The following is a 55,135-nucleotide window of genomic DNA, read 5'->3' as shown; positions in this document are numbered from 1 at the left end:
TTCCGTGCGGCGCGGCGGCGGTGCAGGATCGGCTCGGTGTAGCCGCTGGGCTGCGCGAGCCCCTCGAGCACCAGCTCGCGGGCGGCGAGGAACGCCTCGCCGTCGAAGCCCGGCGCCATCGGCGCGTACGTCGGGTCGCCGGCGTTCTGCTCGTCGACCACCGCGGCCATCCGTCGCAGCGTCTCCTCGACCTGCTCGGCGGTGACGACGCCGTGGTGCAGCCAGTTCGCGACGTGCTGCGCGGAGATGCGGCAGGTCGCGCGGTCCTCCATCAGCGCCTCGCCGGTGATGTCGGGCACCTTGGAGCAGCCGACCCCGGCGTCGACCCAGCGCACGACGTAGCCCAGGAGGCTCTGCACGTTGTTGTCGATCTCGGCCTGCCGCTCCTCGGGCGACCACGACGCGGGGTCGCCGAGCGGCACGGTGAGCAGGTCGTCGCGGCCGGCGCGGCGTCCGCCGGCGCGCAGCTCCTCCTGCCGGGCCCGCACGTCGACCTGGTGGTAGTGCAGGGCGTGCAGGGTGGCGGCCGTGGGCGAGGGCACCCACGCGCAGCTCGCCCCGGCCTGCGGGTGGCCGACCTTGGCCTCCATCATCGAGGCCAGGCTGTCGGGCGCGGCCCACATGCCCTTGCCGATCTGGGCGTGGCCGAGCAGCCCGCACTCCAGGCCGGTGTCGACGTTGGAGTCCTCGTAGGCGCGGATCCAGGTCTCGCCCCGCATGTCGTTCTTGCGCACGACCGGGCCGGCGAGCATCGAGGTGTGGATCTCGTCGCCGGTGCGGTCGAGGAAGCCGGTGTTGATGAACGCCACGCGCTCGCGCGCCGCCTCGATGCAGGCCTTGAGGTTGAGGGTGGTGCGGCGCTCCTCGTCCATGATGCCGACCTTGATGGTCAGCGGCGGGAGCCCGAGCACCTGCTCCACGCGCTCGAAGAGACCGACGGTGAACGCGACCTCCTCGGGGCCGTGCATCTTGGGCTTCACGACGTACATCGCGCCGGTGAGGGAGTTGCGCAGCCGCGACTCCCCGCGCAGGTCGCGCATGCTGCCCAGCGCGGTGACCAGCGCGTCGAGGATGCCCTCGGGCACCTCGCGGCCGTCGCGGTCGAGCACGGCGTCGGTGGTCATCAGGTGGCCGACCTGGCGGATGAACAGCAGCGAGCGCCCCCGCAGGGTCACCTCGCTGCCGTCGGGGGCGGTGCAGGTGCGGTCGGGGTTCATCGAGCGGGTGAAGGTGCGCCCGCCCTTGGTGACCTCCTCGGCCAGCGTCCCGTCCATCAGGTGCAGCCAGTTGCGGTAGCCCCCGACCTTGTCGGCGGCGTCGACGGCGGCGACGGAGTCCTCGAGGTCCATGATCGTGGAGACCGCCGACTCCAGCAGGAGGTCCTTCACACCGGCGGCGTCGGTGGAGCCGACGGGGTGGTCGTGGTCGACCTGCACCTCCACGTGCAGGCCGTGGTGCACCAGGACCACCGCCTCCGGGGCGGTGGCGTCACCGCGGTGGCCGACCAGCTGGGCGGGGTCGGCCAGGCGGCGCACGCCGTCGGCGGTGGTCACGGCCAGGCCCTCGCCGTCCACCGCGTACGCCGTGGCGTCGCTGTGGGAACCGGCCCCGAGCGGGAAGTGGTCGTCGAGCAGCGCCCGACCGCGGGCGATCACGGCGTCGCCGCGCACCCGGTTGTAGCCGTCGTCGCCCGGGGCGAGGTCGCCCTCGCGCGGCACGACGTCGGAGCCGTAGAGCGCGTCGTAGAGCGAGCCCCAGCGCGCGTTCACGGCGTTGGTGGCGAAACGGGCGTTGAGCAGCGGCACCACCAGCTGGGGACCGGCGGTGCGGGCCACCTCGTCGTCGACGCCGGCGGTGGTCACCTCCACCGTGCCGGGCTCGTCGAGCAGGTAGCCGATCTCGGTGAGGAAGGCGGCGTAGTGCTCCGGGTCGGGGACGCCGGGGTGCGCGCGGTGGTAGTCGTCGACCTGGGCCTGCAGCTCCTCGCGCCGCGCCAGCAGCTCGCGGTTGCGGGGGGCGAGGTCGTGCACGACCTCGTCGACGCCCCGCCAGAACGCCGCCGCGTCGACCCCCGACCCCGGCAGGGCCTCCTCCTCGACGAACCGGTGGAGCTCCTCGGCCACCTGCAGCCCGCCCACCGTGATCCGCTCCGCCATGCCGCTCCCTCACTCGGTCGTCGGGCTCTCGTCCGCCCGGTCGGACTTGCTCGTAATTCCACATCGTGGAACACTGACTTCGTCCCACGAAACTAGCCCGCGTGATGCTGTGACGTCAACCACTGCGAGGGGAGCTGCCCATGACCGAGCCCGCACCGGCCCGCGCAGGCGGGGTGCAGTCGCTGCACCGTGCGCTCGACCTGCTCGAGGTCGTCGCGGGCCACGGTGGGGACGTGACGATCGGCGAGATCGCCGCCGCCGCCGACCTGCCGGTGCCGACGACCCACCGGCTGCTGCGCACGCTGGTCGACCGCGGCTACATGCGACAGCTGCCAAGCCGCCGCTACGCGCTGGGGTTCCGGCTGGTGCCGCTGGGCGCCAGCGCCGGCTCGATGGCCGGCGTCGACACCGGCGACGTGCTGACCCGGCTGGTCGACGCCCTCGGCGAGACCGCCAACCTCGCGGTGCTCTCGGGCTCGCGGGCGGAGTACGTCGCGCAGGTGCCGTCGCGCCACACCATGCGGATGTTCACCGAGGTCGGCCGCCAGGTCGACCTGCACAGCACCGGCGTCGGCAAGGCGCTGCTGGCCCGCCTGGACGACGTCCACGCGCTCGAGCACGTGCGTCGGGTCGGCCTGGCCCGCCAGACCGAGCACACGCTGGTCGCGGAGGCCGACTTGCTCGCCGACCTGGCCGCGGTGCGCTCACGCGGCTACGCGCTCGACGAGCAGGAGCAGGAGACCGGCGTGCGCTGCGTCGCCGTGGCCGTCGGCGAGCCGGTGTCGTGGATGGCGGTGTCGGTCTCCGGGCCGGTCACCAGGATGACCGACGACCTGGTGGCCCGCGCCGTGCCGCTGCTGCGCGAGGCGGGCCGGCACCTGGCTGGACGGATGCACGGCGCCTGATCCGGCGCGACACCGATCCGACGACACCGACCCGACGAGGCACCGGGCCGGCGTCCGTGGCTCAGGGGGTGGGCATGCCCCCGTTGACGTTCAGCGTCTCGCCGGTGACGTAGCCCGACTCCGCCGAGGCGAGGTAGACGTAGGCCGGGGCGATCTCGGCGGGCTGCCCCGCCCGACCGAGCGGCGTCTCCTGGCCGAACTGCGGGAGCGCCTCGGTGGGCTGACCGCCGGCGGTCTGCAGCGGCGTCCAGAACGGGCCGGGCGCGACCACGTTGACGCGGATGCCCTGCGGCGCCACCTGCTGGGCCAGGGCCTTGCTGAAGGTGTTGATGGCCATCTTGGTGGTGGCGTAGTCGACCAGCGACGGCGAGGGCGTGTACGCCTGGATCGAGCTGGTGTTGATGATCGAGGACCCCGGGGGCAGGTGCGGCAGCGCCTCCTGGGTGATCCAGAACAGGGCGTAGACGTTGGTGCGGAACGTCTCGTCGAACTGCGCCGAGGTGAGGTCGGCCAGCCGCTCCTGGGTCTGCTGCTTGCCGGCGACGTTGGCCAGCAGGTCGAGCCCGCCGAGCGCCTCCACCGCGGTGCGCACCAGCGCGCGGGCCTGCTCCTCGACGGCGATGTCGGCGGGGGCCAGCACGGCGGTGCGGCCGGCCTCACGCACCAGCGCGGCCACCTCCTCGGCGTCGGACTGCTCGCTCTCCAGGTAGTTCAGCACCACGTCGGCGCCCTCCCGGGCGAAGGCGATGGCGGCGGCACGCCCGATGCCGGAGTCGGCCCCGGTCACCAGCGCCTTGCGGCCCTCGAGCCGGCCCGACCCGCGGTAGGACTCCTCGCCGTGGTCGGCGCGCGGCGTGAGCTCGCTGGCCAGGCCGGGGCCGTCCTGCTGCTGCTCCGCGAAGCCGCCGGTGTGGTACTGGCCGACGGGGTCGGTGAAGGTGTACTGGTCGCTCATGGCGCTCCTCGGGGGACGGTGCTCGCTGGTGCTGCTGGCCGGTCCTGGTGACCGGGACCGCTCCACCCTGTGCCGCCGCCACCCCGCGCCGCCACCACCCCGCGGGGCGGACGGCGACGACGGGGTGGGCGCGGCTCAGCGCCAGCCGAGTGCCGGGGCGACGTCGGTCAGCAGCGTCTCCAGCACGTGGGCGCAGTAGTCGACGCCGAGCTGGTTGGGGATCGTCAGCAGCAGCGTGTCGGCCGCGGCGACGGCCTCGTCGCCGGCGAGCTGCTCGATCAGCCGGTCGGGCTCCCCGGCGTAGGTCTTCCCGAAGCGGGCCTTGCCGCCGTCGAGGTAGCCGACCTGGTCACCGCTGCCGCCCTCGCGCCCGAAGTAGGCCCGGTCGAGGTCGTTGACGATCGGGAAGATGCTGCGGCTCACCGACACCCGGGGCTCGTGGTCGTGACCGGCGTCAGCCCAGGCCTTGCGGAACCGCTCGACCTGCTCGGCCTGCAGCTGGTGGAACGGCACGCCGGTGTCCTCGCTGAGCAGCGTCGAGCTCATCAGGTGCATGCCCTGCTCGGCGGCCCACTCGGCGGTCGCGCGGGTGCCGGCGCCCCACCAGATGCGCTCGCGCAGGCCCTCGGAGTGCGGCTCGATGCGCAGCAGCCCGGGCGGGTTGGGGAACATCGGGCGCGGGCTGGGCTGCGCGAACCCCTTGCCGCGCAGCACCTCGCGCAGCACCTGGGTGTGCTCGCGGGCCATGTCGGAGGCGTCCTGGCCCTCGCCGGGCACGTGCCCGAAGTACCGGAAGCCGTCGACGACCTGCTCCGGTGAGCCGCGGCTGACGCCGAGCTGGAGCCTGCCGCCCGAGATCAGGTCGGCCGCACCGGCGTCCTCGGCCATGTAGAGCGGGTTCTCGTAGCGCATGTCGATCACGCCCGTGCCGATCTCGATGCGGCTGGTGCGCGCCCCGACGGCGGCGAGCAGCGGGAACGGCGAGGCCAGCTGGTGGGCGAAGTGGTGCACGCGGAAGTACGCCCCGTCGGCGCCGAGCTCTTCGGCGGCCACGGCGAGGTCGATGGACTGCAGCAGCACGTCGGAGGCCGAGCGCGTCTGCGACTGCGGCGACGGCGTCCAGTGACCGAATGACAGGAACCCGATCTTCTTCATGAAAGATTCAACCATTTCGCCGCCCGGTTGTTCCCGCACGGGTCGGTGCGCCCCGCTGGTGGTTTCGAGACGCTCGTCGCTGGCGCTTTTTGCTCCTCGACCACCGAGCAGCCCACCCCCGGTGGTCGGGAGGGAGCGCCAGCGACCGTCTCGAAACCCCGGGTCGGGCGTCCGCCTCAGACCACGGGCTCCTCGGCGGCCGGGTCGGCCTCGTCCTCGGGCTCGTGGGTCCAGGTGAGCTGGAACTCCACCTCCTCCTCGCCGTCCTCGCGCTCGTGCTCGATGGAGAACTGCGCCCGCGCCGGCACCCGGAAGCGCTCCCCCGCCACCTGGATGCGGAACGACCGGCCGGTCTCCAGCGCGTCGGCGAGGCGGCGCAGCTTGGCGACGACGTCCTCGGTGGAGTAGATGCGCTCGACGTCTCGGTCCTGCTTCGCCATGGGGCTCTCCCGGTCGGGTCGGTGGGCGGGGCCCGGTCGGTGCCCCGGCGACAACCTACGGGCGACGCGGGAGCGCGTCGGCGCGTCGCCGCCCGGCCGCGTCACTCGTCGGGGTCCGGCGCCTCGGGTCCGAGCCGCACGAGGTGCTCGCTGGTGCCGGAGTCGTCGACCTCGGTGACCACCGCGTCGACCACCTCGGCGGCCACCACGCCGTCGGGCAGGTCGAGCGGGGCGGGGTGGGGCCCGAAGTCGGCCGTGCACACCTGCCCCTTCGGCACCCGCGCGTCGGTGGCCACCTCGAGGGTGTCGGAGTCGAGCCGGGCCACCGCGGTGACCTCGGCGGGGCAGCCGCTGCTGCCGTACGTCGTCAGCACCAGCCGGTCGTCGCTCAGCGTGAGCTCGGGGTCGCCGGGCTCCCGGGCGGGCGGCGCGGTCACCTCGACCTGCGCGGGCACCCCCGACGGGCTCGCGGCCTGCCCGGCGTCGGTGGCCGTGCTGTCGCCGCTGTCGCCGCTGGGGCCGCACGACACGGCGACCAGCGCGAGGGCCGCAGCGGCGGGCGCTCGCCACGAGCCGGTGGGTGAGCAGGCGGTGGGTCGGGGGGTCATCTCGCTCCTTCGTCGGGTCGTCACTGGGACGACGCCCCGGCCACCCCGGTTCCCCGCTCGTCCGCAGCCGCCTGCGGACGGCTCAGGCGTCGCCGGCCACGTCGCGGCCGTCGGCGGTGTGGGGGTCGGCGTCGATGGCCTCGACGGCGGCCGTGGGCTCGGGCTCGACGCCGAGCGGACGGCGGTCGAGGTGCACCCCGGCGATCATGCACCGCACCGACCCGCCGGCCAGCTCGATGGTGGGGATGTCGACGGCCACCACCTCGCACGACTCCTCGATGGCGGCGAGCTGCTCGGGGCGCAGGCTGCGCAGGGCCCGCTGCGACATCGCCATCACGTAGCGCCGGCGACCCTCGGGGGTGCGCCCGCACAGCTCGACGGCGTTGCCGGCGAACTCCCGCACCTGCTCCTCGGTGAGCTCCACGACCCGGCGCCCGTTGACGCTGAGCCGCTCACGCACCTGCTCGCGCCGCGCCGCGTCGGGGATCATCCCCAGCGCGATCAGGGCCACGTCGGTGCCGATGCAGCAGATGACGTTGGTGTGGTAGACCGGCACGCCCTGGGAGTCGACGGCCTCGAAGGCCATCGGCTCGTAGCCGAAGTCGGTGCAGAAGCGCTCCAGCACGTGGGTGTCGGCGCGGTGGCTCACCGCGGTGTAGGCCACCCGCGACACGTGGTCGAGCACCATCGCGCCGGTGCCCTCGAGGAAGATCCCGTCGGGCTCCAGGCCGGAGTAGTCGATGATCGTCTGCACGCGGTAGGACGACTTCAGCATCTCCAGGACGTCGGCGCGCCGCTCGTGGCGCCGGTTGGAGGCGTACATCGGGTAGACCGCCACGACGCCGCCGGCGTGGGTAGAGAGCCAGTTGTTGGGGAACACGCTGTCGGGGCGGGTGTGGTCGTCGTCGGCGAACACGTGCACCTGCACGCCGGCCGCCCGCAGCGCCCCGGCGACGTCGTCCATCTCGGCCATCGCCCGCGCCGAGACGACGTCGTCCGGCTCCCCCGCCGGCACCTCGGCCTGGAACGCGTTGTCGGCCGCCGTGGCCGGGTTGGGCAGGAACTTGGCGGCGCGGACCAGGATGACGGCGGACGGGGCTTGGGCACTCACGAGGCGGAATCTAGGTCACTCTCGCCGCACCCGCGGCATCACTGGGCACCGCCGTCGCGGACCGGGCCACCCCGTCAGTCGTCGGGCAGGGCGGCGAAGGCCTGCTTCATGTCGCGGTACCAGCCCAGCGACCGCTTGGGGTGGCGCCAGCGGCTCTTCATGGCGTCGCGGGCCTCCTGGTGGCTCTGGTCGCCGGCCTTCTCCGCCTCCTTGAGGTGACGGTCCTGGGCGTTGATCACGTCGTCGGCGCTGGCGCCGCGGTGGGCGAGGTCGCAGGGCCCGCCGAGGGCCTGGCAGGTCATGGTCTTCACGGTCGTCTCCTCGTGGGGTGGGTGCTGGTGTCGTGGTGTTGACGTCGCGGAGGGGCCGGGTGTGACCGGGCGCGACCGGATCAGCCGCGCCGTCGCGGGCCGTCGCGGCGCACGACCTGCGCGAGCACGTCGGGCGCGGCCCGGAAGGTGACGGCGCGCACGACGCCCCGGTCGACGGTGAAGTCGAAGACGACCCGGGCCGCGCCGAGGTGGAACCAGGCCGAGCCGGGCCGGTCACCGACCAGGACCGGGAGCGCGGCGTGCGCGCTGCCGTCGAAGAACGCCACGACGGCGTCCCGGCCCTCGATGCGTGCCGGCGTGCCGGCCAGCACCGCGGCGTCGTCGGCGCCCACCACCGCGTCGGGCGCCAGCAGGCGCAGCAGCCGTTCGACGTCGCCGTTCCTGGCCGCGGCCATGAACGCGTCGACCACCTCCCAGTCGGCGAGGTGGTCCTCGGGTCGGGGCTGGGCCACCTTCGCACGCGCTCGCGAGGCCAGCTTGCGCGCAGCCGCCGGCGTGGTCTCGAGGAGCGCCGCGATCACTGGGAACTCGAAGCCGAGGCTGTCGTGGAGCACGAACGCGACCCGTTCCCGCGGGGAGAGCCGGTCGAGCACGACGTGCAGCGCCACAGCGACCGTGTCGGCCAGCACGACGGCGTCGGCGGGGTCGGGGGACGACTCCCCCGCCTCGACCTCCGCCACGGGGACCGGGGTGCGGGACCGCAGCCGGTCGAGGCACAGCCGCGTGGTCACGGTGGTCAGCCACGCGGGGAGGTCCTCGACCGCGGCCGTGGTGCCGTGCAGGCGCAGCCACGCCTGCTGCACGACGTCCTCGGCGTCGCCGTGGTCGCCCAGCACCCTGGTCGCGATCCGCACCAGCCGCGCCCGCTCGGCCTCGAAACCCTCCGTCTGGTCCACGACCCTCACCCTCCCCCTCGCTCCGTCGTCCCGTTGACGCGCGGGACGCGCCGGGTGTGACCGGGTGTGACCGGGCCGCGACGACCCGGGCCCGGGCCGGTCAGGTGCCGGGGTCAGGCGTCGGGCTGGTCGAACACGTAGAAGGTGTTGCCTCCGGGTGCGGCGAACCCGGCCACCGCACCGCCGGGGATCTCGAACTTCTCGACCGTGGTGACGATCGCGGGATGGTCACGCACCCACGCGTCCACGCTGTCGACGAGGTACATCGGACCGGCAGGCTGCGGGCTCGTCGAGAGCATGAGCTGGGCCGACCGGTCGGGCGTCCAGAAGGCGACCGTGTCGTCACCCTCCCGCCACGCCTCCTCGAGCTCCAGCTGGTCGCGGTGGAAGGCCACGGCCTCCGCCAGGTCGGTGACCGGCTGGTACAGGAACGTGAGCTGCACGGGCGGCCCCTCTCGTCGGGCGGTTCGTCCTGGCGCCACGATCTTCGTGCCCCTCGGCGCACCTGTCCACCCTCCCCCGGACCCCCGACCACCACCGCTTGACCCGTCCGGCTAATCCGATTAACCTCTGGCTAACCCCATTAGCCAACCCCTTGGAGCACCCCATGACCGAGCACCTCACCATCGGCGAGCACACCCTGGCCTACGACCTGGTCGGCGAAGGTCCGCTCGTCGTCCTGGCACACGGGATGGGCGACAGCCGCCACTCCTACCGCTTCCTCGCCCCGGCCCTGGCCCGCGCCGGCTACCGCGTGGCCAACCTCGACCTGCGCGGGTGCGGCGACTCGAGCCTGGGCTGGGAGGACTACAGCCGCACCGCCGTGGGGAGCGACCTCGTCGCGCTGGTGCGCCACCTCGGCGGTGGGCCGGCCGTGATCGTCGGACAGTCGTTCAGCGGTGGCGCGGCCACCATCGCCGCTGCGAGCGCACCCGACCTCGTCGCCGGCCTCGTCGAGCTCGCCCCGTTCACCCGGGCGCAGTCGGTGCCGCTGGGCGGGCTGCTGCGGGTACGGCGCTACCGCACGGGCACGCTGCGGCTGCTGCGGACCATGGTGCTGGGCCGCGTGTCGAGCTGGGCCGGCTACCTCGACCTGGCGGTGCCGACCAAGCCGGCCGACTGGGACCACGAGCGGTCGCGGATCGAGGCCAAGCTCGGCGAGCCCGGGCGGATGAAGGTGCTGCGCGCCATGGCGATGTCGAGCCCGACGGACGCCGGCGAGCAGCTCCCCCACGTCGTCTGCCCGGTCCTGGTCGTCGAGGGCGGCCTCGACCCCGACTGGCCCGACCCGCGCGTCGAGGGCGAGCGCATCGTCGCCGAGCTCCCCGACGGCCTCGGCGAGCTCGCCGTCCTCGACGGCGTCGGCCACTACCCGCACACCGAGGCCCCTGACGACGTCCTGGCGCTGGCCCTGCCGTTCCTCGACAAGGTGCTGCCCCGTGCCTAGGGCCGGCCTCGACCCGTCGTCGGTCACCCGGGCGGGCGCCGCGCTCGCCGACGAGGTCGGCCTCGACCACCTGACGATGGGACTGCTCGCCGAACGGCTCGGGGTGCGGACCCCGTCGCTCTACAAGCACGTCGACCACCTCGCCGACCTCACCCACCGCATCGGCGTGCTCGCCATGGACGAGCTCGCCGACGCCGTCGGTGGTGCCGTCCAGGGACTGGCCGGGAGCGAGGCGCTCCTCGCGGCCGCCCAGGCGGTGCGGACCTTCGTCACCCAGCACCCCGGTCGCTACACGGCCGGCAACACCGCCCGGCCCGCCGGGCCCGACGACCCCCTCGTCCCGGCCGCCCGCCGTGTCCTGGACGCCCTCTCCGCCGCACTGCGGGGGTACGGGCTCGCGCCCGACCAGGAGATCCACGCCCTGCGGATGCTGCGCTCCACCCTCCACGGCTTCGCCTCGCTGGAGGAGTCGGGCGGGTTCATGATCGACACCGACGTCGACGACAGCTTCGCCTGGACGGTCTCGCTCCTCGACCGGGGCCTGCGGGCCGCGGGCGTCGCCGGCGCGGACGCGTCCGGCACGACCTGAGCGCCCGCAGGCCGCCGCCGGCACCCTGACCGGCGTCGCTGCCGGTCAGGGGGCCCAGCGGCGTCGGGTCACGACCGGTCGGCGAGGTAGTGGTCGCGCAGGAACTCGGCGGTCGTCGTGGGCCTGCGGCCGATGAGCTGCTCGAGGTCGCCGGTCCGGTCGGCCCACTCACCCGCGTTGACGCCGCGCACCCACGCGAGCGCGAACCCGGCGGCCCGCTCGGGCAGTCCGGCGGCGACCAGCCGGCCGACGTACTCCTCCTCCGAGCCCGGGACGTACGGCACGGGCACGCCCAGGAGGTCCGACAGCAGCTGCGCGACGTCGGCGAACGAGACGGCCGGACCTCCGTGCAGGGAGTACGTCCTGCCCTCGTGCCCGGGGTCGGTCAGCACGACCGCACCGGCCTCCGCCAGGTCGTCGCGGGACGCCGGGGCCACCTTCCCGTGGCCCGCGGGGACGCGGACGCCGGACTCGTGGACGCCCTCCCCCAGGTAGAACGGGAGGCTCTCCAGGAACGGGGGGTGCCGCAGGATCGTGTGAGCGAGCCCGGACGCCCTCAACGTCTGCTCGGCGAAGACGTCGTCGTCGGTGACGCCGGGCAGGTGGAAGTCCGAGCCCTCCTTGCGGATGACGGGGTTGAAGACGAGGTGCGTGACGCCGGCCTGACGGGCCGCGGTGATCGCGTTGTAGTGCTGCCGGTTGCGATCGGTGAAGGCGTGGGTCGAGACCAGCATGACCTTCTCGACCCCGCCGAAGGCCCGCACGAGCGTCTCGTGGTCGAGGTAGTCACCGGTGCGGATCTCGATGCCCTTGGCGGCGAGGTCCGCTGCCTTGGCGGGATCTCGAGCCAGTCCGACCAGGTCGCCGGCGGGATGGCGCGTCAGCAGGTGCCGGAGGGTCTTGCGGCCGAGGTGGCCACTGGCACCGGTGACGAGGATCGTGCCCATGAGGACGCCTTTCGTTCTGCGGGTCCGGAGACGGCGAGGTCGCTCGCGCCCGGAGGTCCACGGGTTGTTGACCTTTCAGTCCATAACCCTAGGCTTGGTGGACCGAACGGTCAAGAACCCGTATCCTGGCTCCCGTGGCCCGCCCCCGAGCGTTCGACGAGAAGCAGGTGCTCGACGCCGTGCGCGAGCAGTTCTGGGACGCCGGCTACGCCGCGACCTCGATGGACGACCTGATGCGGGTCAGCGGGCTGGGCAAGGGCAGCCTCTACGCGGCGTTCGGCGACAAGCACCAGCTCTTCCTCCGGGCGCTGCGCAGCTACACCGAGGACTCCCACGGCCAGCTCCGGCGGGCCCTGGCCGAGGCCCCGCGGGCGGTGGACGCCCTCCGCATGCTTCTCGAGGCACCCGTGGACGACCGGTCGGACGCCGGCCCACGGCGTGGCTGCCTTATGGCCAACAGCACCTCGGAGCTCGGGAGCGCCGATCCGGAGGTCCTGGCCCACGCCCACCGGACCTACGAGACCTCGACCGAGCTGATCGCCGACTGCGTCGCCCGCGCCCAGCGCGAGGGCGACCTGCCGTCGGGGACGGACCCGGTCGCGCTGGCGCGGGCGCTGCTCGCCGCCCAGCAGGGACTCGTCTTCATGAGCCGGACGGGGATGGACGCCGCGACCCTCGTGGCCACGGCACGATCGCTCGCGGCACAGCTCCTGCCGGACCACCCCGGCGGCTGAGCCGGTGGCGTCGCCGGACCAGCACCCTGGGGGCGGCGTCCGGCGACGCCGACGGCAGGGTCAGGGCCTGAAGACCACCTTGACCATGCCCTCCTGCTTCTTCTGGAAGTGCTCGTAGGCCGACGGGGCCTCGCTCAGCGGCAGGTGGTGGGTGGCGAAGGCGTCGACACCGAAGGCGTCGCCCTTCTCCAGCAGGGGCAGGAGCTCCGCGGTGTGGGCCCGCACGTTGGCCTGACCCATCCGGATCTGCACCTGCTTGTCGAACAGCTGGAACAACGGGATCGGGTCCATCGCGCCGCCGTAGACCCCGGAGATCGAGACCGTGCCACCGCGACGCACGGCGTCGAAGGCGGCGTGGAGCGCGGCGAGACGGTCCAGTCCGGCGTTCTTGAGCAGCGGCTCGGAGACGGCGTCCGGCAGCATCCCTGCCACCTTCTGCACCACTCCCGCAGCAGGCGACCCGTGGGCCTCCATGCCGACCGCGTCGATCACCGCGTCGGGCCCCCGGCCGTGGGTGAGCTCGCGGAGCACCGAGCCGACACCGCCCACCTTCATCGCGTCGTCGTAGTCCAGCACCTGGGCGCCGTACGCCTCCACGCGGTCCAGACGCTCCTGCACGTGGTCGACGACAAAGACCTGCAGGCCCCGGTCGACGCCCATGCGTGCGGCCATCGAGCCGACCGGACCGGCGCCCATGACCAGGAGGCTGCCGCCGTCGCGCACGTCGGCGTACTTCAGCCCCTGCCACGCGGTCGGGAGGACGTCGGAGAGGAACAGGTAGCGGTCGTCGTCGTGCTCGGGGGGCACGACCATCGGCATGAAGTCGGCGAACGGCACGCGGAGGTACTCGGCCTGGCCGCCCGGGACCTGGCCGTAGAGCTTGCTGTAGCCGAAGAAGCTGGCGCCCGTGCCGTGCTCGTGGTTCTGCGTCACCTCGCACTGGCTGTGCAGGCCCTGCTCGCACATCCAGCACGACCCGCAGCAGACGTTGAAGGGGACGACCACGCGGTCGCCCACCTTGAGGTCGCGCACGCCCGGGCCGACCTCCTCGACGATGCCCATGGGCTCGTGGCCCACGATGTCCCCGGGCTCCATGAACGGGGCGAGGGTCTCGTACAGGTGCAGGTCGGAGCCGCACAGCGCGGTGCTCGTCACCCGGATCACGCAGTCGGTCGGTTCCTCGATGCGGGGGTCGGGGACCTCGGTCACCTGCATGTCGTGCACGCCTTGCCAGGTCACAGCCTTCATGTCACGTCCTCGTGGCTAGTGCAGTGGAGCTCGAGACGCTCCGGTGCCCATCCCCGGGGTCGTCACCCGCACCCACCTCGACCAACCTGCCGGGCCGCGGCGACCACGGCTCCGGACAACGCGAGAGGCGGCCCCCGGATGACTCCGGGGACCGCCTCTGACCTGCGCTTCTGCACTTGTAGCGGGGGTAGGATTTGAACCTACGACCTCTGGGTTATGAGCCCAGCGAGCTACCGAGCTGCTCCACCCCGCGCCGGTGAACAGAACGTTACACACGTCCCCGCGGGGGGACAAATCGGGGCCCGGACGACGTCGTCCGGGCCCCGATCTGGTGCTGCTGCGGGCGAGTCCTACGAGGCCGGCGAGGCGCTGGGGTCCTCGGTCGGCTCGTCCGTCGGCTCGTCCGAGGCGGCGTCCGTGGGCTCCTCGGTGGGCTCCTCGGTGGGCTCCTCAGTCGTGTCGTCGCCACCGGCCCCGCCGGGGCGCGACTCGGCGAGGTCGATGGCCTGCTGCACCAGGTCCTGGGCCAGCTCGTTCTGGTCCTGGTACTCCCCCAGGTCGCCGTCGGTGAACGCCGTGTTCGCGGCGTCGAAGGCCTCCTGGGCCTGCGCGAGCAGTTGCGCGATCTGCTGGTCGACGCTGAGCTCCTCCCCGCCGCCACCGCCGCCGCCGTCACCGGGGTCGGGCAGGTCGGTCTGGTCGGCGTCGAGGGCCACGGCCAGGGCGTCGGTCAGCGTGCGGCCGACCCCCACCTCGTCGCCGTACGACACCAGCACGAACTGCAGGATCGGGTAGCCCGAGGTCGAGCCCGAGCGCACGGCGTACACCGGCTCCACGTAGATGAGCCCGTCCTCCACCGGCAGCGTGAGCAGGTTGCCGAAGATCGGGTCGGAGGTGCCCTGGGTGTAGGGCAGCAGCGCGTCGCGCACGCCCTCGTCCTGGGCGAACTCGTTGGCGATCAGGCCCGGGCCGGGCGTGGTCTGGTCCTGCAGCTCCAGCACGCTCAGCTGGCCGTAGGTCTCGGAGCTCGCGTCGGAGTCGACCGACATGAACGAGGCCAGGTTGCTGCGCTCGTAGGGCACGAACACCGAGGAGAGGGACCACTCGCCGGCGCTGGTGGTGCTGCCGTCCTGGTTGGCGAAGAGCCGGTACGGCGGTTGCAGGCTGGTCGAGCTGGAGTTGGGGTCCTCCGGCACCTCCCAGCGGTCGTTGCCCTGGTACCAGTCGCCGGCGTCGGTGACGTGGTAGCGCGCGAACTGGTAGCGCTGGGCCTTGAACAGGTCCTCGGGGTAGCGCAGGTGCTCCATCAGCTCCTCCGAGATCGACTCGTAGGGCTGCACGGTGCCGGGGAACGCCCCCTCCCAGGCCTGCAGGATGGGGTCCTCGGTGTTCCACTCGTAGAGCGTGACGGTGCCGTCGTAGGCGTCGACGGTGGCCTTCACCGCGTTGCGCATGTAGTTGACCTCGTCGGTCGGGATCGGCTGCAGGCCCACGTCGGCCTGCAGGGAGTCGTCGATCATCGTGGCGAACGACTCCTTCTCCGCGCCCGGGAAGCGGTCGGTGGTGGTGTAGCCGTCGACGATCCACTGGATCCGGCCGTCGACCACCGCCGGGTAGGCGTCGCCGTCGATGGTGAGCCAGGGCGCGACCTTGCTGACCCGCTCGCTGGGGTTGCGGTCGAAGAGCACCTTGCTGTTCTCGTTGACGCGGCCCGACAGCAGGAAGTTCGGCTCGCCGTACTTCACCGCGAACATCAGCTGGTCGAAGGTGCTGCCCACGTCGACGCCGCCGGCGCCGTCGTAGGTCGTGTACTGGTTGGCGTCGGTGTCGTTCGACAGCCCCAGCTCGAGGTCGGGCTCGTCCTCGTCGGCCTTGCCCACCACGGAGTACGCGGGGCTCTGCTCGCCGAAGTAGATGCGGCTCTCGTAGCCGTCGCCCAGCGTCGACAGGGTGTCCTGGCCGGGCTGGTTGCCCTCGGCCCACACGATGCCGCCGCTGTTGTCGTCGCTGGCGGCGCGCTCGGCGTTGTCGGCGGTGCGCTGGTTGGCGTACGCCGCGATCAGCCCGTTGCCGTGGGTGTAGGTGGTGTAGAGGTTCGACCAGTTGCGGTCGCCGTCGGGGATGCCGCTCTGGTCGAGCTCGCGGACGCCGAGCACCAGCGCCCGGTCGACGCCGTCGATCTCGTAGCGGTCGACGTCGAGCACCGGCGCGACCGAGTAGTAGGCACGGCCCTGCTGGGTCTGCTCGAAGGTGTCGCGCACCAGCCGCGGGTCGATCAGCGGCACCGACGACACCTGGCTGGTGACCGCGCGGAACACCGAGTCGTCGGCGGTCGCCGCGCTGTCGTAGGCCGTGGTCTCGACGTCCTCCAGGTCGTAGGCCGCCCTGGTGGCGTCGATGTTGGCCTGGATGTAGGGCTCCTCGCGGTCGGCCTCCGAGGGCCGCACCTGGAACTGCTGCACGATGCCCGGCCAGATCACGCCGAGCAGCACCGCCGAGAGCGCCAGCAGCGCGATGCCCACCGAGGGCAGCGTCCACGTGCGGCGCCACACGTTGAGGAAGAACAGCACCGCGCAGATCACCGAGATGCCGATGAGGATGTTCTTGGCCGGCAGCACCGCGTTGTCGTCGGTGTAGGTCATGCCGGTGATCAGCCCGCCGGCGTCGGTGGCGAGGTCGAAGCGGTCGAGGTAGTAGTCGCCGGCCTTGGCCAGGACGAACAGCCCGAGCAGCACCGAGAGCTGCGCCTGGGCGGCGCCGGTCAGCCGGTCGCGGGCGACCGCGAGGCGGATGCCGCCGTACAGGTAGTGGGTGAGCGCGGCGGCCATCAGCGCCACCACGAACGTGGCCATGGCGAAGTCGACCAGGTAGTGCAGCCAGGGCAGGTCGAAGATGAAGAAGCCGGCGTCCTTGCCGAAGTGGGCGTCGTCGAAGCCGAACTCGCCGCCGTTGCGCCACAGCAGGTAGTTGCGCCACTCCCCCGCACCGGAGGTGCCGGCGAAGACCAGCAGCACCAGCGCGATCGCCACGACCAGCCAGGTGCGGATCGGGTTGACCGCCTCGCGGTAGCGGTCGAGGCCGTTGGTGTCGGGCATCGACACGAACAGCGGGCGCGATCGGTAGGCGATGACGACGTTGGCCGCCACCACCAGGGCCATCAGCAGGCCGAACACCGCGAACAGCGCCACCCGCGTCCAGAGCATCGTGGAGAACACGTCGGAGTAGCCGACCGAGCCGAACCACTGCCGCTCGGTGTAGAAGCTGGCGAAGGCGGTGAGGGCGAAGAAGGCGACGACCAGCACGGCGCCGGTGATGACCAGGGCGCGCGAGCGCCCCCTGGCCTGGCGCGGCGGCGGGCCACCCTGCGTCGCCTCGTCGAACGTCTCACTCACGGTGGGTCCCTCTCGTCACGGCGGTGGTGCCTGGGTCGTACGGGGTCGTGCGGGTGCCGCGGGCGCGGCCGGTCACGGGGTGCCTGCGGTCGGCAGCGGGTCGGGCTCGTCGGCCAGCGTGGAGGCGAGCAGCTCGACCAGGCCCGGCACCAGGTCGGCGCCGCCGACCACCGCCGTGTCGTCGTCGTGGCTGCGGAAGCGCATCGCGCAGTACGTCGACCCGTGGCGGGTCACCCCGGCGGCGATGCGCAGCTCCTGGCGCTCGGGGTGGCGCCGGGCGAACTCGGCGGCCTCGGCGGGGTCGTCGGGGACGTCGCCGTCGGCGTCGGGGGGCAGCACGAAGCGCTCGACCACAGCGGCGCAGCCGGCGACGTCGTCGGGCCAGGTGATCGTCTCCAGCACCCGCTCGAGCAGCTGGTCGGCCCTCAGGGCGTCCTGCTCCACGGCGGTCAGCGAGCCCTGCTGGGAGGAGGCGTCGAGCCCCATCATCGCCGCCAGCGCCGGCTCTCGCTCGACCAGCTGGGCGGTGTCGACCAGGGCGTAGAGGTGGGCCGGCTGGTCCCAGCCCTCGGTGGCGGCGTGGCTCTCGATCTCCAGGACCGCGGCGGCCAGCGCCGGGTCGACGTCGAGGTCGCTCATGTCGTCAGGACCCGTCATCGGGCACGTCCTCACAGCTCGGCAGGGTGGCACCGGGGTCGTCGACCCAGGTCCGGATGGCCTCGAGGGTGGACTCGAAGGTGTCGGCGCGCAGCAGGCGCACGCCGTCGGTGGCGCCCTGGAGCGCCTCGGCGCAGTTGGCGGGCGGCACCAGGAACAGCTCGGCACCGTCGGCGGCGGCGCCCGCGATCTTCTGCTGGATGCCGCCGATCGGGCCCACCGCCCCGGTGGCGTCGATGGTGCCGGTGCCGGCGATGACGTTGCCCCCGGTCAGCGAGCCCTCGCTGAGGGTGTCGTAGATGGCCAGGGAGAACACCAGGCCCGCGCTGGGCCCACCGATGCGCGGGTCGATCGCGACGTCGACCTGGAACGGGAAGCGGTAGCCCTCGCCCAGCTGGACGCCGATGCGCGGGGTGCCCTCGTCGAGCTCGGGGGTCACCTGCACCTCGCGGGGTCGGCCACCGCGCTCGATCGTGACGTCGATCGGCTCGCCGGCCGCGGCCGACGACACCGCCTCGACGAGCTGCTCACGGGTGGTCACCCGCTCGCCGTCGACGGTGCGGAACACGTCGAAGGGCTTCAGCACGCCGTCGGCGGGCGAGCCCTCCTCCACGAAGTAGACCTTGACCGCCGGCTGCACGTCGTACCCGAGCTCCTCGAGCGCCAGCGACGTGGCGACGTCCTGCGAGGTGACCATGGAGACCGCGCCCTCCTGCTGGTCCTCCTCGGCGGTCTCGTCGTCGGGGTGCACGAAGTCGTAGGGGTAGACCGCGTCGTCGTCGTCGACCCAGGCCTGCAGCAGCCGCACCAGGCTCTCGCCGCCCTGCTCGCCGTCCTCGGCGGCGGCGGAGACCGACACCGTGGTCATCCGCAGCTGCCCGTCGTCGCGGTAGGTCTTGGCGCCGCGCACCTGGATGGTCTCGGTGCCCTCGGGCTGGCCGAGCACGTCGACGGTCACGCCGGGCATGTAGGTGCCGTAGGGCAGGCGCACCACGGAGGCAGCCACGAAGAGCCCGACGACCAGCGGCGCCGCGATGATCGCGGCGATCGTGCGCTGGGTCATGGCGCCCACTGTCTCATCCGGCGCCAACCCGGCTGCGCCCTGGTCGCCGCGGGTGTCGCCGCAGGTCAGGAGGCGCGGCGGGCCTGCTCGCCCGGCTCACCCGGACGCCGCGCGGCACCCGTGGCGCGCGGGGCCCGGGAGGGCCGCACGGCGATGCCGGTGCTGCGGTCGCGCTCGGCGGTGCGCACCGGGCCCCGCTGCGGGGCGTCCTTGGCCAGCGCGGCGCCGAGGCGCTGCGCGGCGACCTCGGGGTCGACCCGCTCGCGGGGCTCGCGGCCCACCCAGCCGACCCAGGCCATGGCCAGGACGGCGACGACGCCGGCCGGCGCCAGCCAGAACAGGATCTCCACGTCGTGAGGGTAGGCACGCGGGCCCCGGTTCGTGGGGAGCAACGCCGGTCGCCGCCGCTCACGGCGTGCCGACCCACTCCTCGGTGCCGTCGGTGAAGCGCTGGTGCTTCCAGATCGGCACCTGCGCCTTCAGGGTGTCGATCAGCGCCCGCGACGCGGTGAACGCCTCCCCGCGGTGGGCGGCCACCGTGGCCACGACCACCGCGACGTCGCCGATCGCAAGGCTGCCGGTGCGGTGCACCGCGGCGACGCCGGTGACGTCGTGGTCGCGGGCCACCTGCGCGCACACCTCCTCCAGCCGCGCCAGCGCGGTCGGGTGGGCGGTGTAGTCGAGGCCCACGACGCCGGTGCCGTGGTCGTGGTCGCGCACCCGGCCGACGAAGAGCGTCAGGCCCCCGGAGGTGGGGTCGTCGAGGGCGTCGAGCACCTCGGCGACGTCGAGGGCGTCCTCGCGCAGGGCGACCAGGCGGACGGCGGGGTGCGACATGCTGCGCAGCCTAGCGAGCAGGGCCCGCTGCGGCTGCTCGCAGTTGGGCCGCGCGGCGTACCGTGGAGCCCATGAGCAACGACTCCGGCGACGGTTCCACCGGCCCCGACGACCGCGACGAGGGCGCGCAGAACCCCTTCAAGGGCACCCCGTTCGAGCAGTTCTTCTCCGGCGGCCTCGGCGGGCTCGGTGGCCTGGGCGGGCTCGGCGGGTTCGGCGGCGCCGGTGGCGCCGGTGGCGCGGGCTTCCCCGGGTTCCCCGGCATGGGTGGCGCGGGCGGGCAGATGCCCGACCTCGGCGCGCTCTTCGGGCAGCTGCAGGCGATGATGGCGCCCTACGACGGCCCGCTGAACTGGGACGTCGCCCTCGACACCGCGCGCAAGACCGTGGCCCAGCAGCCCGACCCGACGCCGTCGAGCACCGAGAAGGACGCCGTCGCCGACGCGCTGCGCCTGGCCGACCACTGGCTCGACGAGACCACGTCGTTCCCCTCCGGCATCACCTCCACCGCGGCCTGGAGCCGCGCCGAGTGGCTGGTCGGCACCACCGAGGTGTGGAAGGTGCTGGTGGAGCCGGTGGCCCAGCAGTCCGTCGACGCCATCGGCGGGGCGCTCCCCGAGGAGGCCCGCGCGGCCTCGGGGCCCCTGATCGGCCTGATCGCCAAGGCCGTCGGTGCACTGCTGGCCCAACAGGTCGGCTCCGGCCTGGGAGCGCTCGCCTCCGACGTGCTCAGCGCCTCCGACGTCGGCCTGCCGCTGGCCCCCGCGGGCCGGGCCGCGCTGGTTCCGGCCAACATCACGGCCTTCGCCGAGGGCCTCGACGTCACCGCCGACGACGTCCGCCTCTACCTCGCGCTGCGCGAGGCCGCCCACCAGCGGCTCTTCGCCCACGTCCCGTGGCTGCGCGAGCACCTGATCAGCGCCGTGACCGCCTACGCCCGCGGCATCGAGATCAACGCCGAGGCCATCCAGGGCCGCATCGAGGAGCAGATGCGCGGCATCGACCCCACCGACCCGGCCTCGGTGCAGCGCCTGCTGGAGGGCGGGCTCTTCGACATGCCGAAGTCGCCGGCCCAGGAGGCCGCCCTGCAGCGCCTCGAGGTCACGCTGGCCCTGGTGGAGGGCTGGGTCGACGAGATCGTCGGCCAGGCCACCGAGACCCGGATGCCGGCCGCCACCAAGATGCAGGAGGCCGTGCGCCGCCGCCGCGCCGCCGGCGGCCCCGCCGAGGAGACCTTCGCCTCGCTGGTCGGCCTCGAGCTGCGTCCGCGCCGGCTGCGTGACGCCTCCACCCTGTGGGGCTCGCTGCGCACCCGCCAGGGCGCCGAGGCGCGCGACGGCGTGTGGATGCACCCCGACCTGCTGCCCAGCGCCGCCGACCTCGACGACCCGCTCGGGTTCCGCGAGGACGCCGCCGCCCCCGCCGACCTCAGCGAGGCCGACTTCGACGCCGAGCTGGCCCGCCTGCTCGACGGCCCCGCCGACGGGTCCGCTGACGGGTCCGCCGAGACCGAAGGGCCCGACGGGTCCGGCGGGACCGGGGACGAGCGGCGCGAGGGCGACGACCCGACCCCGGCGTGAGCCTGCACGCCGACGCCCTGACGGTGCTCCAGCGGTGGGCGGCGCCCACCGACGAGCAGGAGCGGCTGCGGCAGCGCTACCTGACCCACCTGCACGCCCACCCCGACGGCCTGCGCCGGGAGTGCCGCCCCGACCACCTCACCGCCAGCACGGTGCTGCTCGACGACACCCGCACCCACGTGCTGCTGACGCTGCACGCCAAGGCGCGGCGGTGGTTCCAGCTGGGCGGGCACTGCGAGGCCGGTGACGCCACGCTGGCCGGGGCCGCGTGGCGCGAGGCCGTCGAGGAGTCCGGGCTCGCCGACGTGGCGCTCGACCCGGTGCCGGTCGAGCTCAGCGAGCACGCCGTGCCGTTCTGCGGACCGCGCGACGGCACGCTCGTGCACCACCTCGACGTGCGCCACGTGGCGCTGGCGGCCCCCGGCGCGGCGTACGCCGTCTCGGAGGAGTCGCTGGCGCTGCGCTGGTGGCCGGTGGACGACCTGCCCGAGCCCGGCGGCGACGTGGCGCGGCTGGTCGAGCGGGCGCTGGCCCGAATGGCGGGCGCTCAGTCGCCGGGCGGCGCCGCGACGCCGCCGCTGTCGGCCGGCGGGTCGACCCGAGCGGCGGCCGACCAGCCGAGCAGGTAGCCCTTGGCCCGCTCGGCCTGCGGGTAGCGGTCCACCCAGCTCCAGAAGCTGGCGTCGTGGCCGGGCTCGATGAGGTGGGCCAGCTCGTGCACCAGCACGTAGTCGACCACCCACGAGGGCATGCCCTGCAGCCGCCCGGAGACCCGGATGCTGCGGTCGCCGGGGGTGCAGGAGCCCCAGCGCGCGCTCTGGTTGTCGACCCACCGCACCGACTCCGGCACGGCGATGCCACCGAGGTAGCGGTCGCTGAGCGCGAGCGCGCGGGCCAGCAGCAGCTCGTCGCTGGGACGCAGCCGACGGTCGGCGCGCTCGAGGCGCGCCACCATCGTCTCGACCCACTCGGCCTCCTCCCGGCGGGTCAGCGTGGCCGGCACCAGGATGACGATCCGCTCGCCCTCCCGGTACGCCGAGACAGTGCGCCGGCGCCGGCTCGAGCGGCGGACCTCCACCTCCGGGCGCGCGCCGGCCCCGGGCGCGTCACCCGGGAGCGCGTCACCGGGCGTCGCCGGCGGGCTCGGCGGGGTCATGGGCGAAGGCTAGAGCCTGGCCCGGGCCCAGGCGAGGAGGCGCTCCCGCGGCCAGGTGGTCACGATGCGCTCGGGCTCGATGCCCGCGGCCTCGGCCCGCTCCGCGCCCAGGTCGAGGAAGTCGAGCTGCCCGGGGGCGTGGGCGTCGCTGTCGATGGAGAACAGGCAGCCGACGTCACGGGCCAGCTCGAGCAGCTGCGTCGGGGGGTCGCGCCGCTCGGGGCGCGAGTTGATCTCCACCGCCACGTCGTTCTCCGCGCAGGCCTCGAACACCGCCCGGGCGTCGAACTGCGACTGCGGGCGGGTGCCGCGCCCGCCGGTGACCAGGCGGCCGGTGCAGTGGCCCAGCACGTTGGTGAACGGCTGGCGCACCGCCCCCACCATCCGCCGGGTCATCGCCTCGGGCTCCATCTTCAGCTTCGAGTGCACGCTGGCCACCCGCAGGTCGAGGCGGGCCAGCATCTCGTCGGTCTGGTCGAGGCTGCCGTCGTCGAGGATGTCGACCTCGATGCCGGTGAGCAGGGTGAACCGCCGGGCGTCCTCCCCTCCGGCACCGCCGCCGAGGTGCTCGTTGACCGCGGCCACCACGTCGAGCTGGCGTGCCAGCCGCTCGGCGCTGAGCCCGCGGGCCACCTTGAGCCGCGGTGAGTGGTCGGTCAGCACCTGGTACTCGTGGCCCAGCTCGATCGAGGTGAAGGCCATCTCCTCGATGGGGGACCCGCCGTCGGACCAGTCGGAGTGGGTGTGCAGGTCGCCGCGCAGCAGCCGCCGCAGGTCGTGGCCGCCGGCGGCCAGCGGGCCGGCCTGCTCGGCCTCGAGGCGGGCGAGCCGCTCGGGCAGCACCCCGCGCACCGCGTCGGTCACCACCTTGGCCGAGCTGGCACCCACCCCGGGCAGGTTGGTCAGGGTGCCGTCGGCGACCGCCGCCGCCACCTCGTCGTCCGACATCGTCAGCAGGGTGGCCGCGGCCCCGCGGAACGCCTTGACCTTGTAGGTGTCCTCCCGCGCGCGCTCGAGCAGGAAGGCGATGCGCCGCAGCGCGGCGACGGGGCCGGCGTCGTACGGATCGGGCATGGGCGGGTGGCTCCTTCGGGCTCCGGGCCGGCGCTGTTCTCTCCACAGCCGGTGGACGACCATCGTGCCTGGTCACCGCACCGTACGCCGCTGCCGGGCCGCCGCCCTCCACAGCTCTCTCCCCCGCTGGGAGCGACTCGTCCACCGTGGACGGCGGTTCTCCACAGCGTTGTCCACAGGTGTGTCCACAGCTGGGGACACCGAACCGGTGGCAGCCGTTGACCGCGGCGCCGCCCGCTCCTAGGTTGAGCCACGGACGAGGCCCCCGGGGCCGGCGGGACGCACGCACGGGGAAGGCGGGCGCGACGCCGGCACCCGGGGGCCTCACCCCGTCCGCGGGTCCACGTCGCGGCGTACGCCGTCAGCGGCCCACGAACTGCGGAGGACGCTTCTCCCGGGCGGCGCGGATGCCCTCCTGCAGGTCGTCGGTGGCGAGCGTCAGCGGCTGCGCCATCGCCTCCCACTGCAGGCCGTGCTCGAGGTCGCGGTGGCCCTCGCGCAGGGCGAGCGTGGTCAGCCGGGTGGCGATGGGGGCGTTCGCGGCGATGCCGCGCGCGGCCTCGAGGGCCTCGTCGAGCAGCACCTCGGGCTCGACCACCCGGGAGACCAGACCGAGGCGCAGCGCCTCGTCGCCCTCGACCAGCCGGCCGGTGAGGAACAGGTCGCGGGCCGCCGCGGGCCCCACGACGTCGGGCAGCAGCCAGGTGCCGGCCATCCCGGGGTGCATCCCGAGCTTGAGGAACGGCACGCCGAGCCTCGCGCCGCGGGCCGCCCAACGCACGTCGCAGGCCAGGGCCAGGCACAGCCCGGCGCCGATCGCAGGCCCGTTGAGGGCCGCGACGGTCGGCACCTCGAGGCGGCGCAGCGAGAGCCAGGCCCGGTAGAAAGGGAGCATCCGGGTGCGCAGCCGGTCGACGCCGGCGTCGGGCTCGGAGGCGATCCAGCTGGTGTCGCCACCCGAGCTGAACGCCGTCCCGGCACCGGTGACCACGACGGCGCGCACGCTTGCGTCGGCGGCCAGCTCGTCGATCGCCGCCACCCACGACCGCGTCATCTCCTCCGACATCGCGTTGCGCTGGTCGGGGTTGTCGAGCACCAACAGCGCGACCCCCTCGGCCGGGCGCTCCAGGCGCAGGTGGGGGCGCTGCACGGTCTCGGGAGCGGGCTCGGGAGCGGTCTGGGCGGGGGTGGTGTCGGCCATGGGGCCGAAGATAGGTGACCCGGGCCACCGGCGCGACGGCCGACCCGCGGCTCGCCCGGGCGGGGCACGCGCCGTGGGGGCGGGGTCGGGGGCCGGCGTCGTACGAACCGTGGAGTCGCACCCACCACTCGTATGACGTCCGACGCCGCCCCAGGACCCAGGCCACCAGCGTCATACGAACCGTGGAGTCGCACCCACCACTCGTATGACGTCCGACGCCGCCCCTCGACCAGGCCACCAGCGTCATACGAACCGTGGAGTCGCACCCACCATTCGCATGACGCAGACCGCGGCCCGGCGCGATGGCGCGACGGGCGACGGGCGGCACCGCGCTGTGGATGACGTGGTGCCGCCCCCGTCGAGAGGGGTAGGAGTGCCGCATGACCGCGGCCCCACCTGCTCAGCCCATCGCGCTGCCCGACCTGCCGGTGCGGCCCACCCTGCTGCCGGGGCTGCACGTCGTGGTGCGCGACGCGACCCACCTGCAGGTGGGCGTCGACGACCCCTGGCGCGCCGTCGTCCCCGACACCGCCGACGTGCGGAGGGTCTTGGACGACCTGCGCGACCGGGCCCGTCCGTCGCCCACCACCCCCGTCGGGGCGCGGGCGCTCGCGACGCTGGTGCAGGCGGGGCTGGTCTGCGACGCCGACGGGCTCGCCGCGGCGGTGGGCGCCACCCGGAGCGCGGCCGGTCGCCTGGCGGGAGCGGCGGCCGTGGTGGCCCACGGTGACGCCGCGGCCGGGCTGGTGGCCCGCAGGCGCGGGGCGCGCGTCGAGGTGCGCACCGACGACGACGCCACCCGCACCCTCGCCGCGGGTCTGCTCGCCGCCCACGGGGTCACGGTGGCGGGTGCTGCCCGGGGCCGCGCGGCCCGGGCCGATCCAGCCAGGACGGCCGACCCGGCCGACCCGGCCGACGACGTGGTGCTGCAGGTGCACGCCCACGAGCCGAGCCGCGAGAGGGTCGACCCGCTGGTGGCGGAGGGCCGGCCCCACCTGCTGGTGGTGGCACGCCCCGGCCGGGTGGTGGTGGGCCCGTTCGTGGTGCCCGGCGTCACCGCCTGCCTGCGCTGCGTCGACGCCGCGCTCGCCGACGGCGACCCCCGGCGCAGCCTGGTGGTGGAGCAGCACGCCGCGCTCGCGGCCGGTCGACCCGCTCCCCTCGACCCCACCCTGCTGCACCTCGCGGTGGCGTGGGCCGTGCGCGACGTCGTCTCCTGGCTCGACGACGAGCAGCCGAGCACCTGGTCGGCGACGGTGGAGGTCGACGACGCCGTACGCCCGGTCGTCCGCACGTGGCTGCGGCACCCACGGTGCGGGTGCGCCTGGGCGGGCGCCGAGGTGGGGTGAGCCCGGCTCAGCGGCCACGCCCGCTCACCAGTGCTCGCGGTCCAGCCTGCCCTCCATGGCCCGCAGGTGACGACGGGTGCACGCCGGGCACACGTCCTGGTGGCGGCCCCGCTCGGTCGTCCGGGTCCAGCCGAGCAGCTCGGCCGCGTCGTCGGTGTGGCGTCCGCACTCCGCGCAGGTGGTCATGACGCGAGCCTAAGGGCCTCGACGCACCCGGGCCGGGCGCGACAGGTGTCGCGCCCGGCCCGGGGCTGGTCGTACGGGGTCGTGCGGGGTCGTGCCGGGGCCGGCGGCTCAGAGGGCCCGGGCGAGGGCGAGCCGCGCCTGCTGCGCGGCCGCGTCGGCCTTGCGGCCCAGTCGCCGGGCCCGCGACGCCTCACGGCCCTGACGGTCGGTGTGCGCCTCTCCCAGGCGCTCGGACATTTGGATGCGGGCCAGGTTCTCGTGGAGAAGATTCATGAGGGTGCTCCGGTTCGGGTCGGTGGTCACGGGGTGCTCGGTGTCTCGGTGTCGGGGCTCAGAAGGCCCGGACGCGGGCGGCGAACGCCTGCTCGGCGCGGTGGCCCTGACGGTGGGCACGGTCGAGCTGGCGCGCGCGGCGCCGCTGCCGTGCCTCGGTGAGGCGTACGTCGGTCTCGACGCGGGCCTGGATCTCGGCGAGGTACATGTCGGTCCTTCGGTGGTGGTGGGTGGTGCCGGGTGGGTGGTGCGGGTGGTGCGTGCCCGGGTGGGCGGGAGCCGGCTAGGCCGCCAGCTCGTTCTTGCGGGGACGGCCACGCGGCCGCTTGCGCGGGATGACGACGCCGGCGAGGAAGAGCTCGCCTCCCCAGACGCCCCAGGGCTCGCGGCGTCGCAGCGCGCCGTCGAGGCACACCGGCTTCACGGGACAGCTCCCGCAGAGCGACTTGGCGCGCTCGACGTCGACCGGGGACTCCGCGAACCACAGCTCGGGGTTGCTGGTGCGGCACGGCATGAGGGCGTCGTCGACGTCCACGGCGCGGTCGTGCAGCAGCCCGAGGGTGGGCTCGGCGCCCTCGTGGTGGAGCAGGTCGCTGATGGTCATGTGTTCACCTCCTTGTCCTGACCTGTCGCGGTGGGTGGTGCGTGGTTCGCGGTTCCGCGGGACATGCAAAAGGCCGCGGATCCCGGTGAGGGATCCGCGGCCTGGAGGCTGCCGAGCTGTCAGGTCAACAGGTCGGTGGGCTCCAGGCGAGGGTCCCCGGGGTGTAGACGTGGGTGCGACCGAGCTTCTCGTCGGCATCGACGGAGCGGACGGCGAAACCGGCGGCGGGCAGAGTGGTCCCCTGCACGTCGGCGGTGAACGCGATGGCACCGGCGGCGCAGCCCCACGTGGGCATGCCGAAGTCGGACGGCTGGGTCGCCGTCGCGATGGTCGAGATCGAGATGTCGTTCACTGGAGCCACCTCCTTCGGTGCGTCGTGCGCGGGCTTCGTCAGGGCCGTGGTGCGCGGAGCGGATGTCGTGGGAAGAAAACTAGCGGCGTGCTGCTGTAAGGGGCAAACCATTTTATGACTATTTCCCCAGTTTTCTGCCTGCGCCCTCGGGCGGGGCTCCCAGGCCCTGCCGGGAAGGCCGTCAGGTGAGCAGCTGCAGGACGTCGGCGCCGTACTTGTCGAGCTTGGAGCGCCCGATGCCGCTGATGCGCAGCAGCCCCTCCGGGGTCTCGGGTCGCAGCTCGGCGATGAGCTGGAGGGTGGCGTCGCTGAAGACCACGAACGCCGGCACGCTCTCCTCCCCCGCCCGCTCGCGGCGCCAGTCGCGCAGCCGCTCGTAGAGGGCCTCGTCGTAGGAGGCGGGGCAGTCGACGCAGCGCCCGGCCTTCTTCTCCGGCGCAGTGGACAGGGGGCGGCCGCACTCGCGGCACATCATGGCCTTGCGCGAGCCGCGCGACTCCTGGCGCGGGCGCGCCTCGGCCGGCAGCAGCGGGTCGAGGAAGCGCGACGGCTTGCGGGACGCGCGACCGCCGGGGTTGCGCGCCGACGACCACGACATGCTGAGCTCCGCGCGGGCGCGGGTCATGCCGACGTAGAGCAGTCGGCGCTCCTCCTCCACCGCCTCGGGCGTCTCGGCGTAGGTGATCGGCAGCGTGCCGTCCTGCAGCCCGCACAGGAACACGTGGTCCCACTCCAGGCCCTTCGCGGCGTGGAACGTGGCGAGGGTGACCCCCTCGGCCACGGGGGCGTGCTGCTCGGAGGCGCGGCGGTCGAGGTCGTCGACGAACCCGCCGAGCGAGGCGCCGGGCGCGGAGGCGTGCTCGGTGGCCTGGTCGACCAGGGCCTGCCACGACTCCCACCGGTCGCGGGTCTGCCCCCGTGCCGACGGTGGGCGGTCGGTCCAGCCCATCGCCGCGAGGGTGGCCCGCACCACCTCGACCAGCTCGTCGGGGTCGGTCACCGGCTCGCCCGACCGGGCGGCGCCCCGAAGCCGGGTGACCGCCTCGCGCACCTCGGGCCGGTCGAAGAACCGGGCCGCGCCGCGCACGACGTACGGGACCGACCGCGCCGACAGCGCCTCCTCGTAGGCCTCGGACTGGGCGTTGATGCGGAACAGCACCGCCACCTCGGCCAGCGAGCGGCCGGCCTCGCGCAGCGCGAGGATGCGCGCCGCGGTGGACTCGGCCTCGGCGACCTCGTCGGGGTGGGGGCCGTAGGCCACGGCCGCACCGGCCGGGCGCTGCGCCCGCAGGCTCACGCCCTCGCTGCCGGAGCCGGCCAGCAGCGTGTTGGCGGCCTCGACCACCTGGGGGGTGGAGCGGTAGTTGCGCACCAGCTCGACCGAGGTGGTGCCGGGGTGGCGCGCCGGGAACTCACGCAGGTAGCGCGCGTCGGCCCCGGCGAAGGAGTAGATGGTCTGCGCGGGGTCGCCGACCACGCAGATCTCGTCGCGCCCGCCCAGCCACAGGTCGAGCAGGGCCGACTGCAGCGGGGAGACGTCCTGGAACTCGTCGACGACGAACCACTTGTACTGCCGGCGCACCTGCGCCGCGACGCGCTCGTCCTCGGCCAGCAGCCCGGCGGCCAGCAGCAGCACGTCCTCCATGTCCATCCGGCCCTGGCCGCGCTTGACCTCCTCGTAGCCGGAGAACAGCCGCCCCACCGTCTCCGGGTCGTGGCCGGTGACGGAGCGGCCGCGCGCGGTGGCGACCTTGGCGTAGTCGTCGGGGTGCACGTTGCTGACCTTGGCCCACTCGACCTCCGAGGCGAGGTCGCGCAGGAGCGCCTGGTCGGCGTTGATCCTCAGGCGCCGCGCCGCGCCGGCCAGCGCCGGGATCTTCGACTCGGTCAGCGTCGGCAGCTCGCTGCCGTGCACGTGGGGCCAGAAGTAGCGCAGCTGGCGCAGCGCCGCGGAGTGGAAGGTGCGGGCCTGCACGCCGCCGGCGCCCAGCAGGCGCAGCCGCTGGCGCATCTCACCGGCCGCGCGGGTGGTGAAGGTGACCGCGAGGACCTCGGTGGGGGCGTACATGCCGGTGGCGACGCCGTGGGCGATGCGGTGGGTGATCGCCCGCGTCTTGCCCGTGCCGGCCCCGGCCAGCACCCGCACCGGCCCGCGCAGGGTCTCCGCGACCCGGCGCTGCTCGGGGTCGAGGGCGTCGAGGAGGCTGTCGGGGCGGCTCACGAGGGGAACAACTCCTGCGTCGGGCGGGTTGAGGAACGAGCACGGCGCGGAGGTCCGGCGCCGTCGACCACCCTAGATGCCGGAGGCGACAGTCCCTGATGAGCTCCTTCACGATGTACTCCACCCCCTGGTGCGGCTACTGCCACCGGCTGCGGAGCCAGCTCGACCGTGAGGGGATCACCTACGACGTCGTGGACATCGAGCAGGTGCCCGACGCCGCGCTGATCGTGGAGCAGGCCAACAACGGCAACCAGACCGTCCCGACGCTCGTCTACAGCGACGGCACCGCGCAGACCAACCCGTCGCTGGCCCAGGTCAAGGACAAGCTCGCCGCCCTGGCCTGAGCCCCACGACCGGTCACCAGTGGCCGGTCACCAGTGGCCGGGCAGCTCCGCGCCGTACCAGTCCTCGATCAGCGAGCGGCTGATCGACAGGCCGCCGGGCAGCACGACGCGCCCGGCGGTGGTCTCGTCGCGCAGCTCGGCGCGGGTGAACCAGCGCGCCTCGGAGATCTCGTGCTCGTCGACGGTGATCTCCGTGGCCACGGCACGGCCGGTGAAGCCCAGCATCAGGCTGGACGGCAGCGGCCAGGGCTGGTTGCCGAAGTAGGTGACCTCGCCGACCACGACGGCGGTCTCCTCCGCGGTCTCGCGGCGCACGGCGTCGTCGAGCGACTCACCGGTCTCGCAGAAGCCGGCCAGGGTGGAGAACCTGCCCGCCGGCCAGGTCGCCTGGTGGCCGAGCAGGCAGCGCTCGTCGTCGGCGCCCGGCTCGCCGTCGGTGATCAGCATGATCACGGCCGGGTCGGTGCGGGGGAACTGGGTGCGCCCGCACCGGGTGCAGCGCAGCTCGTGGCCACTGGCGCGGGCCTGCAGCGCGCCCCCGCAGCGCGGGCAGAAGCGGGTGGCCCACATCCACTCGGCGAGGCCCAGGGCGTGCAGCAGCAGGCTCGCGCGGTGCCCTCCGCCCGCCACCAGCGCCGGCAGCAGCTCGCGCAGGCTCAGCCAGCCCGGCTCCGCCGAGGCGGCCTCCGGGCCGGAGACGACGGCGAACCAGGTGAGCCCCTCCAGCGACCCCAGCAGCACCCGAACGCCGTCGGGCGCGTCGGCGGGCGAGACCCAGTCGACCTCGCCCGAGCGCGGGCGCACCTTGGTGCCAGAGACGACGAGGACCCGGCTGCCCGGGTCGGCCCACCGCTGCGCGAGCCACTCGTCGTCGGAGCGCCGCTCCCCCAGGCGGTCGTGGGCGTCGGAGACCAGCGCGAGGTGGGGCTGTGGCACCTGGGCACCCTAGCCCCGCACCCCCAGGGCACCCCGGGTGGCGCCGCGCCACCGGCGGTCGAACAGGGAGGAGCGCCGGCGACGAGCGTCGTCGAGACCTCCGGGCGTGCGCCGGGTGCTGCTCCGGACCGCTCCAGCGCAGGGTGCGGTGGTTCCAGGCGACCCCGTCGCGGGAAGGACACGGGGCCGGGTGGCGTTGGGACCACGTGGACGTGGACGTGCTGGACACCGTGGTCGTGGGGGCCGGCCAGGCCGGGCTGTCGGCGTCGTACCACCTCGCGCGCCGCGGGGTGCGCCACGTCGTCCTCGACGCCGACGACGCGGCGGGTGGCGCCTGGCGCCACCGCTGGGACTCCCTGACCATGCACGACGTGCACGGCGTCGCCGCCCTGCCCGGCTCCGCGGCCCCCGGGGGCGACGCCGGGCGGGCCAACGAGGTGGTGCCCCGCTACTTCGCCGACTACGAGCGCGCCCACGACCTGCCCGTCGTGCGCCCCGTGCACGTCGACCGGGTGGAGGACGACGGCGGCCTGCTCGTCGTGCGCTCGCCCGGGCGGTCCTGGCACACCCGGACGCTGGTGAACGCCACCGGCACCTGGGCCCGCCCGTTCGTGCCGCACTACCCCGGCGTCGAGACGTTCCGGGGGCTGCAGGTGCACACCCGCGACTACCCCGGCGCCGAGACGTTCCGTGGCCTGCGCACCGTCGTCGTCGGGGGCGGCGCCTCGGCCGTGCAGCTGCTCGGTGAGCTGGCCCTGGTCACCGACACGATCTGGGTCACCCGGCGCGAGCCGGTGTGGCGCACCGACGACTTCACCCCGGACGTCGGGCGCGCGGCGGTAGCGCTCGTCGAGGAGCGGGTGCGTCGCGGGCTCCCCCCGGCGAGCGTGGTCAGCGTGACCGGGCTGGTGCTGCGCGACCAGGAGCGGGCCGCCGAGGCGCTGGGCGCCTACCGGCGCCGGCCCGTGTTCACGGCCGTCGAGCCGGACGGGGTGCGCTGGGCCGACGGACGCCGCGAGCGCGTCGACGCGATCCTGTGGGCCACCGGGTTCCGCCCCGACGTCGCCCACCTCGCCCCGCTGCACCTGCGCGGGCCCGAGGGCGGCATCGACCTCGACGGCACCACCGCACGGCGTGACCCGAGGGTGCAGCTGGTCGGCTACGGGCCGTCGGCGAGCACCATCGGCGCCAACCGGGCCGGTCGCACCGCGGCGCTCGGCGTCGCTGCCTGGCTCGACCGGGCGCTGCCGGACCTGCCGGCCCGACCCGCCTGACCCACCGGGCCCCCGGGACCCGCCGCCCTCAGGACGAGCCGTCAAGCAGGCCCTCGATCGCGCCGCGGCCCGGGAGGCCGGCGGGCTCGACGACCTCGCCGGTGCGCACGTAGTAGAACGCGGCGCGCACCTGGTCGAGCGGCACGTCGTGCAGCTCGGCCCACGCCAGGCGGTAGACCGCGAGCTGGAGCGGGTCGGCTCCCCCGGAGCGCCCGGTCTTCCAGTCGACGACCAGCCACCCCCCGTCGGGCTCGGCGTAGACGGCGTCGATGCGCCCCCGCACCACCTGGCCGTGCACGACGAGCGCGAACGGTGCCTCCACCTCGTGGGGCACCCGGGAGGCGAACGGCCCGGCCTCGAAGGTGGCGATCAGCGCCTCGAGGTCGCTGTCGTCGTCGATCCCGGCGTCGGCACGGCCCGGCAGCTCGCCGTAGTCGAACAGGTCCTGCTGGCCGAAGCGCGCCTCCACCCAGGCGTGGAAGCGGGTGCCGAACCGGGCGGCCGGCGACGGCGGCCTCGGCATGGGCCGGGCCAGCTCGCGGGCGAACCCGTCGGGGTCGTCGCGAAGCCGGGCCACCGCGGTGGCCGACAGGCTCGGCGGCAGCGGGACGTCGACGCGGCCGGTGCGCTCGCGGCGCGCCTCGGCGAGCAGCCGGTCGAGCTCGGCGTCCCAGTCGGCCACCCGTGCGGTCTCGATCATGTCGAGCCCGTGGTCGGGCGCTCCCACCTCGGCGGCGGCGACCACGGCGGCTGCCTCGCGGCGCAGCCGTGCCTCCGTGCCGACCTCGGTCTCGGGCCAGGGCCGCGACGGGTCGACCGCGTCGTAGGGGTTGGCGTCGCCCTTGACGGGCTTGTCGAGCCACGCCGTGGTCGCTCCCTCCCCCCACGACTCCACCAGCTCGCGGACCACCTGCTGGTAGGGCGAGGGCCCGAACGGGGTGGTGCGCGCCGTCCAGCAGTACGACGAGACGTCGAGACGGTGTGCGGCGCGGGTGAAGGCGACATAGCCGAGCCGCAGCTCCTCCTCCGCGTCGTGGGCGCGGGTCGCGGCGCGGTAGGCGTCGAGGGCCGCCTTGTCGTGGCCGGCCAGCTGCGGCAGGTCGGGCGCGTCGCCACGCAGCGGCGCGGGCAGCACCGAGGGCGACGACGTCCAGAGCGTGCGCGACCGGTTGGAGGGGAAGCGGGTCTCGCACGTGCCGACGAGGAAGACGGCGTGCCACTCCAGGCCCTTCGAGCGGTGCACGGTGAGGAGCTTGACGGAGTCGGCGAGGGTGGGGGTGGCCACGTCGAGGCCGTTGCCCTGGTCGTCCTCGGCGGTGAGGTAGGCCAGCAGCGCCGGCAGGCTGACGTCGCCGTCGACGGCCTGGAAGTCGGCGACGGCCTTGACGAACAGGTCGAGGTTGTCGCGGCGCGCGGCGGCGGCCGGGCTCACGGCGGAGGCGAGCTCGACGTCGGCGCCGGTCACGTCGATGATGCGGCGCACGACGTCGAGCAGCGGCTCGCCGACGTGGGAGCGCAGCCCCCGCAGCTCGCCGGCCAGCAGGCCGAAGCGCTCGCGGGCCTCGGCGGAGTACGGCAGGTCACCGAGGTCGACCAGGGCGTCGTCGAGGCAGGCGACCTCCGCGGGGTCGATGCCGTCGGCGATGTCGAGGAGGTGGTCGGTGACCGACCCCGGCTCGTCGGCGCGCCCCGCCCGCCCGCTGACCTGCTCGGCTCGCCGTCCGAGGAGGCGCAGGTCGCGTGGCCCCACCGCCCACCGGGGCCCGGTGAGCAGGGTGAGCATCGCGGCGTTGGCGGTGACGTCGTGCAGCAGGTGGAGCACGGCGACGACCTCGGCCACCTCGGGCAGGCGCAGCAGCCCCGACAGCCCGACGATCTCGACCGGGACCCCCGCGGCCGACAGCGCGTCGAACACCTCCGCCGCGTGGGCGTTGTCGCGGGTCAGCACGCCGATGTCGGACCAGGTGGTGTCGAGGTCGCCGCCGCGGGTGGCGAGCACCTGCTCGACCAGCCGCGCCAGCTCGTCGGCGTGGGTGGCCAGCACGGCGGTGGTCACCGCACCGGGGACGGCGCCCGGCTTGGCCTCGAGCGGGTCGACCTGGTCGTAGCGCTCGTAGAGGGGGGCGGCCAACCGGTTGGCCACCTCGAGGATGCGGGCGTCGGAGCGGCGGTTGACCGTCAGCGGGAGCACCGGCACGTCACCGTCGAGGGCGGGGAACGTGTCGGGGAAGTTGAGGATGTTCGACACCGACGCCCCGCGCCAGCCGTAGATGGCCTGGTTGGGGTCGCCGACCGCGGTGACGGCGTGACCGCGGCCGCCGGCGGCGTCGGGGCCGGAGAAGAGCCGCGACAGCATCACGGCCTGGGCCACCGAGGTGTCCTGGTACTCGTCGAGCAGGACCACGCGGTACTTGCCGCGCTCGGAGGCGCCCACGTCGGGCTGCTCCACAGCGAGCCGGGCGCCGAGCTCGATCTGGTCGGAGAAGTCCATCAGGCCCAGCTCGGCCTTGAGCCGCCGGTAGCCGGCGACCAGGTCGAGCAGCTCGGCGCGCCGGTCGACGGCCGAGATCGCCTTCTCCACCGGCACGCGGTAGGTGGTGCGGTCCTTGCCGGCCCGCTCGGCGGCGAGCGCGGCGACGAACCCCCGGCGCGCCTCGCCGTCGACCCGGCGCACGTCGGCCGGCCCGACGAGGTGCTCGCTCATGGCGCTGTCGAGGGCCAGCAGGTTCTGGATCGCGGTGGGCGGGTGGTCGGTGAGCTGCTGGATGTCGCCGGTGAACCGGTCGACCACCCGGGCGCCGAGCTGGTAGCGGGCGGCATCGGTGACGACCCGGGTGTCGGGCTCGTGGCCGATGCGCAGGCCGTGCTCGGTCAGCAGGTCGGCGGCGTAGGCGTTGTAGGTGAGCACGGTGGGCTCGAGCACCTCGTCGGGCTCGTCGGCCCCGCCGGCGGTGCCGCTCGCCCCCTCACCGCGGCGCTCCGGCTCGTCGAGGACGCCGGCGGTGCGCAGCGCGGCGCGGATGCGCTGGCGCAGCTCGCTGGCCGCCTTCGTGGTGAACGTCAGGCCCAGCACCTGCTCGGGGCGCACCTGGCCGGTGACGACGAGGTAGACGACCCGCGCGGCCATCAGCGTGGTCTTGCCCGAGCCGGCCCCGGCGATCACCACCCCCGGCGACAGCGGGGCGGAGATGGCGCGCCACTGCTGCGCGCTGGGCGCGTAGTCGGTGTGCATCACCCGCTGCAGGTCCTCGGGGGTGTCGATGCGGAGCACGGGGCGGCGCGACGCGTCGCCCGGGTCGACCGGGCCGCGCGGGCCGGTCGTCACGGGCGTGCCGCCGCTGGTCGTGGTGGTCATCGCGCGGTCACCGCCCCGGCGCCCTTGATCGGACAGATCGAGACGAAGTCGCAGTCGCGGCACTGTGTGCCGGCGCTGGCCGGGAACGACTCGCGCCGCAGCATCACGGCGGCCTGCTGCAGGTGGGTGCGCAGCGCCTGGCGGCCGGGGCTGCCGTCGGGCTGTCGGTCCTGCGGCTGCACGACGGCCGACGGGGCGTCGTCGAGGACGCCGAGCTGCACCAGCTCGGCGCCGCCGGCGACCCCCTGCTCGACGCCGAGCTCGGGGCGCTGCGCGAGCGCCGCGTCGACTGCGCCGTGGTCGACGGCGTACTGGTAGAGCGAGAGCTGGACGTGCTGCTGCACCGAGGACCCCGACGGGGCGGTGCGCCCGGTCTTCAGGTCGACCACGACGACCCGACCGTCGTGGTCGAGCTCGAGGCGGTCGGCGTAGCCGGTCAGCCGCACCCGCTCGCCGTCGTCGAGGTCGACGTCGGTGCTGAACTTGGCCTCGGTGGCGACCAGGCGGCGGGTGCCGGCGTGGTGCCAGGCCAGGAAGCGCCCGAGCGCCACGCGCACCCGGTCGTGCTCACGCGCGCGCGACCACGGGGTGCGGAACTCCAGGCGGCTCCACACCGCGTCGACGTGGGTCATCAGCAGCTCGACGTCGTCGGGGCCGGCGGCCAGCTCGCCGTCGGCGACGCGCTGGGCCAGGGCGTGCAGCATCTGCCCGAGGTTGGCGGCCTGGTGGGAGCGCGAGGCCCCGCCGGCCTCCCGCTCCAGGAACCACCGCATTGGACAGCTGAGCAGCGCCTCCAGCACGCTGGCCGAGACCGGCACCGGCGCGTCGGGGTCGCGCACCGGCTCGACGGAGCGGCTGGCCGCGCGGGTGCCCCACCACGTGGACGGGTCGGCGTGGGGCACCAGGGCGCGGTGACCGGTGCTCTCCCCCGCCAGCCGGGCCAGCCGCCGGGCCGCCGCGTCGCGCAGCGCCGGACCGGTGGCGGGGTCGGCGACGGTGCGACGCAGCTCGCTGACCAGGCCGTCCATCGACAGCGGCCGCTCGGGGCGGCCCACGACCTGCTCGACGGTGACGCCGAGCTCGTCGAGGAACCGCGAGGGCTGCTCGCCGTCGTCCTCCGGGGAGGCCACCGCGGTGACGACGAGGCGCTGGCGGGCGCGGGTGCAGGCGACGTAGAAGAGGCGGCGCTCCTCGGCGAGCTGCTCGCGGGTCGACACCGGCGGCACCAGGCCGTGCTCGCCGATGCGGTCGGCCTGCAGCAGGGTGGAGCGGCGACGCAGGTCGGGCCAGCCGTCCTGCTGCACGTGGGCGACCACCACCAGGCGCCACTCCAGGCCCTTGGAGCGGTGGGCCGTCAGCAGGCGTACGGCGGTGCCGCGCGCCCCGCGGTCGGCGAGGGTGTCGCCAGGGATCTGCTGGGCGACGAGGGTGGCCAGGAACGCCCGGACGCCGCGGTGGTCGCGCTGCTCCTCCGCGCGCCCGGCGACGTCGAAGAGCGCGCACACCGCGTCGAGGTCGCGGTGGGCGCGGCGCGCGGCCGCCCCGCCGAGCTCGACCGAGCGCCGCAGCCGGGCCGGCCAGCCCGTGCCGGACCACAGCGCCCACAGCAGCTCCTCGGCGCTGGCCCCGGCCTCGAGGTCGGCGCGGGTGGTGAGCAGCAGGGTGTGCAGCGCTCGCGCCCGGGTCACCTCGGGCCCCTCCAGCCCGTCGAGGAACCGGGGACGCACCAGCGCCAGCCGCACCAGCTCGCGCGAGGGTCGCGGGGCGTCGTCGGCAGCCAGGGCACGGGCCTTCTCGCGCTGGCGCAGCTGGCGCCCGAGCCGGCGCACGTCGCCGGCGTCGAGCCCGCCGAGCGGACCGACCAGCAGCGACTCCACGCGCGCGGCGTCGAGCTCGTGGGGGTCGTCGCCGGCACCGGCGGTGCCCGCACCCTCGACCGCGCCGGCGGTGCGCAGGTCGTCGGGGTGGGCGGGGTCGCCGGCAGGCTCTCCGGAGCGGTCGTCGGAGAGCTCGTCGGCCGGGTCTGCGGCGGCGTCGTCGGCGGGCAGGTCGACCACCGCGCGCAGCGCGTCGAGCAGGGGCAGCACCGCGGGGTCGCGCACCAGCGGCAGCTCGTCGCTGGCGACCTCGACCGGTACGCCGGCCGCGGCCAGGGCCCGGCGCAGGGGCGGGAGGGTGGTGCGTCCCGAGCGGACCAGCACCGCCATCTCGTCCCACGCCACGCCGTCCTCGAGGTGGGCGCGCCGCAGCAGGTCGGCGAGGTGCTCGGCCTCGGCCCGGTCGGTGTCGAAGGTGCGCACGACGACGCGGCCGGGCCCGAGGTCGCCGGGCTCGGCGACGGGGCGCAGGAAGGCCTCGCGGGCGCGGTCGTCGATGCTCCCGGGCAGCCCCAGGCGGCCGGCGACCCGCTGGGAGGCGACCAGCAGCCGTGGCCCGAACCGACGGGTGGTGCGCAGCGCGACGACCTCGGCGGGCGCGCCGTCGGCGCGGGGGAACTGCGCCGGGAAGTCGAGGATGCCGCGCACCTCGGCGCCGCGGAACGCGTAGATCGACTGGTGGGGGTCGCCGACCACGGTGAGGTCGCGACCGTCGCCGGCCAGCGCCTGCAGCAGCGCCACCTGGCCGGGGTCGGTGTCCTGGTACTCGTCGACGAACACGTGGCTGAAGCGGCGGCGCAGCTCGTCACGGTGCACCTGCGCCTCGAGCGTGGCTCGCCGGATCAGGTCGGCGTAGTCGGTGGCGCCCTGGGCGTCGAGGTTGGTGAGGTACTGGTCGAGGAACAGCCCGGCCGCGCTCAGCTCGGGGGCACCGTGCGCGGCGCCCATCGCGGCGAGCGCCGCACCGTCGAGGCCCTTCTCCCGGGCCCGCGACAGCACGGCGTGCACCTCCTTGGCGAAGCCGCGGGTGTCGAGCGCGCGCTGCAGCCCCTCGGGCCAGGTCACCGCCTCCGGCGAGGACACCAGCAGCTCGCGCAGCACGACGTCCTGCTCCGGGGCGCTGAGCAGCCGCAGCGGGGCCTCGTAGAGGTCGGCCGGCGCGTACTGGCGCACCAGGGCGTAGGCGAAGGAGTGGAAGGTGGAGCTCATCGCGCTGGAGGTGGTGCGCCCCAGTCGCGCGGTGACCCGGTCGCGCAGCTGCTCGGCGGCCTTGCGGGAGAAGGTCAGCGCCAGCACCTCCTCGGGCCGGGCACCGTCGTGGACGCGGCGCACGATCGCCTCGACCAGGGTCGTGGTCTTGCCGGTGCCGGGGCCGGCGAGCACCAGCAGCGGGCCGCCGGGGTGGTCGACGACGCGCTGCTGGTCGGCGTCGAGGCGGGGCACGGCCACGTCGGGCCGCTCGCGCACCAGGCGGTACGTCGGGGCCGCGGCGGTGGCGGCGCTGGACGGGCTCGGCATGCGCCCATCACAGCACCCGCCGCCGACAGCCGTTCGCCCGGCCGTCCACACCCGGACACCACCGGTCCACGGGCGGTGCGCCGGGTCTCGACAGCGTGGCCGCGACGACATCCGCTCCACCTCTCGGGAGACCCTCATGTCCGGCACGCCCCCCGTCCAGCCCGTCCAGCCCGTCCCGCCCGTCCAGCCCGTCCCGCCCACCCGGCTGACCGGGCCGACCCGGCCCGCCCCCGCCGCCGTCCCGCCCGCTCGTCCCGCCCTGGGCCGGCGCACCCTGGTCGGCGCCGGCCTCGGCACCACGCTCGGCGTCGGCCTCGTGGCCGGTGGTGTCGGGCCCCGCTCGTGGGTCGCCGGCGCCGCGGCGGCGCCGGCGCGCCCGCTGCGCGCCGACCCCTTCACCCTCGGCGTCGCCTCGGGCGACCCGCTGCCCGACGGCGTGGTGATCTGGACCCGGCTCGCGCCGCAGCCGCTGGCCGAGGACGGCCTCGGGGGCATGCCCGGGCGCGACGTGGCCGTGCGCTGGGAGGTCGCCACCGACGAGCGCTTCCGCCGCGTCGTGCGTCGCGGGACCACCCGGGCCACGGCCGCCTCCGCCCACAGCGTGCACGTGGAGGTCGGCGGGCTCGCACCGGCGCGGCCCTACTTCTACCGCTTCGCCGCGGAGCGCTGGCGCTCCCCCGTCGGCCGCACCCGCACCGCGCCGTCCTTCGACTCCTCCCCGGCGTCGCTGCGGATGGCCTTCGCGTCGTGCTCGCAGTTCGAGCACGGCTTCTTCACCGCCTACCGCCGCCTCGCCGAGGAGCAGCCGGAGCTGGTGCTCCACCTGGGCGACTACGTCTACGAGTACGAGAAGGGCGACTACACCGTCGGCGGGGTGGCGAACGTGCGCGACCACGAGGGCCCCGAGACCGTGACCCTCGCGGGCTACCGCCAGCGCCACGCGCAGTACAAGACCGACGCCGATCTCCAGGCCGCGCACGCCGTGGCGCCCTGGGTGGTGGTGTGGGACGACCACGAGGTGGAGAACAACTGGGCCGACGAGACCCCCGAGGTGCCGCAGGTCCCGCAGGTCGACTTCCTGGCCCGCCGGGCCGCGGCCTTCCAGGCCTACTACGAGAACATGCCGCTGCGGCGGACGTCGGTGCCGCGCGGCATCGACCTGCAGCTGTTCCGCCGCGTGCAGTGGGGCGACCTGGCGACGTTCCACATGCTCGACACCCGCCAGTACCGCGACGACCAGGCCTGTGGCGACGGCACCGCGGTCGACTGCCAGGAGGCGCTCGACCCCGCGCGCACGATCTGCGGCGACGAGCAGGAGCGGTGGCTGCTCGACGGCCTCGCGTCGTCGTCGGCCACGTGGGACGTCGTCGGCCAGCAGGTGTTCTTCGCCCGGCGCGACTTCGCCGCCGGCCCGACGCGGTCGCTGTCGATGGACGGCTGGGACGGCTACGCGCCGGCGCGCCAGCGCCTCGTCGACGGCTTCGCCACGGTGGCCAACCCCGTCGTGCTCACCGGCGACGTGCACCGCCACTACGCCAACGACGTGCTGGCCGACTTCGACGACCCGACCTCGCCGGTGCGGGCCGTGGAGCTGGTGTGCAGCTCGATCACCAGCGGCGCCGACGGCTCCGACCGCACGGCGGCCACCGACACCCAGCTGCGGGAGAACCCCCACATCCGCTTCGCCAACAGCCAGCGGGGCTACGTGATGACCACGCTGGAGCCCGACAGCATGCGGGCGGACTTCAAGGTGCTGCCCTACGTGCGCCGTCCCGGCGCACCGGTGTCCACGCGGCAGTCGTTCGTCGTGGAGGCCGGGCGTCCCGGTCTGCAGCCCGCCTGACGCGGGCACCACCACGCACGGACAGGAGCCGGCAGCCCTCGCGGGCTGCCGGCTGCTGTCGTCGTGCAGGTGGTGCAGGTGGTGCGGGGATCAGCGCAGGGTGATCCTCTCCGGCGCCGAGGTGCTGCCGGCCAGCTCGGGCGAGCCCTGCAGCCGGGCGACCACGCGGTGGGTGCCGGCGCCCAGGCGCAGCGTGACGACCTTGCGGCCGTCGTCCTCGGCGCGCAGCCGCAGGGTGCGCACGACGCCCTCGCCGCGCTCGCGCAGCACGACCGTGCCGACGGCGTCGCCGCGGCTGGCCCGCACCGTGACGGTGGCGGTGGCCCGGCCGGGGCCGGCCTCCGCGAGCCGCAGGCGGGTGGTGGACGTGGGCTTCGGCGCCGCGACGCCGTCACCCTCGGGCGCTGCCCAGAACAGGCCACGGGCCGCCTGGCTCATCCCGCCCTTGGGGTGGGTGCGGAAGAACACCGAGGTGCCGAAGACCAGGGCCTTCGCCCCGGTGGCCGACTCCCCCGAGATGACCGACGCCTCGCCGCCCGCGGTCTCCGGGCCGTTGGTGGCCGTGGTGCCGCGCCAGTGGCCGGCCAGCAGCGGGTCGCCCTCGGCGTAGGTCTGCTCGGCCGTGGTGCCCTCGCCGAGGCCGGTGAAGGACAGGGCGGGGTAGATGAACGCCGCGTCCTGGGCGTAGGGCGCGAGCACCGACCCCTCGGGGGTGTCCACGGCGACGATGCCGTTGCCGGAGCCGTTGCCGGCGACGGCGGTGGCCTGCACGAGACCGGCCGAGCGGGCGGCGTTGAAGGCGGCGGTGCCACGACCCACGACGGAGCCGCCGCGCTGCACGAACGCGGTCATCGCCGCCTGGCCGAGGCTCTGGGCGTCGGTGAACGCCAGGGTGCCGCCGACCCACAGCACGTCGGCGTCGTCGAGCAGGGTGGGGTCGGCGGTGATCGCCGCGGCGGTGACCGGCACCAGGTCGTCGAAGCCGAGCTCGGTGAGCGACAGCTTGTCGTCCTGGGTGCCGGAGTAGGCGACGGTGAGGTCGTCGACGCCCTTGGTCGCCTCGTCGTCGAGCGCGCCGAGCTGCGCGCCGGTGGCCTCGGTGACCTCGATGTCGAAGGCCGAGGCGACCGTGCGGACCTTGCCGCGCGACCTCGGCCCGACGACGGCGGAGCCGTCCTCGAGCAGGGAGACGGTGACGCCGTCCTCGAGCAGCGCGTTGAGCGCCTGCCAGTCGGCAACGCCGGCCACGTCGAAGGCCATGGTGCGGCCCACCGGCGGCACGGCGGCGTTCGGGGTCGGCGCGGAGACCGAGGTGCTGCTCCCGAGCGGGGCGTCGGTGGTGGAGCCCACCTTGTCGACGGTGGCGCCCCACAGGTAGGAGTAGCTCCAGGCCGAGATGTCGTACATCGACGGCACCTTGTCGGAGATGTCGGAGCCGAGGTCGAGCAGGCTGTTGGCGAGGCCGCGCAGCGGCTGGTGCATGTCGACGACGTAGGAGCCGCGGGGGTAGCGGGTGCCGCCGATCGTGGTCGCCCGGTCGAGGGTCTCCACCTCGATGCCGTTGAACAGCAGCTGGCGCACGACGCGGCTGGCGTCGCTGGCGGAGCGCTGGCCCTCGCCCACCGGGATGACGTAGGCCCGCGGCAGGTCGACCGGGTCCTGGTCGTCAGCGACGTCCCACAGCGGCTTCCACTCGTCGGGGCCCTCGACGGCGGCGACGTCGGCCTCGGTCAGCGCGTCCTTGGGCTCCCCGGCCACGCCGCGGCGGAACATCTCGATCTGGTTGGCCAGCATGTCGTCGCTGTTGCCGACCACGTAGTCGACCATCGACACCATCGTCTGCTTGGCCACCGCGGTGTTGATCACGGCGTCCGCGGGCGAGGTCACCGTGCGTCCCGACGGCCCGGTGGTCAGGGTGCGGCCCTTCGGCAGCTCGACGGTACTGGTGACGGCACCGTGGAACGCGGCGTACTGCGCGGTGAAGATGGGCGGGTAGTCGTCCCAGCCGTCGGGGGTGTCGCGGTACGGGATCTTGATGAACCCGGTCTTCTCGGTGGTGTCGTCGTCGGTCGCCGGGTCGTAGTAGGTGTTGCCCGGGATGTCGGCGGCCACCACGTCGTCCTCGACCTGGCGCGCGGCGGCGTAGCCGTGCGGGATGAACAGGTCGTACTCGTAGTTCTCACCGTGGGGCGGGCCGCAGGGCTCCACCTGCAGCACGCCGGTGTAGCCGTGGAAGTCGGCGGCGTAGAGCGGCTGCAGCGCCTGGGCGGTGCGCACGAACGAGACGGACTCCGGCGTGGAGCTGGTGATCATGTCGCGGTTGGGGTCGAGGCTGAGCGCGGTGGCACGGGTGGCGGCGGTGCGGCCGTCGGGGTTCAGGCTGAGGGAGAAGTACAGCCGGTGCCCGGCGAGCATCTCGCCGACCTCGGCGTCGGGGGCCGCCACGAGGTCCTCGATGACCTGCATCGCGGCGTCGGTGCCCTCCCACTCGTTGCCGTGGATGTTGGAGCTGAACCAGATCGGGGTCTTGTAGCCCGCCTGCAGCGCCTGGTCCTTCGCGGCCGCCCCGGGCCGGGTGCGGATCTTCTCGCGCCACGCGGTCTGCCGGGCGGTCTCGGCCTGGTCCTCGGGCGCGGTCAGGGTGACCAGGTAGAGGTCGCGCCCCTCGGTGCTCTTGCCCACCAGCTGGGTGGAGATGCGGTTGCTCTCGGCCATCAGCTGGTTGAGCCGCGGGGCGAGGTCGGAGTAGGAGATCGTGTCGTTGGCGTCGGTGGCGTCGGGCGTGGTCGGGGCGGGCTCGTCCAGCACCGGCTGGGCCGGGTACGACGCCGGCATGTCGATGGCGTCGCCGAACGACGCGACCTTCGCCGCGACGCGTGCGGCCTGCGCGGTGCTCGACCGCGCGGCGTTCTGGTCGGGGGTCGCGCCGCGCCCGAGCGGGTCGGCGGACGGCACGGGCACCGCCGTGGCGGTGGGGGCGAGCGCGGCGACGGTGGTCGCGGCGACGGCGAGGCTGGTCAGGCCCGCGAGGAGACGGCCCGGAAGGCCGCAGGGAAACACGTCCGTTACCGACCGTCCCACGATGTGGGACCTCGCGACCGCTGGGCGGAACGACGGCCCTCAGGTCGCGGCGGGCCGCTCGTTGTAGGAGCCCGACTGCTCCTGGCCCGACAGCGCCGCGATCGCGTCCATCACCTCGTCGGTGAGCTCGCGACGGGCCCGGCCCAGGGCCACGCCGGCCCACCGGTCCCCGGCGACCACCGGCGCCCCGAAGCGCACCGTGACGTGGGCGAGGCGGGGACGGCTGCTGCCCACCGGCTGGATCTGCTCGGTGCCGACGAGCCCCACCGGCACGACCGGCGCCCCGGCGGTCAGCGCGAGGTGGGCGACGCCCGTGCGCCCGCGGTGCAGGCGTCCGTCGCGCGAGCGGGTGCCCTCTGGGTAGAGGCCGAACGCCTCGCCGCGGCCCAGCACCTCCAGGGCGACGTCGAGGCTGGCCAGCGCCGCGCGAGGGTCGTCGCGGTCGACCGGCAGCATGCCCAGGCCCTCGAACCACGCCCGCTGCGCCGCACCCCGCGCGCCCGCGCCGGTGAAGTAGTCGGACTTGGCCAGGAACACCACCTTGCGCGGCGCCACCACCGGGATCACCACGGAGTCGATGAAGCTGAGGTGGTTGCTGGCCAGGATGACCGGGCCCGTGCGGGGCACGTGGTGCAGCCCCTCGACGGTGGGTCGCCAGACCGCGCGCGCCAGCGGCGGCACGACGGAGTGGAGCACGCGGTAGAGCACGGCACCAGTGTCGCGGTTACCGGCCGGTCAGCCGATCCGGTGTCCGTCCCCGGTCGGGTCGCCGGTCGGGTCGTCGGTCGGCACCGGCGTCGGAGCCGGCGTCCAGAGCGCGACGGCGAGGTCGACGCGCCGCCGGCCCCCGGGCGAGGTGCGCAGCGGCGTGCCCTCGACGCGGTAGTGCTCGAGGGCACCGGCCTCGTGGCTCGGCGGCAGCGTCCCGTCGGCGCGCACCACCCGCCACCACGGCACCGGCCCGCCGTGCTCGGCCATCACGTTGCCGACCCGGCGGGGGCCGAAGCGACCCACGGCCTCCGCGACCGCGCCGTACGTCGTCGCGCGCCCGGGCGGCACGGCCTCGATGCAGCTGAGCACGGCCTCGACGTAGTCCTCCGGGTGGCGCACGCCCGGCAGTCTGCCGCGCGGCGTGCCGGTGGCGCTCAGAGCCCGCCGGTGAAGTCCTCGGTGCCGGGGGTCAGCCGCAGCCCGGCGATGCCGGAGTGCTGCTGGGCGAAGGCCAGCTCGCGGCGCAGGTCGCCGAGGCCGTTGGTGCCGGCGAGGGGGGCCAGGGCGATCGTGGAGAGCGTGCCGTACGCGCGGCCCTGGTCGTCGAGGACGCCGCTGCCGGAGTCGCCGGGGATGCCGGGGGTGGCGGTGAGCGCGTCGCTGCTCCACGGGCTGGTGCGGCCCAGCGCGGAGCCGACCTTGGGCGAGAGCACCGTGGACGGGCGCAGGCTCGACTGGCCGTAGGTGTAGACGGTGGTCCCGGCCTCGGGTGCGCCCGCGGCCAGCGCGACGGGACCGCCGAAGAACGGCACCGACGGGTTGACGTCGGAGACGCTGGCGCCGTTGACCTTCACCAGGGCGAAGTCGTTGTAGGCGCACGGGTTGGCACCGGTGGTGCCGAGGCGCGCCATCGTGCGCCAGGAGGAGTAGACGAGCCGGCCGGCGCCCACGGTGGTGCCGCCGTCGACCAGGGTGGCGCCGGTGGCGAACCGCACGCGGGTGCCGAGCGGCACCGACGTCGTGTCGCAGCCGTTGGTGTCGGTGGCCTCGCCGAGGCCCGCGCAGTGGGCGGCGTAGCCGAGGTAGACGCCACCGCGACGGTCGGTGAAGACGAAGTTGGCGGTGCACTGCGCGCCCTGGGTGAACATCTGCACCCCCGGGTGGATGTCGGCGCGCGCCGCGGGCGCCCAGGAGTCGACGCGCGCGCGGTCGCCGGCCCGCTCGGCGGCGTCGGCACGGGCCGGGGCGAGCGGCGCCACCAGGCTCCAGGCCAGGGCCACCACCAGCGCCACCAGGGCGCCGAGGACCAGCGGGGCGGGCGGGGACGGGTGCCGACGGAGGGTGCGCATGCCCCTCCAACGAGCGACGACCCCGTCCGCTACGGGACGGGGTCGTCGGTGGCCGACGTGCGGCTCGTGGTGGCCGGCGGTGGCCGGCGGTGGCCGGCGGTGGCCGACGGTGGCCGGCGGGGCCGGGATCAGAGCACCGGCGAGAACGGCTCGGTGCCGAGCACCAGGTCGAGGCCCTCGATGCCGGAGTGCTGCTGGGCGAACGCCAGCTCCCTGGCCAGGTCGCCGATGTTGTTCGAGGCCGGCAGCGGCGCCAGGCCGAGGGTCGACAGGGTGCCGATGGCCTCCCCGTCGGCGTCGACGAACGCCGAGCCGGAGTCGCCGGGCACCCCCGGGGTCACCGTGTAGAGCGGGTGCGACCAGCCGCCGTCGGCGGCGGAGTCGCCGAGGCTGCTGCCGGTCTTGGGCGAGAGCAGCTCGACGCCGGCGCGCAGGCTGGAGTTGCCGTAGGAGTACACGCGCTCCCCTGCGGTGGTGCCGTCGGTGTCGATGCCGGTGGGGCCGCCCCAGAAGGGGACGGACGGGTTGACCTCGCCCACGTCGGCGGCGTCGACCTGCACCAGCGCGAAGTCGTTGTAGGCGCAGGTGTTCGCGTCGGTGGTGCCGACCTCGTCCATCGTGGCCCAGGAGGAGTAGACGAGGGTGCCGGCGCCCAGGCGGGTGCCCTCGCCGAGCAGGCTGCCGCCCTCGTTGAAGGTGACGCGGGTGCCGAGCGGCAGCGAGTCGGCGAGGCAGCCGTCGGTGTCGGTGGCCGCGCCGGTGCCGGCGCAGTGCGCGGCGTAGCCGACGTACACGTTGCCGGCGGCGTCGTCGAAGACGAAGTTCGAGGTGCACTGGGCGCCCTCGGTGTACATCTGCGTGCCAGGGGTGATCGTGGCCTGGTCGGCGGGGGCGAAGCGTGCCCCGTCGGCGGCCGTGGCGGGCGTGGTCGCTGCGGTGGCGGCCAGGGCGGTGCCGAGGGCGGTGGTCGCCAGCGTGGCGACGGCGGTGCGGCGGGTGCGGGTCCTCATCGGGCGGGTGCCTCCTGTGGTCGGTCGGGTCGGGCGCCCACGTGACGCCCGACACGGTCGGGTCGCTCGTCCAACGACCGTGGCCCGCCCGGGCTACGCCGACACCCCACGGCGCACGACGGCGCCCGCCCCTGACCGGGGCGGGCGCCGTGCGGGTGGAGCAGGTGGGTCAGTACGACGGCTGGCTGGGGTCGACCTGGTTGACCCAGGCCACCACGCCGCCGCCGACGTGCACGGCGTCGCCGTAGCCCGCGCCCTTGACGATCGCCAGGGTCTCGGCCGAGCGGACGCCGGACTTGCAGTGCATGACCACCTGCGTGCCGGTGTCGACGGCGGGGAGCTGCGCGAGCGCCGAGCCGTTGAGGAAGTCGCCCTTGGGGATCAGCACCGAGCCGGGGATCCGGTTGATCTCGAACTCGTTGGGCTCGCGGACGTCGACGAGGACGAAGTCGCGGGTGCCCTCCTCGCGCTCCTTGAGCATGTGCTCGAGCTGGACGACCGAGATCGTCGACCCGGCGGCGGCGTCGGCGGCCTCGTCGGAGATCGCCCCGCAGAACGCCTCGTAGTCGATCAGGCCGGTGACGCTCGGGTGGTCGCCGCACAGCGCGCAGTCGGGGTCCTTGCGCACCTTCAGCTTGCGCCACTCCAGCTCGAGGGCGTCGTAGATCACGAGCTTGCCGACGGCCGGGTCACCGATGCCGGTGAGCACCTTGATGGCCTCGTTGACCTGGATGGAGCCGATCGAGGCGCACAGCACGCCCAGCACGCCGCCCTCGGCGCAGCTCGGCACCATGCCCGGCGGCGGGGGCTCGGGGTAGAGGCAGCGGTAGCAGGGCGCCTCGGCGCTGGTGCCGTCCTCGAGCTCGGCGTGCGGCCAGAACACCGAGGCCTGGCCGTCGAAGCGGTAGATCGAGCCCCACACGTAGGGGATCTTCAGGAAGTACGCCGCGTCGTTGACCATGTAGCGCGTCGCGAAGTTGTCGGTGCCGTCGACGATGAGGTCGTAGCCCTCGAAGACCGACATCACGTTGTCGTTGTCGAGACGCTCGGGGTGGACGACCACCTCGACGTACGGGTTGGCCTCCTTGATCGCGTCGCGCGCCGAGTCGGCCTTGGGGCGGCCGATGTCGGACTGGCCGTGGATGATCTGGCGCTGCAGGTTCGACTCGTCGACCTCGTCGAACTCCGCGATGCCGAGCGTGCCGACGCCGGCGGCGGCGAGGTAGAGCAGGGCCGGGCTGCCCAGCCCGCCGGCGCCGATGACGAGCACCTTGGCGTTCTTCAGGCGCTTCTGCCCCGCCATCCCCACGTCGGGGATGATCAGGTGACGGCTGTAGCGGCGGACCTCGTCGATGGTCAGCTCGGGGGCCGGCTCCACGAGTGCTGGGAAGGACACAGGGGCTCCTCGGACGGTCAGGTGGTGGTCCCGGGGTCAACGCCGTCGGGGCCGGTGGTGTTCCCGGTCATCGTCGCCGTCGTCGTCGCGCCGGGCCCGCCACGTCCCGTCATCCGGACCCCGGTGACCACCCGGTAGCATCGCGGCCTGCGCCGCCGGTGACGGCAGCGGAGCCGAGCCGAGGAGTCCAGCGTGACCGCAGGTCAGTACCCCCGTGACGCGGTGAGCGTGCAGGGCGCCGCCGACGACACGGCCGCGGACGAGGTGCGCGACTCCTCCCGGCCGCGCGGCGGGCGGATGCCGCGGCGCGAGCGACGCGCCCAGCTGCTGGAGTCGGCCCTCGAGGTGTTCGTCGCCCAGGGCTACCACGCCGCCGCGATGGACGACATCGCCGAGCGTGCCGGCGTCTCCAAGCCGGTGCTCTACCAGCACTTCCCCGGCAAGCTCGACCTCTACCTCGCGCTGCTCGACGCCTCCTGCGACGCGATCATCGACAACTGCCGCCAGGCGCTGCTGAGCACCCAGGACAACAAGCAGCGGGTGGCCGCGGCCATCGACGTCTTCTTCGAGTACGTCGCCCTCGAGACCGGCGCGTTCCGCCTGGTCTTCGAGTCCGACCTCACCAACGAGCCCGCGGTGCGCGAGCACGTCGACCGTGTCACCAGCGAGTGCGCCGCCCTGATCGCGGAGGTCATCCGCGACGACACCGCCCTGCCCGACCCCGCCTCGCGGCTGCTCGCGGTCTCGCTGGTGGGAATGGCCCAGGTCAGCGCTCGGTTCTGGCTCACCGAGGCCGGTGGCATCAACCGGCCCGACGCCGCGGCGCTGGTCGCCGGGCTCGCCTGGCGGGGCATCCGCGGCTACCCCAAGGCCGACGAGGCCTGACGGGTCGGCTCCCCCGCACGTCGTCCGCACCGCCGGTGCGGACACCCACCGCACGACGAACCAAGGAGGACCCGTGGAGGTCAAGATCGGCATCCAGCAGGCTGCCCGTGAGCTGGTCGTGGAGACCGACGAGAGCGCCGACGCCGTCGCCGCGACCGTCGCCGACGCCGTGGAGAAGGGCGGGGTCGTCACCCTCACCGACAGCAAGGGCCGCCGGGTGATCGTGCCGGCCGCCAAGATCGCCTACGTCGAGCTCGGCAACAGCGTCTCCGGCACGGTCGGCTTCCGCAGCTGAGCACCGCCCCGCCATCGGCCGGCCCGGGCCACCAGGTCGACCCGGGCGGCCGGGGTGACCGGCGTGGTCGGGACGTTGCACCGTCGGCGCCCCAGGGGGGAGCATGAGCGTCGTGGACGTGAGCGCGATCCTCTGGGCGCTGGTCGGCGGCACCGTCGTCGGCCTGGTCGGCAAGTGGCTCGCGCCCGGTGACCGCGACGAGGTGCCGCTCTGGGTCACTGTGCTCGCCGGCGTGGTCGGCGTGGTGGCCGCCACCCTCGTGCACGGCGTCTTCTTCGAGCGCCGCCTCACCGGCGTCGACTGGTGGCGCCACGCCTGGCAGCTGCTCGGTGCGCTGCTGGTGGTGCTCGCCGTGGTGACCGCGCTCGGTCGCGACCGCGTGCGGCAGCGGGTCTAGCCACCCAGGCCCGGCTCCGCAGCCCTAGCTCTCGAGGCCCAGCTCGGCCATCCGCGCCGCGTGGCGGTCGGTGAGCCGGGTGAACATCCGGCCGATCGCGGCGAGGTCGAGACCGGGCCGGTCGGCGCCACCGGCCAGCAGCGACGACATCGCGTCGCGCTCGGCGGCCACCCGCTGGGCCTGGATCAGCGCCTCCCCCATCAGCCGGCGGCCCCACAGGGCCAGGCGCCCACCCAGGCGCGGGTCGGCGGCGATGGCGCTGCGCACCCGGTCGACGACGAACGCGGAGTGCCCGGTCTCCTCCAGCGAGGCCAGCACCAGGTCGCGGGTCTCGGTGTCGAGGAAGGCCGCCACCTCGCGGTAGAAGTCGTCGGCGAGGCCGTCGCCGACGAACGCCTTGACCAGGCCCTCGTACCAGTCGGCCGGCGCGGTGTGCTCGTGGAAGGTCTCGATCGGCTCCTGGAACGGCGCCATCGCCACGAACGGGTCGACCCCGAGCTCGGCGATGCGCTCGTGCAGGGGCGCGACGCGGGCCAGCTCGGCGGCGGCCTTGCCGGCCACCGCCACCTTGTCCTCGAGGCGGGGGGCGAGCTTGGCGTCCTCCGCGAGCCGCTCGAAGGCCGACAGCTCGCCGTACGCGATGGCGCCCAGCAGGTCGACCACGGCGTCGCGGTAGGCCGGGTCGTCGAGGGCCAGCGGGCGGTCGTCCTGCCCCGTGACCTCGACCGACACGGGCGCCACGGGGTCTGTCGATGGGGCCATGCGGGCACCCTACCGATACCCTCGGGGCAGGGCGTCGCGCCCGTACGGCGGTGGCGGCCCCCACGTATGTGCGCGGCTGACGCTGTCGAGAGCTCTCCTGCACCGCGGGTGCAGCGCCCGACGAGTCCGCCGCATCCGGACTCCCGGCCCACCAGCGCGCCGGGCTCACGAAAGCGATGAGACCACTGACCACGTTCCGAGAGCTCGGGGTCCTCCCCGACATCTGCGACGCGCTCGAGCGCGCCGGCATCACCACCCCCTTCGCCATCCAGGAGATGACGCTGTCGGTGGCCCTCCTGGGCACCGACCTGATCGGCCAGGCCCGCACGGGCACCGGCAAGACCCTCGCCTTCGGCATCCCGGTCCTCCAGCGCAGCATCGCGCCGAGCGACCCGGCGTACGCCGACCTCCCGCAGGGCAAGCCGCAGGCCCTGATCGTCGCCCCCACGCGCGAGCTCGCGCTGCAGGTCTCCAGCGACCTCGCGCTGGCCAGCAAGGACGTCGGCCTGCGCGTGCTCACCGTGTACGGCGGCGTCGGCTACGACACCCAGCTCGAGACCCTCGAGTCGGGCGTGGACATCGTCGTCGGCACCCCCGGGCGCCTGATCGACCTCGCCAACCGCCGCGCCCTCGACCTCTCCCACGTGCACGCGCTCGTGCTCGACGAGGCCGACGAGATGCTCGACCTGGGCTTCCTGCCCGACGTGGAGCGCATCCTGCGGATGACGCCGGAGACCCGCCAGACCATGCTGTTCTCGGCCACGATGCCCTCGGCGATCGTGACGCTGGCCCGCATGCACATGCGCCACCCGATGAACATCCGCGCCGAGTCGTCGTACGACACCACGCTGGTGCCGGCCACCGCGCAGTTCATCTACCAGGCCCACGACCTCGACAAGCCCGAGATCATCGGCCGCGTCCTGCAGGCCGACGACGCCGAGAAGATCATCGTGTTCACCCGCACCAAGCGGCAGTCGCAGCGCATCGCCGACGACCTCGCCGAGCGCGGCTTCAGCGCCAGCCCCCTGCACGGCGACATGGCCCAGGTGGCGCGCGAGAAGGCGCTGGCGAAGTTCCGCGAGGACAAGATCCGGGTGCTCGTCGCCACCGACGTCGCGGCCCGCGGCATCGACGTGCGCGGCGTCAGCCACGTCATCAACTACACCTGCCCCGAGGACGACAAGACCTACGTGCACCGCATCGGCCGCACCGGTCGCGCCGGGGCCACCGGCACCGCGATCACGTTCGTCGACTGGGCCGACCTCAACCGTTGGAAGATGATCAACACCGCGCTCGACCTGCCCTTCCCCGAGCCGGCCGAGACCTACTCCACCTCCCCGCACCTCTACACCGACCTCGGCATCCCCACCGGCACCAAGGGCCGCATCGTCGACCCGGCGCCGGTGGAGCGCAAGCCGCGCGAGGACCGCTCCGAGCGCGGTGGCGAGCGCCGCGGCGGCGGTCGCGGCGGCAGCAGCGGCAGCAGCGCCGGCGGTGCCGGTGGCGAGCGTCGTGGGGGCGGCGACCGCCCCGCGCGCAACCGCTCCCGCAGCCGCACCACCGACGGCGGGGCCGCGCCCAGCACGGGCCCGGAGACCCCGACCACGACGGCCGTCACCGCCGACGGCGGCGAGACCGGGACGAACCCCAACCGCCGTCGCCGTCGCCGCCGTTCCAGCGGTGCGGGCGAGGGCGGCGCCGAGGGCAGCGCCCCCGCCGCCGCGGCCGAGACCGCCTGACCCGTTCCACCCGCACGCCACGACGGCCCGCCCGGTCACCCGGGCGGGCCGTCGTGCGTCGGCGGGGCCTGCGGCGGCGACTGAGCGGACGCGAGGCGCCCGGGGCAGGTCAGGCGGTGACGACGACCGTGGTGCCGAGCGGGGCGAAGTCCCACAGCACCTTGGCGTCGGCGCGGCGCTGCCGGATACAACCGTGCGACTGCGGGGTGCCGAGCTGCGCCACGCTCTGCACCTTCTCGCCGTCGTCGACGGGGATGTCGTGGAAGCCGATGGCCGCGCCGCTGGGGCCCTGGGTGAACCGCACGAACCACTTCATGGTGCCGGAGTCGTCGATGCCGATGGCGTCCTCGGAGCGCGACCACACCTCGAACGTGCCGGGGTCGAGGTTGTCGGTGAGGCTGCCCGACACCGGGTACGTCGACGCCACGCGGCCCGACGCCGCCACCAGCCACACCCGCTGCCGGCTCTCGCTGAACACGACCCGACGCCCGGTGCCCGACCGTGCCGGGAGCGCGTCGTCGATCTCGGTCACCTCCGCGCCTGTCGCGGGGTCGGTCTCGGGGTCGGAGCCTGGACCGGTCTCGGGGTCGGCCTCGGGGTCGACGGACGGGGAGCCCGAGGCCTCGGGGGCGGTGACCACCCCATCGCCGGCGGCGCCGGCGGCGCCGGTGGAGGGCGTGGGGTCGGCGACCGGCGCACCGGCCGGGTCGACGGCCTCCGCGACGGCGGCGTCACGCTCGGCGGTGATCACGCCGGTGCCGCCGAGCACGGCGACCACGGTGACGGCGGCGGAGGCGACCAGGACGGCCACCCGTCCGTAGCGTGGGCGCACCTCGCGCCGGTGGCTGCCCACGTCAGGCCCCCTGCGTCGCGGTCGGCGCGGCCGGCGGCCGGGCGTCCTGGGCGCCGCGGTCACGGCGGGCGACGAGGGAGGCGGCGACCTCGCGGTAGGCCCGGGCACCCTTGCTGGAGCGGCTCGTGGCGAGGATGGACCGCCCGGCCGCCGGGGCCTCGGCGAACTTGATGGTCTTCGGGATCGGCGGCTCGACGACCTCGAGGTCGTAGGTCGACGAGATGGTCTCGAGCACGGTGCGGGCGTGGGTGGTGCGCCCGTCGAACAGCGTCGGCAGCACGCCCCACACCTCGAGGTCGCGGTTGGTGAAGCGCCGCACGTCGTGCACGGTGTCGAGCAGCTGTCCCACGCCGCGGTGCGACAGCGTCTCACACTGCAGCGGCACGAGCACGCCGTCGGCGGCGGTCAGCGCCGCGACGGTGAGCACACCCAACGACGGCGGGCAGTCGAGCAGCACCCAGTCGTACGCCGTGCCGTCGGCGGCGAGGTCCTCGACCATCGCGCGCACGACGTACTCGCGCCCGGTGCGGGTGAGCAGGTCGGTCTCGGCACGCGCCAGCTCGATGGTGGCGGGCACGAGGTCGACGCCGTCGTCGGTCTCGACCACCACCTCCCGCGGCGCCAGGCCGGCGGTGAGCACCTGGTGCACCGACTCGCCGAGGTCCTCGGGGTCGATGCCGAGGGAGAACGTGAGGCACGCCTGCGGATCGAGGTCGACCAGCAGCACCGCGTGACCGAGCTCGGCCAGGGCCGCCCCGATGGAGGCCACCGAGGTGGTCTTGGCGACGCCGCCCTTCTGGTTGGCGATCGCGAGTGTCGTGGTCATCGCCGCCCATCATGCCGGACCGGGTCGCCCGCGTCGCGGACGCTCGCCTGCTGTACTGAGGCCATGTCCACCTCCTCCCCCGGACCCACCGGCCCCGCCGACCGCCGCCCCACCGCACTCGTCACCGGACCCACCGCCGGCATCGGCCACGCGTTCGCCCAGCAGCTGGCCGAGCGCGGCCACGACCTGGTGCTCGTCGCCCGCGACGCGGCCCGCCTGGAGACCACCGCCGCGGCGCTGCGGTCGACCTGGGGCGGTCAGGTGGAGGTGCTCGTCGCCGACCTCGCCGACCGCGAGCAGCTGCGGCGCGTCGAGGAGCGGCTGGCCGACCCCCACCGCCCCGTCGACCTGCTGGTGAACAACGCCGGCTTCGGCCTCAAGGACCGCTTCCTCGACAACTCCGCCGACGCCGAGACCGCGATGCTCGACGTCCTGGTCACCGCGGTGCTGCGCCTCAGCCACGCCGCGCTCGGGCCGATGGCCGAGCGCGGTCACGGCGGGGTGGTCAACGTGTCCAGCGTGGCGGCGTTCCTCCCCCGCGGCACCTACTCGGCGGCCAAGGCGTGGGTCAACCAGTTCGGGGCCTGGGCGGCCACCGAGTACGCCGACCGCGGCGTGCGGGTGATGACGCTGTGCCCGGGGTTCGTGCGCACCGAGTTCCACGAGCGGATGGACGTCGGCCGCGGCTCCGCCCCCGACTTCCTGTGGCTCGAGGCCGACCGGCTGGTGCGCGACGCGCTCGCCGACTACGACCGCGGCCGCACCCTGTCGGTGCCGAGCGCGCAGTACAAGGCCATCACCGCCGTCGCCCGGGTCGTGCCCAGCGGCGTGCTGCAGCGCCTCCAGGGCCTGGGGCGCTAGGGGCTCTTGCGCCGGCGGCGTGGTTCTGCCGGCCCGTCGGTCCCCCGGAGGGCTGCCCCGGGGATCTGCCCCGGGACTGGGGGGTCGTGTGCTCCAGGACGCGCTCCGCCGCGGCGTCAGGCACACGACCCGCCGCCGACCCAGGACCGCCCTCGGCCCGGTGCGACCACCCGGGTCGTGTGCCCCAGGACGCGTCCGAGCGCGCCGCCAGGCACACGACCCGCCAACTGACCCCGCGGATCGCCACCCGGCCAGGCCGACCACCCGGGTCGTGTGCCCCGCGACGCGTCCAGGCGCGCCGCCAGGCACACGACCCGCCAACCGACCCCGCGGATCGCCACCCGGCCAGGTCGAC

Annotated in this window: 52 protein-coding genes and 1 tRNA gene (1 of these 53 running past the window's edge); 15 read left to right on the top strand and 38 right to left on the bottom strand. The window is 74.5% G+C overall.

Annotated elements, in window-relative coordinates; translation table 11 throughout:
- Positions 1 to 2,156 carry the 5' portion of a malate synthase G gene (locus tag AC4OR8_RS17610; protein ID WP_492166906.1) on the bottom strand. 49 nt of this gene lie to the left of the window's left edge, so the window shows 2,156 of its 2,205 coding nt (coding positions 1-2,156); its start codon is at positions 2,154 to 2,156; its stop codon lies beyond the left edge, outside the window.
- A 140-nt stretch (positions 2,157 to 2,296) separates the two neighbouring features.
- Between AC4OR8_RS17610 and AC4OR8_RS17605 the strand changes: the two genes are divergently transcribed.
- Positions 2,297 to 3,061 (top strand): IclR family transcriptional regulator, encoded by a 765-nt coding sequence (locus AC4OR8_RS17605; protein ID WP_492166905.1) that lies wholly within the window; start codon positions 2,297 to 2,299, stop codon positions 3,059 to 3,061.
- A 61-nt stretch (positions 3,062 to 3,122) separates the two neighbouring features.
- Here AC4OR8_RS17605 and AC4OR8_RS17600 read toward each other — a convergent pair whose 3' ends face one another.
- The 8 genes from AC4OR8_RS17600 to AC4OR8_RS17565 form a co-directional block, all read right to left on the bottom strand.
- On the bottom strand, positions 3,123 to 4,016 hold the full coding sequence (locus AC4OR8_RS17600) for an SDR family oxidoreductase (RefSeq protein WP_492166904.1): 894 nt from the start codon (positions 4,014 to 4,016) through the stop codon (positions 3,123 to 3,125).
- A 135-nt stretch (positions 4,017 to 4,151) separates the two neighbouring features.
- The gene (locus AC4OR8_RS17595) at positions 4,152 to 5,171 is read right to left on the bottom strand and encodes an LLM class flavin-dependent oxidoreductase (RefSeq protein ID WP_492166903.1); all 1,020 of its coding nucleotides are present in this window, start codon (positions 5,169 to 5,171) and stop codon (positions 4,152 to 4,154) included.
- A gap of 176 nt (positions 5,172 to 5,347) precedes the next feature.
- Positions 5,348 to 5,611, bottom strand: coding sequence for an amphi-Trp domain-containing protein (locus AC4OR8_RS17590; protein ID WP_492166902.1), 264 nt, complete (start codon positions 5,609 to 5,611; stop codon positions 5,348 to 5,350).
- 101 nt (positions 5,612 to 5,712) lie between these two features.
- Entirely contained in the window at positions 5,713 to 6,219 is a 507-nt protein-coding gene (locus AC4OR8_RS17585) for a hypothetical protein (protein WP_492166901.1), read from the bottom strand.
- Between the two features lie 82 nt (positions 6,220 to 6,301).
- A complete protein-coding gene (gene ctlX, locus AC4OR8_RS17580) occupies positions 6,302 to 7,330 on the bottom strand; it encodes a citrulline utilization hydrolase CtlX (RefSeq protein WP_492166900.1) in 1,029 nt (342 codons plus the stop codon).
- A gap of 74 nt (positions 7,331 to 7,404) precedes the next feature.
- The gene (locus tag AC4OR8_RS17575; RefSeq protein ID WP_492167137.1) at positions 7,405 to 7,632 is read right to left on the bottom strand and encodes a hypothetical protein; all 228 of its coding nucleotides are present in this window, start codon (positions 7,630 to 7,632) and stop codon (positions 7,405 to 7,407) included.
- A gap of 89 nt (positions 7,633 to 7,721) precedes the next feature.
- The gene (locus tag AC4OR8_RS17570; RefSeq protein ID WP_492166899.1) at positions 7,722 to 8,558 is read right to left on the bottom strand and encodes a sigma-70 family RNA polymerase sigma factor; all 837 of its coding nucleotides are present in this window, start codon (positions 8,556 to 8,558) and stop codon (positions 7,722 to 7,724) included.
- Positions 8,559 to 8,671: 113 nt separating this feature from the next.
- Complete coding sequence (locus AC4OR8_RS17565) at positions 8,672 to 9,001, bottom strand: VOC family protein (protein ID WP_492166898.1); 330 nt, start codon at positions 8,999 to 9,001, stop codon at positions 8,672 to 8,674.
- A 164-nt stretch (positions 9,002 to 9,165) separates the two neighbouring features.
- Between AC4OR8_RS17565 and AC4OR8_RS17560 the strand changes: the two genes are divergently transcribed.
- On the top strand, positions 9,166 to 10,005 hold the full coding sequence (locus tag AC4OR8_RS17560) for an alpha/beta fold hydrolase (protein ID WP_492166897.1): 840 nt from the start codon (positions 9,166 to 9,168) through the stop codon (positions 10,003 to 10,005).
- On the top strand, positions 9,998 to 10,594 hold the full coding sequence (locus AC4OR8_RS17555; RefSeq protein ID WP_492166896.1) for a TetR-like C-terminal domain-containing protein: 597 nt from the start codon (positions 9,998 to 10,000) through the stop codon (positions 10,592 to 10,594). The genes AC4OR8_RS17560 and AC4OR8_RS17555 overlap by 8 nt, the downstream gene beginning before the upstream one ends.
- 68 nt (positions 10,595 to 10,662) lie before the next feature.
- On the opposite strand, the gene AC4OR8_RS17550 is transcribed toward AC4OR8_RS17555, so the two are convergent.
- On the bottom strand, positions 10,663 to 11,541 hold the full coding sequence (locus AC4OR8_RS17550) for an SDR family oxidoreductase (RefSeq protein ID WP_492166895.1): 879 nt from the start codon (positions 11,539 to 11,541) through the stop codon (positions 10,663 to 10,665).
- Between the two features lie 134 nt (positions 11,542 to 11,675).
- Between AC4OR8_RS17550 and AC4OR8_RS17545 the strand changes: the two genes are divergently transcribed.
- On the top strand, positions 11,676 to 12,275 hold the full coding sequence (locus AC4OR8_RS17545; protein ID WP_492166894.1) for a TetR/AcrR family transcriptional regulator: 600 nt from the start codon (positions 11,676 to 11,678) through the stop codon (positions 12,273 to 12,275).
- A 60-nt stretch (positions 12,276 to 12,335) separates the two neighbouring features.
- Here AC4OR8_RS17545 and AC4OR8_RS17540 read toward each other — a convergent pair whose 3' ends face one another.
- The 7 genes from AC4OR8_RS17540 to AC4OR8_RS17510 all read right to left on the bottom strand — a co-directional run bounded on the left by AC4OR8_RS17540 (position 12,336) and on the right by AC4OR8_RS17510 (position 19,472).
- A complete protein-coding gene (locus AC4OR8_RS17540; RefSeq protein WP_492166893.1) occupies positions 12,336 to 13,523 on the bottom strand; it encodes an alcohol dehydrogenase catalytic domain-containing protein in 1,188 nt (395 codons plus the stop codon).
- A gap of 179 nt (positions 13,524 to 13,702) precedes the next feature.
- Positions 13,703 to 13,776, bottom strand: a tRNA-Met gene (locus tag AC4OR8_RS17535).
- A 97-nt stretch (positions 13,777 to 13,873) separates the two neighbouring features.
- Complete coding sequence (locus AC4OR8_RS17530) at positions 13,874 to 16,915, bottom strand: UPF0182 family membrane protein (protein WP_492166892.1); 3,042 nt, start codon at positions 16,913 to 16,915, stop codon at positions 13,874 to 13,876.
- A 72-nt stretch (positions 16,916 to 16,987) separates the two neighbouring features.
- Positions 16,988 to 17,572, bottom strand: coding sequence for a PPA1309 family protein (locus AC4OR8_RS17525; RefSeq protein WP_492166891.1), 585 nt, complete (start codon positions 17,570 to 17,572; stop codon positions 16,988 to 16,990).
- On the bottom strand, positions 17,559 to 18,635 hold the full coding sequence (locus tag AC4OR8_RS17520; RefSeq protein ID WP_492166890.1) for a YlbL family protein: 1,077 nt from the start codon (positions 18,633 to 18,635) through the stop codon (positions 17,559 to 17,561). Before AC4OR8_RS17520 ends, AC4OR8_RS17525 begins: the two co-directional genes overlap by 14 nt.
- A 65-nt stretch (positions 18,636 to 18,700) precedes the next feature.
- Positions 18,701 to 18,985, bottom strand: a complete 285-nt coding sequence (locus tag AC4OR8_RS17515; protein ID WP_492166889.1) for a hypothetical protein — start codon at positions 18,983 to 18,985, stop codon at positions 18,701 to 18,703.
- Positions 18,986 to 19,043: 58 nt separating this feature from the next.
- Positions 19,044 to 19,472: a molybdenum cofactor biosynthesis protein MoaE gene (locus AC4OR8_RS17510; protein WP_492166888.1), complete on the bottom strand. Its 429-nt coding sequence runs from the start codon at positions 19,470 to 19,472 to the stop codon at positions 19,044 to 19,046.
- Positions 19,473 to 19,543: 71 nt separating this feature from the next.
- Between AC4OR8_RS17510 and AC4OR8_RS17505 the strand changes: the two genes are divergently transcribed.
- Complete coding sequence (locus AC4OR8_RS17505) at positions 19,544 to 21,052, top strand: zinc-dependent metalloprotease (RefSeq protein WP_492166887.1); 1,509 nt, start codon at positions 19,544 to 19,546, stop codon at positions 21,050 to 21,052.
- On the top strand, positions 21,049 to 21,681 hold the full coding sequence (locus AC4OR8_RS17500; RefSeq protein WP_492166886.1) for an NUDIX hydrolase: 633 nt from the start codon (positions 21,049 to 21,051) through the stop codon (positions 21,679 to 21,681). The genes AC4OR8_RS17505 and AC4OR8_RS17500 overlap by 4 nt, the downstream gene beginning before the upstream one ends.
- Here the strand turns inward: AC4OR8_RS17500 and AC4OR8_RS17495 are convergent.
- The 3 genes from AC4OR8_RS17495 to AC4OR8_RS17485 all read right to left on the bottom strand — a co-directional run bounded on the left by AC4OR8_RS17495 (position 21,600) and on the right by AC4OR8_RS17485 (position 24,483).
- A complete protein-coding gene (locus AC4OR8_RS17495; protein WP_492166885.1) occupies positions 21,600 to 22,208 on the bottom strand; it encodes a M48 metallopeptidase family protein in 609 nt (202 codons plus the stop codon). The two genes, AC4OR8_RS17500 and AC4OR8_RS17495, sit on opposite strands and share 82 nt — an antisense overlap.
- A gap of 9 nt (positions 22,209 to 22,217) precedes the next feature.
- The gene (locus AC4OR8_RS17490; RefSeq protein WP_492166884.1) at positions 22,218 to 23,282 is read right to left on the bottom strand and encodes a PHP domain-containing protein; all 1,065 of its coding nucleotides are present in this window, start codon (positions 23,280 to 23,282) and stop codon (positions 22,218 to 22,220) included.
- 361 nt (positions 23,283 to 23,643) lie between these two features.
- A complete protein-coding gene (locus AC4OR8_RS17485) occupies positions 23,644 to 24,483 on the bottom strand; it encodes an enoyl-CoA hydratase/isomerase family protein (protein ID WP_492166883.1) in 840 nt (279 codons plus the stop codon).
- Positions 24,484 to 24,863: 380 nt separating this feature from the next.
- Here AC4OR8_RS17485 and AC4OR8_RS17480 point away from each other — a divergent pair, with 380 nt between their 5' ends.
- A complete protein-coding gene (locus AC4OR8_RS17480; protein ID WP_492166882.1) occupies positions 24,864 to 25,832 on the top strand; it encodes a TOMM precursor leader peptide-binding protein in 969 nt (322 codons plus the stop codon).
- Between the two features lie 24 nt (positions 25,833 to 25,856).
- On the opposite strand, the gene AC4OR8_RS17475 is transcribed toward AC4OR8_RS17480, so the two are convergent.
- The 6 genes from AC4OR8_RS17475 to AC4OR8_RS17450 all read right to left on the bottom strand — a co-directional run bounded on the left by AC4OR8_RS17475 (position 25,857) and on the right by AC4OR8_RS17450 (position 29,468).
- Positions 25,857 to 26,018 carry a hypothetical protein gene (locus AC4OR8_RS17475; protein ID WP_492166881.1) on the bottom strand — a complete coding sequence of 54 codons (162 nt, stop codon included), beginning with the start codon at positions 26,016 to 26,018 and terminating at the stop codon, positions 25,857 to 25,859.
- 108 nt (positions 26,019 to 26,126) lie between these two features.
- On the bottom strand, positions 26,127 to 26,411 hold the full coding sequence (locus tag AC4OR8_RS17470; protein WP_492166880.1) for a putative WhiB-interacting protein: 285 nt from the start codon (positions 26,409 to 26,411) through the stop codon (positions 26,127 to 26,129).
- Entirely contained in the window at positions 26,350 to 26,499 is a 150-nt protein-coding gene (locus AC4OR8_RS17465; RefSeq protein WP_492166879.1) for a hypothetical protein, read from the bottom strand. The genes AC4OR8_RS17470 and AC4OR8_RS17465 overlap by 62 nt, the downstream gene beginning before the upstream one ends.
- 75 nt (positions 26,500 to 26,574) lie before the next feature.
- The gene (locus AC4OR8_RS17460) at positions 26,575 to 26,895 is read right to left on the bottom strand and encodes a WhiB family transcriptional regulator (protein ID WP_492166878.1); all 321 of its coding nucleotides are present in this window, start codon (positions 26,893 to 26,895) and stop codon (positions 26,575 to 26,577) included.
- Between the two features lie 124 nt (positions 26,896 to 27,019).
- Entirely contained in the window at positions 27,020 to 27,247 is a 228-nt protein-coding gene (locus AC4OR8_RS17455) for a hypothetical protein (protein WP_492166877.1), read from the bottom strand.
- Positions 27,248 to 27,428: 181 nt separating this feature from the next.
- On the bottom strand, positions 27,429 to 29,468 hold the full coding sequence (locus AC4OR8_RS17450; RefSeq protein ID WP_492166876.1) for an ATP-dependent DNA helicase UvrD2: 2,040 nt from the start codon (positions 29,466 to 29,468) through the stop codon (positions 27,429 to 27,431).
- A gap of 98 nt (positions 29,469 to 29,566) precedes the next feature.
- Here AC4OR8_RS17450 and AC4OR8_RS17445 point away from each other — a divergent pair, with 98 nt between their 5' ends.
- Positions 29,567 to 29,812, top strand: coding sequence for a mycoredoxin (locus AC4OR8_RS17445; protein WP_492166875.1), 246 nt, complete (start codon positions 29,567 to 29,569; stop codon positions 29,810 to 29,812).
- A 27-nt stretch (positions 29,813 to 29,839) separates the two neighbouring features.
- Here AC4OR8_RS17445 and nudC read toward each other — a convergent pair whose 3' ends face one another.
- A complete protein-coding gene (nudC, locus tag AC4OR8_RS17440) occupies positions 29,840 to 30,748 on the bottom strand; it encodes an NAD(+) diphosphatase (RefSeq protein ID WP_492166874.1) in 909 nt (302 codons plus the stop codon).
- Positions 30,749 to 30,960: 212 nt separating this feature from the next.
- Here nudC and AC4OR8_RS17435 point away from each other — a divergent pair, with 212 nt between their 5' ends.
- Positions 30,961 to 32,022 carry an FAD-dependent oxidoreductase gene (locus AC4OR8_RS17435; protein ID WP_492166873.1) on the top strand — a complete coding sequence of 354 codons (1,062 nt, stop codon included), beginning with the start codon at positions 30,961 to 30,963 and terminating at the stop codon, positions 32,020 to 32,022.
- Positions 32,023 to 32,050: 28 nt separating this feature from the next.
- On the opposite strand, the gene AC4OR8_RS17430 is transcribed toward AC4OR8_RS17435, so the two are convergent.
- Together AC4OR8_RS17430 and AC4OR8_RS17425 are read right to left on the bottom strand one after the other, a co-directional pair.
- A complete protein-coding gene (locus AC4OR8_RS17430) occupies positions 32,051 to 35,377 on the bottom strand; it encodes an ATP-dependent helicase (RefSeq protein WP_492166872.1) in 3,327 nt (1,108 codons plus the stop codon).
- Entirely contained in the window at positions 35,374 to 38,772 is a 3,399-nt protein-coding gene (locus tag AC4OR8_RS17425) for an ATP-dependent helicase (RefSeq protein WP_492166871.1), read from the bottom strand. The genes AC4OR8_RS17430 and AC4OR8_RS17425 overlap by 4 nt, the downstream gene beginning before the upstream one ends.
- 136 nt (positions 38,773 to 38,908) lie before the next feature.
- Here AC4OR8_RS17425 and AC4OR8_RS17420 point away from each other — a divergent pair, with 136 nt between their 5' ends.
- A complete protein-coding gene (locus AC4OR8_RS17420; RefSeq protein WP_492166870.1) occupies positions 38,909 to 40,615 on the top strand; it encodes an alkaline phosphatase D family protein in 1,707 nt (568 codons plus the stop codon).
- A 90-nt stretch (positions 40,616 to 40,705) separates the two neighbouring features.
- On the opposite strand, the gene AC4OR8_RS17415 is transcribed toward AC4OR8_RS17420, so the two are convergent.
- The 6 genes from AC4OR8_RS17415 to moeZ all read right to left on the bottom strand — a co-directional run bounded on the left by AC4OR8_RS17415 (position 40,706) and on the right by moeZ (position 48,162).
- Entirely contained in the window at positions 40,706 to 43,675 is a 2,970-nt protein-coding gene (locus AC4OR8_RS17415; protein WP_492166869.1) for a M14 family zinc carboxypeptidase, read from the bottom strand.
- 60 nt (positions 43,676 to 43,735) lie between these two features.
- The gene (locus AC4OR8_RS17410; RefSeq protein ID WP_492166868.1) at positions 43,736 to 44,404 is read right to left on the bottom strand and encodes a lysophospholipid acyltransferase family protein; all 669 of its coding nucleotides are present in this window, start codon (positions 44,402 to 44,404) and stop codon (positions 43,736 to 43,738) included.
- A gap of 27 nt (positions 44,405 to 44,431) precedes the next feature.
- Entirely contained in the window at positions 44,432 to 44,806 is a 375-nt protein-coding gene (locus tag AC4OR8_RS17405; protein ID WP_492166867.1) for an MGMT family protein, read from the bottom strand.
- A gap of 35 nt (positions 44,807 to 44,841) precedes the next feature.
- A complete protein-coding gene (locus tag AC4OR8_RS17400) occupies positions 44,842 to 45,756 on the bottom strand; it encodes a hypothetical protein (RefSeq protein WP_492166866.1) in 915 nt (304 codons plus the stop codon).
- Between the two features lie 128 nt (positions 45,757 to 45,884).
- Positions 45,885 to 46,766, bottom strand: coding sequence for a hypothetical protein (locus AC4OR8_RS17395; protein WP_492166865.1), 882 nt, complete (start codon positions 46,764 to 46,766; stop codon positions 45,885 to 45,887).
- A gap of 169 nt (positions 46,767 to 46,935) precedes the next feature.
- Positions 46,936 to 48,162 (bottom strand): adenylyltransferase/sulfurtransferase MoeZ, encoded by a 1,227-nt coding sequence (gene moeZ / locus AC4OR8_RS17390; RefSeq protein ID WP_492166864.1) that lies wholly within the window; start codon positions 48,160 to 48,162, stop codon positions 46,936 to 46,938.
- A 297-nt stretch (positions 48,163 to 48,459) separates the two neighbouring features.
- On the opposite strand from moeZ, the gene AC4OR8_RS17385 reads away from it, so the two are divergent.
- The 3 genes from AC4OR8_RS17385 (at position 48,460) to AC4OR8_RS17375 (ending at position 49,739) form a co-directional block, all read left to right on the top strand.
- The gene (locus tag AC4OR8_RS17385) at positions 48,460 to 49,047 is read left to right on the top strand and encodes a TetR/AcrR family transcriptional regulator (RefSeq protein ID WP_492167136.1); all 588 of its coding nucleotides are present in this window, start codon (positions 48,460 to 48,462) and stop codon (positions 49,045 to 49,047) included.
- Between the two features lie 73 nt (positions 49,048 to 49,120).
- Positions 49,121 to 49,342, top strand: a complete 222-nt coding sequence (locus AC4OR8_RS17380) for a DUF3107 domain-containing protein (protein ID WP_492166863.1) — start codon at positions 49,121 to 49,123, stop codon at positions 49,340 to 49,342.
- A 103-nt stretch (positions 49,343 to 49,445) separates the two neighbouring features.
- Complete coding sequence (locus AC4OR8_RS17375; protein WP_492166862.1) at positions 49,446 to 49,739, top strand: hypothetical protein; 294 nt, start codon at positions 49,446 to 49,448, stop codon at positions 49,737 to 49,739.
- 24 nt (positions 49,740 to 49,763) lie between these two features.
- On the opposite strand, the gene AC4OR8_RS17370 is transcribed toward AC4OR8_RS17375, so the two are convergent.
- Positions 49,764 to 50,501 (bottom strand): ferritin-like fold-containing protein, encoded by a 738-nt coding sequence (locus tag AC4OR8_RS17370; RefSeq protein ID WP_492166861.1) that lies wholly within the window; start codon positions 50,499 to 50,501, stop codon positions 49,764 to 49,766.
- Between the two features lie 176 nt (positions 50,502 to 50,677).
- Here AC4OR8_RS17370 and AC4OR8_RS17365 point away from each other — a divergent pair, with 176 nt between their 5' ends.
- A complete protein-coding gene (locus AC4OR8_RS17365) occupies positions 50,678 to 52,240 on the top strand; it encodes a DEAD/DEAH box helicase (protein ID WP_492166860.1) in 1,563 nt (520 codons plus the stop codon).
- Between the two features lie 109 nt (positions 52,241 to 52,349).
- Here the strand turns inward: AC4OR8_RS17365 and AC4OR8_RS17360 are convergent, their stop codons facing one another.
- Together AC4OR8_RS17360 and AC4OR8_RS17355 are read right to left on the bottom strand one after the other, a co-directional pair.
- Positions 52,350 to 53,051 (bottom strand): L,D-transpeptidase, encoded by a 702-nt coding sequence (locus AC4OR8_RS17360; RefSeq protein ID WP_492166859.1) that lies wholly within the window; start codon positions 53,049 to 53,051, stop codon positions 52,350 to 52,352.
- A gap of 43 nt (positions 53,052 to 53,094) precedes the next feature.
- Positions 53,095 to 53,919, bottom strand: a complete 825-nt coding sequence (locus AC4OR8_RS17355; protein ID WP_492166858.1) for a ParA family protein — start codon at positions 53,917 to 53,919, stop codon at positions 53,095 to 53,097.
- Positions 53,920 to 53,982: 63 nt separating this feature from the next.
- Here AC4OR8_RS17355 and AC4OR8_RS17350 point away from each other — a divergent pair, with 63 nt between their 5' ends.
- Positions 53,983 to 54,780, top strand: a complete 798-nt coding sequence (locus AC4OR8_RS17350) for an SDR family NAD(P)-dependent oxidoreductase (RefSeq protein ID WP_492166857.1) — start codon at positions 53,983 to 53,985, stop codon at positions 54,778 to 54,780.
- The last annotated feature ends 355 nt before the right edge of the window (positions 54,781 to 55,135 follow it).

The organism is Nocardioides sp. FY1077, from assembly GCF_058681775.1.
The sequence above is the reverse complement of the archived record's forward strand: the minus strand, read 5'-3'. Positions and strand labels throughout refer to the sequence as shown.

Bases quoted from the DNA above. Each gene is read 5' to 3' on its own strand.
- AC4OR8_RS17445 (WP_492166875.1), top strand. From the start codon at position 29,567: ATGAGCTCCTTCACGATGTACTCCACCCCCTGGTGCGGCTACTGCCAC.
- AC4OR8_RS17505 (WP_492166887.1), top strand. From the start codon at position 19,544: ATGAGCAACGACTCCGGCGACGGTTCCACCGGCCCCGACGACCGCGAC.
- AC4OR8_RS17350 (WP_492166857.1), top strand. From the start codon at position 53,983: ATGTCCACCTCCTCCCCCGGACCCACCGGCCCCGCCGACCGCCGCCCC.
- AC4OR8_RS17495 (WP_492166885.1), bottom strand. From the start codon at position 22,208: ATGACCCCGCCGAGCCCGCCGGCGACGCCCGGTGACGCGCTCCCGGGT.
- AC4OR8_RS17585 (WP_492166901.1), bottom strand. From the start codon at position 6,219: ATGACCCCCCGACCCACCGCCTGCTCACCCACCGGCTCGTGGCGAGCG.
- AC4OR8_RS17385 (WP_492167136.1), top strand. From the start codon at position 48,460: ATGCCGCGGCGCGAGCGACGCGCCCAGCTGCTGGAGTCGGCCCTCGAG.
- AC4OR8_RS17365 (WP_492166860.1), top strand. From the start codon at position 50,678: ATGAGACCACTGACCACGTTCCGAGAGCTCGGGGTCCTCCCCGACATC.
- AC4OR8_RS17395 (WP_492166865.1), bottom strand. From the start codon at position 46,766: ATGAGGACCCGCACCCGCCGCACCGCCGTCGCCACGCTGGCGACCACC.
- AC4OR8_RS17370 (WP_492166861.1), bottom strand. From the start codon at position 50,501: ATGGCCCCATCGACAGACCCCGTGGCGCCCGTGTCGGTCGAGGTCACG.
- AC4OR8_RS17600 (WP_492166904.1), bottom strand. From the start codon at position 4,016: ATGAGCGACCAGTACACCTTCACCGACCCCGTCGGCCAGTACCACACC.
- AC4OR8_RS17510 (WP_492166888.1), bottom strand. From the start codon at position 19,472: ATGTCGCACCCCGCCGTCCGCCTGGTCGCCCTGCGCGAGGACGCCCTC.
- AC4OR8_RS17475 (WP_492166881.1), bottom strand. From the start codon at position 26,018: ATGACCACCTGCGCGGAGTGCGGACGCCACACCGACGACGCGGCCGAG.
- AC4OR8_RS17400 (WP_492166866.1), bottom strand. From the start codon at position 45,756: ATGCGCACCCTCCGTCGGCACCCGTCCCCGCCCGCCCCGCTGGTCCTC.
- AC4OR8_RS17605 (WP_492166905.1), top strand. From the start codon at position 2,297: ATGACCGAGCCCGCACCGGCCCGCGCAGGCGGGGTGCAGTCGCTGCAC.
- AC4OR8_RS17355 (WP_492166858.1), bottom strand. From the start codon at position 53,919: ATGACCACGACACTCGCGATCGCCAACCAGAAGGGCGGCGTCGCCAAG.
- AC4OR8_RS17540 (WP_492166893.1), bottom strand. From the start codon at position 13,523: ATGAAGGCTGTGACCTGGCAAGGCGTGCACGACATGCAGGTGACCGAG.
- AC4OR8_RS17485 (WP_492166883.1), bottom strand. From the start codon at position 24,483: ATGGCCGACACCACCCCCGCCCAGACCGCTCCCGAGCCCGCTCCCGAG.
- AC4OR8_RS17430 (WP_492166872.1), bottom strand. From the start codon at position 35,377: ATGACCACCACGACCAGCGGCGGCACGCCCGTGACGACCGGCCCGCGC.
- AC4OR8_RS17525 (WP_492166891.1), bottom strand. From the start codon at position 17,572: ATGACGGGTCCTGACGACATGAGCGACCTCGACGTCGACCCGGCGCTG.
- AC4OR8_RS17595 (WP_492166903.1), bottom strand. From the start codon at position 5,171: ATGAAGAAGATCGGGTTCCTGTCATTCGGTCACTGGACGCCGTCGCCG.
- AC4OR8_RS17425 (WP_492166871.1), bottom strand. From the start codon at position 38,772: ATGCCGAGCCCGTCCAGCGCCGCCACCGCCGCGGCCCCGACGTACCGC.
- AC4OR8_RS17375 (WP_492166862.1), top strand. From the start codon at position 49,446: ATGAGCGTCGTGGACGTGAGCGCGATCCTCTGGGCGCTGGTCGGCGGC.
- AC4OR8_RS17420 (WP_492166870.1), top strand. From the start codon at position 38,909: ATGTCCGGCACGCCCCCCGTCCAGCCCGTCCAGCCCGTCCCGCCCGTC.
- AC4OR8_RS17560 (WP_492166897.1), top strand. From the start codon at position 9,166: ATGACCGAGCACCTCACCATCGGCGAGCACACCCTGGCCTACGACCTG.
- AC4OR8_RS17550 (WP_492166895.1), bottom strand. From the start codon at position 11,541: ATGGGCACGATCCTCGTCACCGGTGCCAGTGGCCACCTCGGCCGCAAG.
- AC4OR8_RS17480 (WP_492166882.1), top strand. From the start codon at position 24,864: ATGACCGCGGCCCCACCTGCTCAGCCCATCGCGCTGCCCGACCTGCCG.
- AC4OR8_RS17520 (WP_492166890.1), bottom strand. From the start codon at position 18,635: ATGACCCAGCGCACGATCGCCGCGATCATCGCGGCGCCGCTGGTCGTC.
- AC4OR8_RS17590 (WP_492166902.1), bottom strand. From the start codon at position 5,611: ATGGCGAAGCAGGACCGAGACGTCGAGCGCATCTACTCCACCGAGGAC.
- AC4OR8_RS17490 (WP_492166884.1), bottom strand. From the start codon at position 23,282: ATGCCCGATCCGTACGACGCCGGCCCCGTCGCCGCGCTGCGGCGCATC.
- AC4OR8_RS17465 (WP_492166879.1), bottom strand. From the start codon at position 26,499: ATGTACCTCGCCGAGATCCAGGCCCGCGTCGAGACCGACGTACGCCTC.
- AC4OR8_RS17460 (WP_492166878.1), bottom strand. From the start codon at position 26,895: ATGACCATCAGCGACCTGCTCCACCACGAGGGCGCCGAGCCCACCCTC.
- AC4OR8_RS17575 (WP_492167137.1), bottom strand. From the start codon at position 7,632: ATGACCTGCCAGGCCCTCGGCGGGCCCTGCGACCTCGCCCACCGCGGC.